This is a genomic window from Cupriavidus sp. 05T41, assembly GCF_056396525.1.
In genome coordinates, this window is record NZ_JBFTLQ010000036.1 from 1 (window position 1) to 57,671 (window position 57,671).

Here is a 57,671-nt window from a genome sequence, read left to right on the forward strand (position 1 = left end):
TCGCGCTGCGTGAGCAGCTCCGGCACCACCCGGCTATCCGAGCAGGCGATGAACAGGGTGCTGGGGCTCTGGCTGGTGGCCAGGCGCTTGAAGAGGTCCGAGCGCTGGGGGAAGGCGTCGCGCTGGAACTTCAGTACGCCGTCGATGATKTCTTGCATGTTCTTGCTCCRTCGGTTGATCTGGTGTGGATCGGGATTCGATGGAGSAAGAATGGACGCTGACAGCTATAAGGTCTAAGACTGGTTTGTTATTCGATCCATAGGCAGGGGCAATAGTTGGGTTGTCTTGCTGATCGGGGCGGGCCTGCCGGTTTTTTGTGCAGGGCAGTTAAAGGCTCACCATCGTTTCGACCGGTGACGGCCCTGCCGGGCGGTGACCTCGTCCATGACCGCGTCGGTTACCGGGTCGCCTGCGTACGGAGATGAGCGACTTCCGGGGAGCGGTTGGACGCTAGAGGCCGGATGCGGCCCCGTCTTGCTTCAGCGTTTCACTCAGAGCGCCTTTTCGGCTTCATGGATGTTGACCATGTCGGTCTCGTCCTTGATTGCCTTGATCGCCGAAGGACGCGCGTTGATGCGTGCGATATAAGCCATGAGGTTCTTCAGATGGCCAATCTGCGCGCCGGAGCGCTCGTGCCACATCGTGGCCCAGACATACGCGTCGGCCACCGTGAATTGCTCGCCGGTCAGATAAGCGCGGCCATCGGMGAGACGCTCATCCAGCGTGGTGTATGCGACGACGAGCTTGTTGCGAGTCCACTCCGCACCCTCTTCCGTCTGCAGCTTGCGCATCAGCGGGATGTGCTTCTGCGCAATTTCCGTTGCGATGAACGTGAGCAGTTGATCCAGCTTCACGCGCTCGAGCGTGCCATGCGCAGGGATCAGGCCTGCTTCCGGATGTTGGTCCGCAAGGTACGACGTGATGATGGTCGTTTCGGTCAGCAGGTCTTCCTGGTCGTTGTCGAGGGCGAGGACCGGCACATACCCGAGAGGGTTGACCTCTGCGAAGTTGTCGCCGTTCGACGTGCTCTTGCCKAACACATCGTAGTGAATCAGTTCCGGGTTCAGACCCAGCTCATTGGCAATCAGTTGGACTGCGAGGGAGCAAGTGGCTTGGGCGATGTAGAGTTTCATGATTCGGTCCAGTGGGTTTCGTTAGCGTTGCGCTTCGAACCACCGGGTCCGTCGCGCCAACAGACCCAACTGTAGTGATCGCCCGGATCAGGATAAACAGGTCAAAATGATGCGCTGTGTCTCCACGTTGGAGACAATACAAAGCAGGAGCGGCCACTGCATCCTCCGGGCAGCAGCTCGACGACGCTAGTCTGTCCGCTGCAAAGCCGCCACGATTTGGTTCAGTACGGCGCGTGTCTTGGCCGGCATTTTCAGGCCCAGCGGAATCATGGCGTGTACAGGAGGCCCGGGCACGTCAGAGCCAGGAAGGATGTGGGTCAATCGGCCCGCGTCGACATGCGGCTGCGCGACGCGGTCATGGATTTGCGCGATGCCGAAACCTTGCACGGCGGCTTCCACCAGAGCGTGACCATCGGCCAGYGCCAGCACGGGATTGAGCGACAGCTCTTTGATATGCGGACCGTCGGCCACCTTCCAAGGCCGCAGCCGGCCAGTGGGCCCTCGKAACACGATGGCGTCGTGGCCAGGCAGGTCTGCCGGCGAGCGAATTTCGGCGCGTTGCTTCAGATAGGCGGGCGCGGCGTAGAGCCCCAGGCGCAAATCGCACAGCTTCCGGACAGTCATTTCGCCATCGTTCGGCAGGGCTCCGATACGCACGACGATATCCCAGCCTTCGGAGACTGCGTCGGACATGCGGTCGGTGAGCGCGAGCTCATAGCTCAGGCGAGGGTATTTCACGCGGAGTTCGGCAAGCGCAGGAAACAGAAGGCGCCCGAAGCCGGCAGGCAGATCGAGCCGCACCTTGCCCATGGGCTCGGCGCGCCGGGCCGCCAATGCCTGGCCAGCCTCACGCAGTCCTTCAAGCGCAGTCTCCGACGCGATCAGATACGTTTCACCRTCTTCGGTGAGCCGAACCGCGCGCGTAGTGCGCTGAAACAGGCGAGTGCCGAGTGCCGCTTCGAGTCGCTGAACCGACTTGCCGACGTTTGACTTGCTTGTTCCCAATCCCTCGGCCGCGCGCGTGAAGCTGCTGCTTCGGGCGACGGCGACGAAAGCCTCGATATCTGAAACGGAAGCATCTAAGCGATCAGACATTGTGTCCTAGCCGGAGACAAAGAGTCCCAGATTAGCATGTTTATCAAGTGACTTCCGACACCAACAATGCTKCCATACCCGCGGCATCAGCAGACCGATTCGCGATCCCCCTAGGCCGACTGCGGCCAAGCGAGAGAGCATGTACACGAGAGAATCAATTCATTCAGGAGCCTGGCTGGGGACCTTAGCCCTCCCCAAAGCCCTAGTCTGGACCCGCGCCCAGATTGACGCCTCGCTCGCGGCAACGATGCGCGCCAGGCCTCCCGGCGAGGACATCTGGGTCTTCGCCTATGGGTCCCTGATGTGGAACCCATTGCTCACTTTCGACAGGCGCGACGTGGCGACTCTCCACGGTTGGCGCCGCAGCTTCTGTCTGCGGATGGTGGCTGGTCGCGCGTCGTCGGACGTGCCCGGAAGAATGCTGGCACTCGAGCAAGGAGGCACCACGCAAGGGGTTGCGCTCCGGCTGACCTCGGTTCATCTCGAGGAAGACCTTCAAGTCCTGTGGGTGCGCGAAATGATCGCGGGCTCTTACGTGCCCACCTGGGCCTCGTTGGCGCTGGCCGATGGCTCCCGGGTGACCGGCATTGTGTTCGTMGCCAATACCACCGGCATCCAGTACGAGCGGGACGCAAGCGTGGAAAGCGTCGCGTCCATCGTCGCCGTCGCCAAGGGATCGTTTGGGTCCAACGCCGAGTACGTCCACAAGCTGGATCGCGCGCTGTTCGACTGCGGGTTGAGGGATGAATACATCGCCGACCTCGCCAAGGCGCTCCGCCAGAAATCAAACGGAACGTCGCCTTAAGCGTCTGCGCGGCACTGTAGTTCCCACATTAGAAACACGTGTGCGTCGCACTGGCCGCCGCACAGCTTCAGGCAATGCAGGTGTTCACCCGTGTCGCCATACACAAGACGCGMCTGGGCTCCCCTTCATCCAGATTGTATCCATAGAGGACACAAAGTGACCAAGAAACGCATCTTTATCGATGCGTGCGCGAGAGTAATACTGGTTTCCAAGCTAGAGCCACACCCGCGCGACGTAGCGAATGGATGGAGCTCCTGGACCGAAGCACCCGATTTGCTTTGAAACGACTTTAAGACKGAAAAGGAATCTGAATCATGACTACCAATCGCAAGAAACTCACGATGGCAGTTGGGATGCTGTTTGTCGTGGGTGTGGCGGGCCTGGCGCTCACCCATGGCAGCGACGGCTCGGTGGCGAGCGCTACGGCCGCCTCCCCTGCACCCGCCGCGCCAGCCATCGATGTKGACGCCGCCACCGTGGTGAGCCAATCCATCGTGGAATGGCAAGACTACTCGGGCCGGCTGGAAGCCATCGACAAGGTCGAGATTCGTCCGCTGGTGCCTGGCAAGATCGTGGCGGTCCAGTTCAAGGACGGCCAGCTCGTCAAGAAGGGCGACTCGCTCTTCACCATCGACCCGCGCCCCTATCAAGCTGAAGTCGACCGTGCTGCCGCGCAACTGGCTGCTGCCGAGGCACGCGCCAGCTACACCTCCAGCGATGCAGCCCGTGCCGACCGCCTGATCGAAAGCAACGCCATCGCCCGCCGGGACTTCGACGAGAAGCACAATGCCGCGCGCGAAGCATCGGCAAGCCTCAAGGCCGCGCGTGCCGCGCTCGAGGCAGCCAGGGTGACGCTCTCGTACACCGACGTCGTGGCGCCGGTAGCAGGCCGCGTGTCGCGCGCCGAACTGACGGTTGGCAACATCGTATCGGTCGGCGCCGGTGCGCCGCTGCTCACCACGCTGGTGTCGGTGTCGCCGATCTACGCCTCGTTMGACGCAGACGAACAGACCTACCTGCGCAMGCTGCGTCGCGGTGCCAATTCGCCGATGCCGGTTGAACTGGGCCTCGCCGACGAAGCGGGCTACTCGCGCAAGGGCGTGATCGTCTCGGTCGACAACCATCTCGACACCACGTCCGGCACCATCCGCGTTCGCGCTCGTATCGACAACGCTGACGGCGCGCTGGTGCCGGGCCTCTACGCCCGCGTCAAGGTCGGCGGTGGCCAGACGCAACCCGTGGTCATGGTTGACGACGCCGCCATCGGTACGGACCAGGCCAAGAAGTATGTCCTCGTGGTCGACGCAGGCAACCGCGTGCAATACCGCGAAATCACCCTGGGCGCGCTCCATGAAGGCTTGCGCATCGTGGCAACCGGTCTGAAGCCGGGTGAGCGCATCGTCGTCAACGGCATCCAGCGCGTGCGCCCGAACGACACCGTCAAGGCGCGCAGCGTCGACATGGTGAGCGCAGGTAACACCAAGTCGGCAGCCTGATACGGGGCAACGGAGTCACATCATGAACATTTCTAAGTTCTTCATCGACCGGCCCATCTTCGCGGGCGTGCTGTMGGTGATTATCCTGCTTGGCGGCGTGATCTCGCTCTTCAAGCTGCCCACGGCCGAATACCMGGAAGTGGCGCCGCCTTCGGTGGTGGTGCGTGMGCAGTATCCAGGCGCCAATCCGAAGGTCATCGCGGAAACCGTCGCCTCGCCGCTCGAAGAGAAAATCAACGGCGTCGAGGACATGCTGTACATGCAGTCGCAGGCCAACAGCGACGGCAACATGACCACCACGGTCACGTTCAAGCTCGGCACCGATCCGGACAAGGCTGCACAGCTCGTGCAGAACCGCGTCAACCAGGCGATGCCGCGTCTTCCTGAAGACGTCCAACGCCTGGGCGTAACCACGGTMAAGTCGTCACCGACGTTGACCATGGGCGTGAACGTTGTCTCGCCGAATGGCAAATACGACCTGACCTACCTGCGCAATTACGCGCTCATCAACGTCAAGGACCGGCTCGCCCGTGTGCCCGGCGTCGGTGAGGTCGCGCTGTGGGGCGCCGGTGACTACTCGATGCGCGTCTGGCTCGATCCGCAGAAGGTGGCTCGCCAGAACATGACGGCCACCGAAGTGGTCAAGGCGATTCGCGAACAGAACGTGCAGGTGGCGGCCGGCATCATCGGTGCATCGCCGATGGCCGCCAACGTGCCGATGCAGCTGAGCGTGAACGCACAAGGTCGACTTAAAACGGAAGAGCAGTTCCGCGGCATCATCCTCAAGACCACGCCTGAGGGTGGCGTGGTGCGCCTGTCGGACGTAGCACGCATCGAACTGTCGTCATCGGAGTACGCACTGCGTGCGATGCTCGATAACAAGGATGCGGTACAAATCGTCATCTTCCAGCAGCCGGGTGCGAACTCGCTGCAGATCTCGGATGACGTGCGCGCCATCGTGGCCGAACTGCAGAAGGACATGCCCGACGGCGTGAAGGCCGAAATCGTCTACGATCCGACGCGCTTCGTGCAGGAAAGTATCGACGCGGTGGTTCACACCCTGTTCGAAGCCATCGCGCTGGTGGTGCTGGTGGTCATCATCTTCCTGCAGACCTGGCGTGCTTCGTTGATTCCCCTGCTGGCCGTGCCCGTCTCCATCGTCGGCACGTTCACGCTGATGCATGCGTTCGGCTACACCATCAACGCATTGTCGCTATTCGGTATGGTGCTTGCCATTGGTATCGTGGTCGATGACGCCATCGTGGTCGTGGAAAACGTCGAGCGCAATATCTCGGCAGGTTTGTCGCCTCGTGCGGCTACGTACAAGGCCATGCAGGAGGTGAGCGGGCCGATTATCGCCATCGCCCTGACGCTGGTAGCCGTGTTCGTGCCGCTGGCTTCGATGTCGGGCCTGACCGGCCAGTTCTACCAGCAGTTCGCCATGACGATCGCCATCTCGACGGTCATCTCGGCATTCAACTCGCTGACGTTGTCGCCGGCCCTGGCTGCGCTGCTGCTCAAGGACCACCACGCATCGAAGGACCGTCTGACCCGTGTGATGGACCGCATCCTCGGCCCGTTCTTCAACGGCTTCAACAAGGTGTTCCAGCGCGGCTCGGAATCTTACGGCAAGGGCGTGGGCGGCGTGATCCAGCGCAAGCTCATCATGTTCGTCCTTTACGGCCTGCTGCTGGCGCTGGCCCTGTTGATGGGCAAGATCGTGCCGGGCGGCTTCGTGCCGGCGCAGGACAAGGACTACCTGGTCAGCATCGCGCAACTGCCGGCCGGTGCTTCGCTGGACCGCACCGAAGACGTGGTGCGCCAGATGGGTGAAATCGTGCTGAAGCAACCGGGCGTGGTGCATGCCCCGATGTTCCCGGGATTGTCGGTGAATGGCCTCACCAACTCGTCGAGCAGCGGCCTGGTGTTCCCGGTGCTCAAGCCGTCGAAGGAGCGCGGCCCTGGTGAATCGGCTGCGGAGATTGCTGCCGCGCTGAACGCCAAGTTTGCCCAGATCAAGGGCGCGCAGATCGCCACGTTCCCGCCGCCACCGGTGTCGGGCCTGGGTACGCTGGGTGGTTTCAAGCTCCAGCTCGAAGACCGTGGCGCACTTGGCTACGAAGCGCTCAACGAGGCGACGCAGGCATTCATCAAGGCTGCCTCCAAGGCACCGGAACTGGGCCCGATGTTCACGAGCTACCAGATCAACGTGCCGCAACTCGACGTCGACCTGGACCGCGTGAAGGCCAAGCAGCTCGGCGTGCCGGTGACCGACGTGTTCGATACCATGCAGATTTACCTCGGTTCGCTGTACGTGAACGACTTCAACAAATTCGGTCGCGTGTACCAGGTGCGTGCCCAGGCTGACCAGCAGTTCCGCGCCACCGCCGCCGACATCCTGCAACTCAAGACGCGCAACGCCGCCGGTGAAATGGTGCCGCTGTCGTCGCTGGTGAAGGTCACGCCGACCTATGGTCCGGAAATGGTGGTGCGCTACAACGGCTTCACCGCAGCAGACATCAACGGTGGCCCGGCGCCCGGTTACTCGTCGGGCCAGGCTAAGGCCGCTATCGAGCGCATTGCTGCCGAAACGCTGCCGCGCGGCATCAAGATGGAGTGGACCGACCTGACGTATCAGCAAATCCTGGCCGGTAACGCCGCCATGTGGGTGTTCCCCATCAGCGTACTACTGGTGTTCCTGGTGCTGGCCGCGATGTACGAAAGCCTGACGCTGCCGCTGGCCATCATCCTGATCGTGCCGATGAGTATCCTGTCGGCGCTGCTCGGTGTGTGGCTGACCAACGGCGACAACAACATCTTCACGCAGATTGGCCTGATGGTGCTGGTGGGGCTATCCGCGAAGAATGCCATCCTGATCGTGGAGTTCGCTCGCGAGCTGGAAATGCAGGGCCGCACCATCATGCAGGCCGCCATCGAGGCGAGCCGGCTGCGCCTGCGCCCGATCCTGATGACCTCGTTCGCTTTCATCATGGGCGTGATTCCCCTGGTGATGTCGACCGGCGCCGGCTCGGAAATGCGTCGTGCGATGGGCATCGCGGTGTTCTTCGGGATGCTGGGCGTGACGTTGTTCGGCCTGCTGCTGACGCCGGTGTTCTACGTGGCGCTGCGCAAGATGGCTGGTAGCAAGCCGATCGTTGACAAGCACCACACGCATGCCGAACCGCTGCACGCTGGGCACCCGCTGCACGTCGTCAAGTCCGCTTCGGCGCAATGAACAKGGAAACCAAGGAGATCATCATGAACGCATCCATGACCCAATGGCTGAGCAAGGGCTCGATGTTGCTGGCGTCCCTGCTCGTTCTGGCCGGCTGCTCGCTGGCACCGACCTACAACAAGCCTGCTGTGCCTGACGGCGCCGGCACCAGCTTCAAGGAGGCGCCGGCTGACTGGACGCAGACCACGCTGAAGCCGGCGGAAGCCGGCACCTGGCAGACCGCCAGGCCGTCCGAGGAACTCTCGCGCGGCGAATGGTGGACCATCTTCGGCGACGACAAGCTCAATGCGCTGGAACAGCAGGCGCTCGAGGCKAATCAGAACCTGGCTGCCGCCGCCGCGCGGCTGAAGGAGGCGAGGGCCCTGAACCAGGCTGCACGTGCAGGCCTGTTCCCCACGCTCGACGCGGGCTTCGGCCCGACACGCCAGCAGGTGTCTGGTGCCTCGCTGCGCCAGCCTGACGGCACCACGGTCCCGCAGCAGACGTTGTGGCGCGCGCAGGCCAGCGCCTCGTACGAAGTCGACCTGTTCGGCCGCGTGGCATCGTCGGTGGACGCAGCCAAGGCGGACATGCAGCAGAGCGAAGCGCTGTTCCGCTCGGTGCAGCTCGCGTTGCAGGCCGACGTGGCGCAGAACTACTTCACGCTGCGCGGTCTCGATGCCGAGGCTGAGGTGTTCGCCAACACGGTGAGCCTGCGTGAACAGGCGCTCAAACTGGTGCAACGCCGGTTCGACGAAGGCGACATCGGCGAACTCGACGTCGCGCGCGCCAAGGCGGARCTCGCCACGGCACGCTCCGATGCGATGTCGGTGCAGCGTCTGCGTGCGGCGTCCGAACATAGCCTGGCCGTCTTGCTCGGCAAGACGCCTGCCGAGTTCTCGATGCCCGCGGCGCCCATCGAAGCCGTCAACCTGCGAATCCCGGCAGGCCTGCCGTCGTCGCTGATCGAGCGTCGTCCGGACATCGCCGCCGCCGAGCGCGCAATGGCTTCCGCGAACTCGCGKATCGGCATTGCAAAGGCGGCATTCTTCCCGTCGCTCACCATCACGGGCGTGGGCGGATTCGAGTCGGCCACGCTGGGCGACCTGTTCAAGTGGAGCAGCCGCGCGTTCCTGCTCGGGCCGCTGGCTGGCACGTCGCTGAACATCCCGCTGTTTGATGGTGGTCGCCGTACCGCCAACCTGGCCAATGCGCGCGCCGCCTACGAGGAAGACGTGGCGAAGTACCGTCAACAGGTGCTGACCGCATTCCGCGAGGTGGAAGATGGTTTGTCGGACCTGCGCATCCTGGAAGGGCAGAAGCAGACCCAGGCCGAAGCGGTGCAGTCGGCTACGCGAGCCGCGGATATTTCGCGCATGCAGTACACCGAGGGTGCCATCAACTTTCTCGATGTCATTGACGCTGAKCGCACCGCGCTGCAGACGAAGCGGGCAGCGGTGCAATTGCAGAGCGTGCAGGCCGCGGCCACGGTGAACCTGATCCGCGCGCTTGGTGGCGGTTGGGGTGATGCTTCGGTTGGGGATATCGCCAAGGCAGACGAGCCGAAGGAAGCCAGCGTCGTGAAGCGCTGATTCAGAAGTCCGCGATTGTTTCGATTCTGGATACGGTGAATCGCCATTCGAAGCCTTTATCCAGGAGGGGTCAAGCGCTACATTTCCGCCTTCCTGCGCCGCCGGCATGCGGCAAATCGCTGCGGCGAGCGGCGCGCGCAATCTCCCTCCCGCCAAACACGCATCGTTGGATTCCGCGCCCAACCGCCGTTGGCGGATCGCACCCAGATTCGAGCATCTCGATGCCATTGACGGCATCCAATCCATTATCAAAGTCACCAATGAAATCGCCAGATTCCTCAACTGACAGTCACGCTTCCGAGCGCGGCAAACCTCTCATCCTGCTAGCGGTCTGCATGGCCGCAATCGTGCTGCCACTAAGCTTCACCGGCGGTGCAGTCTCCACGCCCGCCATCGGCCGCGAGCTCGGCGGCAGTGCGGTCTCGCTGACCTGGATCACCAACGCCTTCATGCTCAGCTTCGGCAGCCTGCTGATGGCGGCCGGGGCGCTGGCCGACGTCTATGGCCGCAAGCGTTTGTTCGCCATCGGCATCGGCTTCTTCGTGCTCACGTCGCTGGCACTCGCTGCCGCGCCGTCGGTCGCGTGGCTCGATATCCTGCGTGCCGTCCAGGGGATTGCGGCCGCTGCGGCACTGTCCGGCGGTACCGCAGCACTGGCGCAGGAGTTCGACGGCCACGCGCGCACCCGTGCATTCAGCATGCTGGGCACGAGCTTCGGCATCGGCCTCGCCTTCGGCCCGCTCCTGGGCGGCGTGCTCATCGATGCKTTCGGTTGGCGCTCCGTGTTCCTGTCGACGGCCCTGGTTGGCGCAGCTGCCATGCTGTTCGGCGTGCCGCGCATGCGTGAGACCCGCGACCCCAACGCGCAGGGTCTCGATTGGCCCGGTACCATCTCGTTCACCGCCACACTGGTCCTGTTCACGTTCGCCGTCATCCAGGCACCCGAAAGTGGTTGGTCCAGCGCGCTTGTCGCGGGTTCGCTMGCTGCCGCGGCACTGACGCTGGCCATTTTCATCTATGTCGAATCTTGCTCGGCGCGCCCGATGCTCGACCTGAGACTGTTCCGCATTCCGCGCTTTGTTGGTGTGCAGATGCTCCCCATCGGCACGTGCTACAGCTACATCGTGCTCGTKGTGATGCTGCCGCTGCGGTTCATCGGCATCGAAKGCATGAGCGAAATTGATGCAGGCATCCTCATGATTGCACTGTCGGCACCGATGTTGGTTGTCCCCGTGCTGGTCGCCACGCTGACTCGCTGGGTCTCCGCCGGCGTGCTCTCGGGCATTGGGTTCCTCATCGCCGCAGTTGGCCTCCACTGGTTCAGCCAGATCGACGTCGGCGCTGCCGGTTTTGCCGTGGTGGGGCCGATGCTTTTGATTGGTATCGGCGCTGGCATGCCTTGGGGCCTGATGGATGGTCTCGCAGTGAGCGTGGTACCCAAGGAACGCGCGGGGATGGCAACGGGCATCTTCAATACKACGCGCGTGGCGGGTGAGGGGATCGCTCTCGCCACGGTCAGCGCTGTCCTGGCTGCCATTGCACAGGTCAGCCTGAGCGCGGTGCTGGCAGAAGCCGGATCAACTGCCGGGAAGGTCGGCGAAGCGGCACAACGGCTCGCTACCGGAGACCTGGCGCACGCCGCCGAGGCGCTGCCGCAAGTCAGCCACCAACTGCTGGTCGCCGGTTACGGAGACGCCTTCCGCATGCTGCTGCACGTGCTGACGGTCATCACCGTCCTGTCGGCTGTCGCGGTATTTGGCTTCCTCTCGCGCACGCCAGAGGAAGCCAGCGCGCTGGCTACTGAAGAGCTGGGCTCCAACGCCTGACCTTCAACAACAGACCTGGCTTGCGCCGGAATTCAGGCACACCAGTCCCGCATGCAGGGGCTGCCGCGCGTGGTGGCCGCCGGGTGGTCCACCGAGCGGCCCGCGAAAGTCCGCGGCGTTATGAGTGACGAGCGCATAGTCGTGATCGACTGCGTACCGGATCAAGTCATGGTCCTTCATCCCACTTAAGCCGCGATCGCGAACACAGGTTGTGTCCCAGTGACCTCTTTGAGCCGCGTCCTGAACGAGATTTGGCCATAGACACTCATCGATCAGAAACCGGTACTTTGCCGTCACGACCAAATGCAGAGAGACTTCAATAAAAATCGCCTATTGACAATTTTGCGTGCGCCGAGGTCCGTCGAGTGCGAGGGTTGAGGGTGCCGGGGATGGCTTGGTGGGGCTGCTTCCGGTAACGCCGGTGCAAGCGATAGTCGTCCTCTTTCCGCGCCATGTAGCGGGGCTTGCCCTGCTCACGCCCACCTCCCCCCGAAACTCTGCAGTTTCAGCCCGATCCACCAACACATTGGGAAATTTCCCCGAAACCACGCCTATTTCCCTCCGGTAGCGTCTAGGCCTCGCATCGCCATGCGCTCCACTGCAAGCCGAGCCGGCTTGCCAGCACCAGCGCAAGGCGCTCGCTCATGCTACCCGGAGCCGTCTTGAAGCATTTCGCCTTGCTGCAATCCCTGCTGTCTCYCGCCCACCGCTTCTACGCCCTGGAGGGCGAAGGCACGGTGGAAGCCTGGCTGGGCCGCGAGGCGACCACCGGGTTGTCGCATTGGCGCATCGTGTGCGTGAGCGCGGATGCGCGCTTTTCCCTCAAGTCCCTGAAGTCGTTCAAGTCGTTCAAGGGCCAGCGCGCGACCCTGCTCACCACGCTGGCCTGGGGCGCGCTGCTGCTCGCGGGCACGAGCCTCGCAGCGGGCGTGGTGCCCGACGGCGGCACCGCCACCACGGCTACGATCGGGGCCAATGGCCGTATCACCGTTGGCATTGCCAATGCGGTCGGCGGCGTTTCCTCCAACACGTACCGGGACTTCAATGTCCCGCGCGCCGGCGTTGATCTGGATAACAACGCGGTGCGCGCCCGCACCATCCTGAACCAGGTCACCAGCACCAATCCCTCGCTGCTCGAAGGGCCGTTGAGTGTGCTGGGGCCTCGCGCCAATGTCATTCTGGCCAATCCCAACGGGATCACCGTGAACGGCATGACGGTGCAGAACATCGGCAAGCTGGCGTTGACCACCGGGCAGGTCGACCTGACGACGCCCAATCATGCCACCGGGCAAAAGAACATCACCATCAAGACGAGCCAGGGCTTGCTCGAGATCGGCCCGGAAGGACTGTCCGGTGAACTGCTTCAGCTCGAACTGATTGCCAGGCAGATTCGCATTGGCGGCAGGATCGAAAACCGCTACAGCGACCCTAGGGCAAACCTGCGGTTGGTTGCGGGAACCAGCGAGGCGGAGGTCGATACGAGCCTTTCGGCCACCGACAATCAGACTGACTGGATCCGGTACACGGCGCCGGGTGGCATTCCCGGCCACGGCATTGCGGTTGACATCACCGGTGCCGGTAGCCTGGCTTCGGGCCGCATCGAGATGCTCGTGACCGATCAGGGTGCCGGCGTACGGCACGCCGGCAACGCCTATGCCACCGCTGGCGATTTCGTGGTCTCCGGGACTGGCGATCTGCAACTCGCCTCCGGCAGGATCCAGGCCCTGCAAGACGTGCTGATCGCCAGCGGCGGCTTCACCGGCACAGGCGATGTAGATGCCGGCCGGCATCTCCAGGTCACCGCCGATCGCATTGACCTGAGCGGCGCCACGCTGGCAGCCGGGACCCGCGCAACGGGAGATCTGGTGATCGGMACGGCAAGCCAGGCACACAGTCAGGCGGTCAGGCTGACCGACTCGGTGCTGAGCGCCACCGGCGGCATCGGGCTGCTCGACAACGGCGCGGGCATCGCGCTTACCGGCACGCAGGCTACGGCGCAGGGCAACTTCGTCATTGCCACGCCGCAATTCCAGACCGCGCAGGGCAACCAGCGCACGGCGCTGACCTCGCGCAACGGCTCGCTGACCATCCAGGCAGACACGGCAACGCTGTCCGGTACCGACCTCGACGGCGTGGCCGGCACCGGCATCCAGGCGCGCGATCTCAAGCTGCGCGATGCCGCCATACGCGCCGCCGGCGCCGCCGTGGCGATCGATGCCACCGGCAGCTACATCCAGCAAGACAGCAGCGTGCTTGCCGCCACCGACGTGCGGCTCCATGCAGGCTCCGTCTTGCTTGACTCGGCCGCCACGCAATCGACGCTGGTCGCCGCCAACGGTGGCGTGCTGCTGCAGTCCGATGGCGCGCTGACCAACCAGGGCGCGCTGATCCAGGGCCAGGCGCGCATCGCCGGGGAGATGCTGTCTGCCGGCGCCGTTACCGTGCTGGCCGGTGGCAGCGTGTTCAATACCTCGACGCCGCAGTATCTGGGGATCGTCTTCGGTGCCGGCGACGACGTGACCGTCCGGGCCGGGGGCGATGTCCTCAATCGCTACGGCCGCATGCTCTCGAACGGCTATCTCGCCGTGTCGGCCGGCGGCGATATCCACAACGAGATCACCAAGCAGGGCGGTGCCAATGGCGAACAGCCGAGCTACCAGACCAGCAACGGCCGCCGCTGGCTGGTGCTGACCAAGACCAGCACGAGCTTCGACCTGGATTATGGCCAGGTGGACCGGCCCGGGCAGATTGCCTACCTGCTCTCGGACAAGGGCACCACGCTCAGCGGGCGCAACGTCATCAACACCGGCGGGGAAATCTACGCCAACAACGGCGCCATCACGGTGCGCGCGGCCGACACGTTCCGCACCGAAGGGGTCACCGGCGGCGCCGCGCATTACGCCCGCAGCTGCCTGATTGTCTGCCGCACCTMGGCGTCATCGACCACCACCGTGACGGGCGGCCTGCTGTCCGCCGGCGGCAATATCGACGTCCAGGCGGGCAAGCTGGCCGCGAACGTGGGCGGGCGCGTGCTGGCGCTGGGCGACCTGACGGTCAACGCGCCGCTCACMTATGCCGGCGGTGTCACCGGCTACACCGCGGTCGCGCGCGACCGCGGGTTCAAGGCCTTCTTTGGCGACACCTGGGCCAGGCTTTATGCGACCGACATCSGCGGGAGCTGGATGGCGGCTGGCCGGACCCGCATTAGCGGCGACACCATGACGGATGGGGGCAGTTTCGATGGCGACGTTGCCATTGCGGGCACCACCACGGTGACGCGCCCGCGCCAGCGCACGCCCGTCACCGTCGAGAACCATCTTGGTCTCGCTTCCTGGTTGTGGCAATGATGCGGTGCGCTCCGCGATCCCGGCTGTCCGTAATGGCCGTGTCMATCCTGTCAGCCGGTCCGGCGCTGGCCCAGGTGCCGCCATCGCTGCCATCGCTGTCTCAGCTCACGCCGGAAGATCCGGCGCAGCGCCTGTTGCGCGAGCAGCGTCAGCGTGATCTGGAGCGCGAGGCAACCCAGCCGCCCGCGCAAATCCAGAGCCAGCAGGTATTGCCGCCCGATGCGCCTATCGACGCCGTGCCGGAGACGTCCGCCACCTTCGAGATCCAGCGTATMGAGGTGACCGGCAATACCGTGCTGTCCGATGCCGAGATCGGCGCCATCACGGCGCCGTTCATCGGCAAGCCATTGGGGGCCAACCGCATCAACCTGTTGCTGCGGCGCTTCACCGAAGCCTTCGTCGCCCGGGGCTACATCACCACGCGCGCCTATCTGGGCGAGCAGAATCTCGCGACCGGCGTGCTCAAGGTCACCGTCGTGCCGGGCACGGTCGAGTCGATCCGCCTCAACGGGCGCGCCATCCGCCCGGGCGATGGTGGCTGGTTCGATACCGTGGGCGGCGGGCTGCTGACGGACGCCGGCACTGGCTGGCAATTCCCCGCGCCGGGCGACCCCCTGCGCCTGCAGGACCTGGAGCAAGGGGTCGACCAGATCAACCGCCTGCGCCGCAACCGGGCCGAGCTCCAGATACTGCCCGGCCAGACGCCGGGCAGTTCGGTGGTGGCGCTGGCCAACCAGCCCGGCGACCGTTTCCGCTTCAGTGCCGGYGTCGACAACTATGGCAGCCGCACCACGGGCATCTCGCGCACCCGGCTGGGCATCGATGCCGACAACGCGCTGGGTTTCCAGGAAGCGGTCTCCGCGAGCTATGTCGGCACGCGCGATACCAATGCGGCCGTGCTCTCGGCGGCGGTTCCGTTCGGCTACAACACCGTCAGCTACACCGGCTCGGTGTCCGAGTACCAGACCGCCATTGGCGATACCGCGCTGCTGTACGGCCGCACCTTCGGCCACACGCTGKGCTGGAACCGGGTTCTTACCCGCGACAGGAGCGGGCGGCAAGCCTTCGACCTGACGCTCACGCATCGCAAGAGCGAGCGCGAGATCAACAACCTGGAACTGGATCCCCAGCGGCTCACCGTGCTGCGCGCGGCCTGKAGCGGCTTGCGGCGCTTTGCCGCCAGCGACCAGCCGGGCTATGCCACCGCCGAGCTTGGCGTCTCGCGCGGATTGCGACTTGTCAATGCAACCCGGGACCCCGCCGATATCCGCCCGGACGAGGCGCATGTGCAGTTCACCAAGCTCGATGCCAATGCGAGCCTGCAACTGCCCTTGCCRCGGGCCTTCGACACGGCACGGCTCGCGTGGCGCGCGCAGCTCGTCGGGCAGTGGGCCAACGTGGCCCTGTTCGGCTCCGAGCAGATCTACGCGGGCGGCATCAGCACCGTGCGCGGCTTCCGCGAAGGCGCCATCGCCGGCGACCGCGGCGCCTACCTGCGCAATGAGCTGGTGTGGGCCAACGCGCCAGCGCCGGCCGGCTTCCGCATGGAGCCCTACCTGTTTCTCGACGGCGGCCAGACCCAGGCTGTGGCGACCCACCGCTGGCAATCGGTGGCCGGTACCGGCGCGGGCATTCGTCTCTCCGCCCAGTGGGCCAGGCAAACGGTCACCAGTGAACTTCTGGTCGGCGTGCCGCTGGCGCAGCCCGGTTATCTGGGCGCAAAGGCACCGGTCCTGCTGGCCACCCTCAACTGGACCTACTGAGTGCGATGTGAATTCGCCTAACCGATACCCGATCTCCAAGGAAATGAATATGCAATCCCAGATTCTCCGCCTGGCCGCCATCACCGCATTGGCCTTTAGCCTGCAGTCTGCCTTTGCCGCTTCGGTGAATGGCGTGGCAATCCCCGACGAGCAGATCACCCGTGCCATTCAGCAGGCGCGGCTMCCCGATAACGACGCGACGCGCAACGCCATCAAGCAGCAGCTGATCGCGCATGAGCTGTTCCGCCAGGAAGCGGCCAGGGACAAGGGGCTTGAAGCCCGGCCCGATGTGCAGCAGGCCCTGCGCGAGGCGAAGAACACCATCCTCGCCCAGGCCTGGCTCAAGGACCATATCAAGCCGGCGGCGGTCACMGAGGAACAGGTGCGCGCCCGCTACAACGCCATCGTGGCAAGCCTGGGCGACAAGGAATACAAGGGGCGCCTGATCGAGGTGGCCGACGATGCCGCCGCCGCCACGACGCTCGCGCGCATCAAGGCCGGCGAGGACTTCGTCAAGGTGGCGCAGCAAGTMAGCCTCGCACCGTCCAGGGCCAGCGGTGGTGCGATGGACTGGCTCAGCTTCAAGGTGCCGGCGCAGGAAGGCCAGACCCAGAACCTGCCCTTGCCGCTCGCGCAGGCGCTGTCCACCCTGCCGGCTGGCGCGGTGAACGCCACCCCCATTGCCTGGAACAACCGCCGCTTCCTCGTCAAGGTCGACGAAGTGCGCGCGACCCAGGTGCCGGCCTATGACGCCGTCAAGCCCGGTATCCAGCAAGCGTTGCAGGCGCAGGAGCTCCAGCGGGCGACGACCGCGCTGGTCACGCAACTGCTAGGCAAAGCCAGKATCACGCAGTAAGGCGGCGCGCAAAGCCCGTCGGCGGCTAGCTGCCGCCCTCCGACGCAACAAGTCCAAAGCATCGTCAGGAAGCATCATGTACCGCGAGAAACGAGTGTCTCTGCCTCAGGACAACGCACAACCCGATCCATCGCCCGGCATCTCCATGGCGGAGCGTGGTMGTCGCAGCGTGTGGGTGCGTGCGCTCGCGGGAGTGGTTGCCATCACGACGTGGCTCGCGCCGCTGCAGGTGTCCTTGCAGCAGGCCAGGCAGGCGGCAGGGGCGCTGGCGGCGGGCGCCGCCGATCCGGCCAGTCTTGCGGCACAGTCTGGTGCCGTGCGGCAAAGCCTGTTGCGCTGGGCGGTCGCGCACCTGCCGGTGACGGTCAGCTTCGGTTCCGCGGCAGCCCATGCAGCGCCGATCACCGACCCGAACGCGCCGGTACGTTTCACCCCGTCGATCACCACCACCATCGGCCCGGGTGCGCCGGAGGGCGGCGTGCCCGTGGTGGGCATCACCACGCCCAACGCAGCCGGCATCTCGCTCAACCAGTACCGATCCTTCGTGGTCGACCCGATCGGCCTGATCCTCAATAACAGCACCACCGGCGGTGGCACCTTCCTCGGTGGCCAGGTCGGCGCCAACGCCAGTCTCGTCACCTCTGGCCCGGCGGCCCTGATCATCAACCAGGTCACCAGCCAGACGCCCGCCCGGATCAACGGCACCATCGAGGTGTTCGGCGCCCCGGCCGGGGTCGTGGTCGCTGCACCCGGCGGGGTCTATACCAACGGCGCGAGCTTCACCAACACCACCCAGGTGACGCTCACCACCGGCGTGCCGCAATTCCTGTCGGCCGCGGGGACATCCACCAGCTTCGATGCCGCCACTGCCGCTGGCTTCCTCGTGCAGGGCGGGCGGGTGCAGATCGCCAACCCGTCGCCGGGTAATCCGAACGGTGTCGGTATCGAGGGCACGGTCGGCGATATCAACCTGATCGCCGAATCGATCGGCGTCGATGCGGCGCTCTACGCAGGCAACCAGATCAACCTGGTGGCCGGGCGCCAGATGGTCACGCCCTCGGTGACGCCCTCAGACGGCGGCTTTGCCACCACGGCCACTGGCGCCAACAACGCGGCCAGCAACACCACCGCCGCCAACGGCCTGGCGATCGACGCCACCGCGTTCGGCGCCATGACCGCCGGACAGATCCGCATCGTCAGCACCGCCGCCGGCCTCGGCGTGCGCGCCGACGGCAATCTCGCCGCGTCGGCCAGCAATCTGACGCTCGATGCCGCTGGTAACCTGAAGGTCGGCAACACCTACGCCAAGCAGGCGGGGGCGCTCAATGCCGCCGGTTCCGTCATGGCGTCGGGCAATGGCCAGAGCGAGGCCGGATACACCGTCAGCGCCGCGCAGGACGCGACCCTGGGCGGCACGCTGAGCGCGGGCAAGGCCGTAACGGTTTCCGCAGGCGGTTCGATCAACGGCGCCGGTGGCGTCCAGGCGCAGAACGCAGTGAACCTGGCCGCTGGCGGCAGCGTGGACGTAGGTGGGGCGGTGAGCGGCGCGCAGATCGCCATCTCGGCCACTGGCAACGACGGCCGCGGCGACATTCACCTGGGCGGCGATGTCGCCTCGCCGGGCACGATCCGATTCAACGCCGCGCGCGACACCACCATTGATGGCAGCGCCGTGTCGGCTGCCGACCTGGACCTGTCGACCCGGCGCAATCTCGCCATCAACGGCATGGCGGGCAGCACCGGCGGCAACGTGTCGCTCGCCGGCGTCACCGGCAGCGTCACCACCACCGGTAATGTCGTGTCGCCCGGCACGCTTGCCGTGAGCGCGGGCACCGATGCCAATCTCGGTGGCCAGGTGCTCGCCACCGGCCCCGTGAACGTGACTGCCCGGAGCGGAAGCATTACCACCAGCGGCCAGATCGGCAGCAATGCGGACCTGACCCTTGCCGCCGCGCAGAACGTCACGGTGGGTGGCCAGGCCCAGAGCGCGGGCAAGACCACCATTACCGCCGCCGCCGGCAGCGCCGCGATCAACGGCGCGCTGACCAGCGATGGCGACGCGGCCATCTCGGCGGGGCAGAACGCAAACGTGGCCGGCAGCCTGGCCAGCGGCGGCAACACCACGGTCCAGGCAGCCGCTGGCTCGGCCGCCGTGAGCGGCGCCCTCTCCAGCGTGGGCAACGCCATTGTGAACGCCGGGCAGAACGTCACGCTGGGTGGCAGCGTCCTGACTGGCGGCAATCTGTCGGCCACGGCGGGGCAGAGAATGCATGCCGGCCAGCTCACATGGGTGGGCGGCAATGCCACCTTGCGCGGCACCGACATTCAGCTTGGCTCGACGGCGACCCAGGCCAACGCCGTCAACGGCACGCTCGATGCGGTCGCCACCCGCGGCCTCGCCCTGACCGGTGACACCACGGCCACCAACGTCACGCTGGGCGGCCAGTCGATTGCCAACAGCGGTGCGACGCTTGCCGCGCGGCAGCTCACCGTCAACGGCGGCACCGTGACCAATACCGGGACGCTCGCCGGCAACCAGGTCAGCGTAAATGCCGCCGATCTGGTCAACCGCGGCACCGTCGGCGGCCAGACCGCCAACGTGACGGCGGCGAATTCCCTGGACAATGCCCAGGGCCTGATCGCTGGCACCGAGGCCCTGACCGTGACCACGGGCGCGCTCGCCAGCAACCAGGGCGGGACCCTCTTCGCTGGTGACCTTGCKGGTTGGGCGCCCACGGTAGGCGACCTGACGCTGTCCGTCACAGGTGGCAACGGGAGCTTCAACAACGCGGCAGGCCAGATCCTGGCGGGCAACAACCTCACGGTCAATACGCCGAACCAGGTGTTCGACCCGTCGGCKGCCACCACCKGCACGCTGAACGCCAACGCCACCCTGACCCTCGTCGCGCAGGCCGTCAACAACACCGGCATGTGGAACGTGCCGGGCGGCAGCGTGGTGCTCGGCGCCAGCCAGGGCATCACGAATTCCGGCACGATCCAGAAGGCCGGCGACCTGGCCCTGGCTACCGGCGGCACGCTCACCAATTCCGGGCAGATCGTAGGCGGCGGCAATCTGTCGCTGTCCGCCGGCACGCTGACCAACTCCGGCACCGTGCACGCGAATGGCGATCTGGCACTGGCCGGTAACGTTGCCAACAGCGGCACCGCCGAGGCACTGGGCAATCTGACCGTCACCGGCGGCGACTACGACAACCGCGGCGGCACCACCCAGGCGGGCGGCGACATCAAGGTCGATCTCTCCGGCACGCTCAATAACATCGGCAGCGTGATCGGCGCCAACGGCAACCTGCACATCGCCGCCGGCTCGGTCATCAATGACCGCACCGCCCCGGTCGATGCAGGTAGTTCCACCACCAAGGTGGTCAACGACAGCCTGCTCAATTCGACCATCATCGGCAGCTATTCTCCCTGGCTACCAGGGGGGTCTTGCGACAGTTGCTCCGCCTATGTACCAGGTGCACGCACCAATATCACGCTGGCCGACGTCACGCGCAATCCCGACGGCACCGTGCTGTTGGTCCTGGGCGCGGAAGTCATACCCTCGAACGGGGACCAGCAACTTGCACAGGCGCTGTGGCACCTGATCCCGGGCACCCTGGGCAGGAATAGCGTGCCACCTTTCCTCCTGATTCCCGACCACATCCGCAATATCGGCGGCATCCCCACCGTCGACCATACGGTCGTACGGCAAGTCGACGGCACTGCTGGCCAGATCATCGGTCGCGGGAACCTCGACATCACTACAGCTTCGCTTTCCAACAAGGGCGGTGTGATCTCKGCGGGCAGGGATGTCACGCTCAATGTCGGCAGCCTGGACAACAGCCGATCTGCCACGCTGATCAACAGCGAAGGGTATTCGGTGAATCAGGGCGAGCTTTCGGCCTTCATGGCGCAGCTCACGGCACTGACAAGGGACAATGGCGGCGTCTACGGGGCGGGACCGTTGGTTTATGGCACGCCCCCGAGCATGAGCGCCTGCGACTCCTGCACCGCGCCGCCACCGTGGTCGCCTGTCGCGCTGGGCCAGACTGCTACCGGGGCGACAGCGATCGCGCCCAACCAATCCACCGTCAGCCACCAGCTCGGCAAGGCCGGCCAGATCACCGCCGGGGGCAACCTGAGCCTCACCGGCACCGGCKACCTGACCAACGCCGGCGACCTGGCKGCAGCGGGCAAGATCGCCATCAAGACGCCAGGCACCTTTACCAACCAGGGCCTCCACGACAGCAAGATCACCACCACGCCGGGCTGCGTGGCCGGCGCGCCGGATTGCCCGGACGACAGCAATCCCCGCGTCGATACCCTGGCCTGGCAGCAGACGCCCAGCACCGTGGCGGCCGGCCAGACGCTCACGGTGAGCGCCGCCAACATCCAGAATCTGAACGCCACGCTCGCCGCGCAGGGCGATGTCAGCCTGCACGCGACCAACAGCGTGACCAACCGGGCTGGCGCCATCCAGTCATTGGCGGGCGATGTCTCGATTACCGCGCCGACGCTGGTCAACGCCACCATGGATCCGGTGCGGCTGCACAAGAGCTACGGCGGCCAGAATCCGCCCTACGCCGGCGGCTGCAATCCCGCCGGGACTTATGGCAACAGCCAGTGCGCGGCCGACGAGGATAGCGCCGCGGGCCCGGCCGGCGTCATCTCGGCCGCGCGCGACGTCCAGCTGTCCGGCACGACCTTGACCAACAAGGGCGCGCTCATCACCGGCGGGCGCAACGTGACGGTCGGCATGGCCGGCGCGATCGACAACACCAGCCTCCCGCTGAACGCCGACTGGGTGGGCCGCTGGCAGGAAGACCGCAGCGGCGGCGACCGCTGGCACGACACCGCCGGGCGAGCCACGCTCGGCAGCCTGGAGTCCGGGATTCAGGCAGGCAATACGCTGTCGGTGACGGCCGGTGGCCAGGTGCTCAACACCGGCAACCTGATGGGCAACACGGTCGACCTGACCGGCGCGGCCCTGGTGAACGGCTACACCAGCCCGGCCCAGCCGACGCCGCCCGCGACCGGCGCGCAGCAGGTCATCTCGCTGGGCCCGGTGGTGACGCCGGGCGGCGCGGTACCGGTCGCCACGCCAGTCAATAACCCCACCACGCCCTGGCAGTTCAACCCGGTCATCGTGGCCACGCCGTCGGCGCCCACCACCGGCAGCAGCCCAAGCGTCGCCTGGCACTTCAACGCCAACCTGGGCGGCAATCCGGTCACCGTGCCCACCGGCACCACCGACCGGGCGCAATACCTGAACAACAGCCCGGCCACCGCCGTGCTGGCCGGCGTCACGCCCGACAGCCTGCTGGCGCAGCTGCCGGCCGAATTGCGCCCGGGCAATGTCAGCTTCTATTACGACCCCTACACCGAGGGACAAAAGCTGCAGCAAGCCGCGCTGCAACAGACGGGCCAGGCGAGCTTCATCAATGGCCTGGCCTGGGACAGCCAGAACCAGCTGTCGGTGACGGACCTGGAGAAGCTGAGCCTCTACAAGAATGCGGCGGATTACGCCAAGGCGCACAACATCGCGCTGGGCACGGCGCTGACGCAGACGCAGATCAACGAGCTCGACAGGCCGCTGCTCTGGTACGTGCAGCAGGCGGTGCCGGACCCGAACTGCAACACGGTAGCGAGCACGGCGTGCCCGACGGTGAACGCGCTGGTACCGCAGGTGTACCTGCCGGAAGGCTATGCGCAGGCGCTGACCAAGCCGACCGGCGGCATGATCGCCGGCCAGGAGGTAACCCTGGACATCGCCGGCCAGCTGCGCAACAGCGGTGTGATCACGGCGGGCGACACGCTCAATGTKAAGGCGGGCAGCATCGACGCTGCCCCCAATGTGGTGGACATCGGCACCTCGGCCTACAAGGCGCAGGGCGGCTGGAACGTGATCACCGGCACGGTGGTGCAGCCCGGCGGGTTCATGAGCGCGATGCACATGAACATCGAGGCCGACAGCATCCGTGCGATCAACGATGCGTTCCTGGTCCGCGGTGCCGACGGCACGGTCGACGAGGCCGCGACCGTGGCACTGGTGAATCAGTTGAAGGCCAACCTCGGTTTGAACTACACCGAGGGCACGGTCGCCGACGATATCCATACGCAGTTCATCAAGGAGAAGAAGGGGTTCGGGCCGCTTGGCCAGATCGTCATGATCGTGGCGGCKGTGGCGCTTGCCGTGGTGACCGCCGGCGCCGCAGCTGCTGCCTTGACTGCAGCGCAAGTCGCTGCAGCCGAGGCGGGTATGGCAACGCTGATTGCGACGGGATCCATCGCGGAAGCGACCGCTGCCGGCGGGATTCTGGCGAGTTCGGCATTTGCCGCCGGAGGCATGGCCAACCTTGCCATTGCCGGCGCGCTTGGCAGCATTGCTTCCAGTGCGGCCATTCAGCTTGGCGTGACTGGCACGATCAAGCTCGATMAACTGGCGACGGCAGGTATCGCGGGAGCGGTAACCGGGGGGCTGGCGGGGTACTTTGGATCCAGCTACGGCGTGGACCGTCTGCTGGCGTCTGGTGTGGCTGGTTGTGGTACGGCTGCGATGCAGGGCGGCGATTGCAAGTCCGGGGCAATGACGGGCTTTGCGACGGCTGCTGTTGCTTGGGCAGCCGATGCAATGCGGCAGGACCAGATTGAGTCGTCCCAGCGATTCAAGGGTGTCTACGATACAAGGGATGAAGATGGAAGACTGGTTTCGAATGCTACTGGACCCAGCTCTGGCATTAACGGCGACGGCATGAAGATTGCCGGGACGCGCGTTAGCGCTGACGACTTGCGAAAATACGGAACAGTTGTCGAGCGACCGGATGGGGCTTGGGATTTCACCGGAACAGGAATCAACCCGGATACGAATGACAAATGGACTCTGCCTGAAGCTCTCAATAAAGAGGGGGGCCTAACCGGCGGATTCCAAGGGCTGCCAGGTACCCTTGCTAAGTCACCTTATCCTCCTGGCACGTTCACGGACAAGGTGCTGGAGTCATTTGCCGGCCCTCATGACTATCTAGGCAGTTTKACTGCGTATGACAGCTTGGGAAATCTAAAGGAAGGGATGACGAGCTTTCAACGCATGATGTTTGAGATCCAGACCGATATCGATATTCCATTGGCAGCTCCATTCGCTGGCGTGACATTGCTCAATCAATACGGTATAGATTGGTCCGTATTCCGTAACCAGAGCCAACAATCGAAGGATGCCAAATGAGTGGAATGAAGTTAGTCTTCCCCTTTCTGGTCATAGCCTGCTCGGGTTGCTTCCACTCGCCGCCGAACTACCCCGGTGCTGGCGGTKAGAACATCGACCCGTCTCGCTATGTTGATGCAGCATGCACTGATTTGACCGGTCGGTATGACGGGAGGGGCGAACTTCTGGATGGAGATGCCACTGCGCAAGGTTGGGCAAAGACCAGGCGTTTAGACAATGTATTCCCATTTGCGAAAGCGGACGAAGTGTCTGCAATTGACGACGCATCTAGGTCTGAGACAGGACGCTTCCAATACCCAAAGGACGGGCAAGTATCGCTGGTAAGGCAACGGATCTTCCAAAGTAGGTTCACATATCCCAACGGGCGAAGTGCGATACAGCGGTTTTCCTTTGAGGACAACAAGCGCTTCGTTTGTACTGGGGCTGATGGAAAAATAACCTGGGGCGGCGCGAGCAAGGGGGGGCGTTCCGAATTTGGACCGAATACATCTGATTCGGTGGCCATGCTCTACCTCGATGAGCGTGGCGATCTCATMTATGAGAAATCTACGCAGATTCACATGAATATGCTGCTTGGCGCGATTCCTACTGGGACAGCCAGACACTTTGCGAAATATAGATTCAAGCGGATCCAATGATCAAAGCCCCCTTCCGTCTCCGCTCACGCCGTCGGTGGCTCGCCGCGGGCTATTGCCTGGCGCCTTCCGCCTGTGCCCAAATGATTTCAATAGCACCATCGACCATCGAGGTCTCGCAACCAAGCGAGGCTGCCCGACGCGTCCAGATCCTTATGGCCACAACCGTCACCGGCTATTCCCGCACGCTGGCCGACAAGTCGGTCCGGCCGCGTGCCGCAGGGCGACGTTTACCGGCCCGTCGGCACCATTTTCACAATCGAGGGCCGCAAGGTCCACGAGGCCTACCTGGTCATCCGCGACAGGACCCTGGGGGGCTTCTATTTGCCCGGGGAGCAGAACTATTCCCCGCTATCCACTGCAGTAGCTTTGAACTTGGGAGAATCGGAATGAAACGGGTTGCGCGCATGCTGATCTCCGGACTGGCGGTGTCGTCGCTGCTGGCGGGGTCGCTTCGGGCGTGAAACACGCCGACATGGCGGCGTCGATTCCGACGCTGAAGCCCGGCGAGGGCCGGGTCTACTTCCTGCGCTCGGCGTCGATGTTCGGCGCCGCGATCCAGCAGGATCTGCGTTTTAACAATCRGGTGGTGGGAACAGCACCGCCGCTGAAATGCGCGCGCCATTGGTAGCGATGGTGAGGGCGCTACATCCTTGGGAATGATGAGCGTTGAAACCTATGGTCATCGACAGCTTTCTCGGGACGTTCGGCAAAAGTTGGAGCTCGCGCTCGATCTGATCAGAGGCGGGAGGCTGATTAGTCTCTCTGCAGTCAGTTAGATTTTCTTGGATTTGTTGCCGCAAACAGTGCGACGTCCAGGGCAACCTCCGATTGATACATGGCAGCACGATCAAATGAAATGACAAAATGATGAATTAAATATATTTAATACTATTTCCCGCACTACTCACGGCCTGCCTACAAGKGGCAACTCAGCCACCGCGTATCACTGGGGGAAAGAGATAATGAGGCAGTTTCTTTACAATGGCCCGCTTCTACCTGACGGCTTTCGACTACCGGCTGACTATCAGCGTTTGGTCAGCGAGAGTGCCTTACCCGACATAGAGCCGTGGTTCTTCCTCTGCCGAGACATGGGGGCTACGCTTTCTTACTATGGAGCAATGCTTCAGAAGTTTCCCGGTTCGCCCCTTGTTCCATTTGCCATGGTGAATGACCAATCTGGCCACTACAACGATGGGTGGGTTGTGCTGGCTTGTTTTGATGGCAACGATAGATCAGCGAATCCAAGGGTCTGTATCTATGATTACTCAACGCCAACCAGATCCCCATGGGACCGCACCTATGCCAACTTCGCTGCGTGGATTGCGACGGCAGAGAAAGAGTCAGCCCGCTACAAGAGGGAGCGGACTGACAATGAATAGCTGCTATTCGCGGATGAAGCAAAACGGAACATGATMTGTCAACCACACTCCGTTCTCGGCCTGAAAKAATTTGAAACCCTGCTGGTGCATACGCAGGGCTTCAATCTCTAGCACGATCGGTTTGCCATAGCGTTGTCCGACGGCGGTAGCTGTCTGTGCGTCCTGCGACAAGTGCACATGGTGACGTGACCCTGCCATAAGTCCCTGTTCGCGAATGGATCCCAGGAAGCGCGTCGCCGTGCCGTGGTAGAGCAATTCGGGCGGCACCTTCTCGCAGTGCTCGCGGCTTACGCTTGCAGTGGAATGTCCCTGAACTGCGCGGATACGCTGACCATCGCTAGAGATGGCAAACCGTTTCTTGTCGCTGGTCGCCACAATCGTTTGGAGCATGTCTCGATCAATAATGCGACCTTCTCTAGTTGCCGCCGCAAGCAGGTCGTCGATATTAGCCCAGCCCTCAGTGTCTAACTGTATGCCAATGTGAGGTTCATGGCGTAGGACGTAGCTCAAGTACTTGCTTGTTTCGTCAAGTTGCTTGCTGCTCATGCTCATTCTGTGTGTCGTTTTGTACATGGCCTTGAGCATAGCCCTCAGCAAGGGAGGTGGGCAACTAACTGCTGTGTGATGTACCTGCAGCACTGATCGCAGGTATCCATTGTCGCTCCGACTGGAAAGGGACCTTGACATGGAACTGCACAAGGAGAGGGTGGGCTATGAGACGATCAAGGCTTGCGTGCTGGAAACGTATTTCGATGGATGCCGGGACTTGGCCGTAGGTTTGACGGGTGTCGCTCCGCAACTTGCCTGCAACTTGGGCGAGCCGCTGGGGTTGCGAATTGAAGTTGGCTTACGCTGAGAGATTTCTCTTCGTTGTCTGGGCAGACGGGGCCAGCATGGACCATCGATATACCGAAGGGGGTCGTGGGCACAACATACGATCCCGAGATCAAGTTTCTCGATGGAGGTAATCCATGAGACAGATTGAGCGCATTGATGAAATCATTCGAGATTCGTTTGGCCTTTGGATCACAGGCCTGTTTAGTGCGATCAGTGCATGGAACCGAACCCTCTCGTTTGAGGAACACAAGACGGCATTCTTCTGGTTGATCGAGCAACTGCTCCGAGCGGGGAAGATCAAGTTTGCTGCTCCTAGAGCGGACTGCTATACATCGCCCGAAAACCCGCATCCACGATTTACGATTCATGATGACGAAGCCCAGTGGCACGAGCCTCCGGAAGCAATTGTTGCGCACCTTCGTGCCCAATGGCCGAAGCATGCGCATAACGAGAACGATCTCGATCTAGTGACATATTTTTACAGCATACCTGGCGTTATCTGGGTCGGAGACGATGGAACGCTTGTAGCGTCGTAAAGATAAACAATGATCGTTTGCTATGCGCGGGAACGCGGCTATCAAGGTGACGACGTAGATCCAAGTTTTACCTTGGAGAAGGAGTATCTTGCTCTTGGTGTACTGTTTTTTCCTGATGGGCGGCCGGCACTGGTAACCCTTCAGCGAGACTCTGACGCGATACCGGTCGTGATTGAGCTCCGATATCTCGATGTTATCGATCCAGTAATTCCTGCTGATTGGTGTTTATTTGAACTTGGTGATGGTCGCTACGGCGTTAGGCCGAAGGAATTTGGTGGTGATTTCTGGGATCGTTACCACGACGGAGAACCTCATGCGGGAAAACTCTTCGAGCAGGTAGTTKACAAGCTCAAGGCCTTCCACAACATCTGACCCTGCGAACGCCAGCCGACGGTGTCCTTCTCTCGCTCAACAGAAATTCGCGTTGCAAATACACCATGCGGCAACTCCACGCCCAGACAAAAGATATMGGTTCGAACTATGCACCGCTTCATCGTTTCATTGCCAAGTGGTTCGTCGCGGCGCTGCTGCTCCCGATTTCCGCGATCAGTCTCGCGCGCTCGCTCCAAGTCCCCGATATCAGGGATTACGAGAAAGCCCACGTCGCATACCACGCTGTAACATCAAAATCCGCTATCCAGCTCACCAAAAAGCTCCGGCGTCTGCGCCGCCCCCCCCTATCGCTCAAGATACCGCGCCGCCCCGCAAATCCACCCCAGATGCAATTCCGTCTTCGCCAGCCGTCCCGCGCMATGAATGTAGTTGGGCCTGGCATCCACATCGAACAGGGCGGCAAAGGCGCGGTAGTCTTCAAACCAGGCATTGGTCGGACTGAACGAATGCACGAGCATCACGGCGTGATCGGCGTTGAAGCGCTMCGCTTCCAGGATGGCGGAGGCGGTCCTGTGGAGTAACTGGTACCGGATCGACGAGGGGACGGCCCGCAGGCCGAGCGTATGCGCGAGGAAGTCGAGGCGCAGGTGCTTTCCGGGCGATGCGGCTTCGAGCCACTCCGCCACGGTGCGGTCGAACGGTTCCGAGACTTTGCCTTCGACGGCAATGGAGATGAGMTGGTCGTMGCGCTTGCCGAGCACCCAGATGTCGTTCTGGGATTGGGTGATGCCGCCCGGCAGCGCGACCTGGTGCTCGGGGATGCCCATCAGCATGGCCGTGCCCCGCAGGACGGGATTGGCTTCGATGGCATTGGCGATTTCGGCGGGGAAGCCGTCGGCGTCCTGCCAGCAGTGCGCGAGCGTGCGGGCCGGGTAACCGGTCTTCCAGTGCTTCAGCGGCTCGGCAAGGAAAGGGGCCCAGTCATCGGCCACCGCGGCCGGGATGTAGATTCTGCTCATGGCGCGTCCTCCTGCGGCATGGCGCATCGCGCTGACGCGCTGTGGCCATCGGAGGCAACGTAGCAGGGGACGGCATGGGTCATCTGTTCGGTTGCCCATAGAGAGACAGAGAGACCGTCGCGGCGGCGAAGGCAGCCGTCGGGCCTTMGATTTGTGATCGTTGATGACTGTGGCTCGCCGCTGCGGCGTGGAGACCGGCGCTGCATCTGCTGCGTTTGACACGTCAGGCCCGCATCTATATAACCGATCGGGCGGGCTCCTCCTTCGCGTGCCACCGCATTCCGGATTGCCGTAATCCGCCTTTCCCCGTCGTGCGCGGGATTCACCCGCGCGACGACACGCACTCCAGGCAAACATGGTCGAATCCATCCTGCTATGCGCAGTCCGCGTTTCGTCCTTCGAGGGCCAGCAAGGCCTGGCCAACGCCAGCGGCTTCTTCTTCGAGCGCGGCAAGCATCTGTTTGTGGTCACGAGCCGCCACGTTTTCTTCGACGAGCCCACCGGCCACCATCCTKACCGCATCGAGATCGAGCTGCATCGGGAGGCCGGCAACATGGCCAATTCGATCGGGTTTTCGATCCCGCTGTATCGCAACGGCCTGGCGGTCTGGCGCATCGGCGAGGACGGGGGCGGGCCGGTGGACGTGGCGGTGGTGGAGCTGGAGCGTACTGCGCTGCCGGCGGGGCTGGTGTATCGCGCCTTTACGCCGGATCACCTGGCCCAGCMGTCGGACCATGTGGAGGTGGGCGATTCGCTGCTGATCGTCGGCTTTCCGCTGGGGTTTCACGATGCCTTGCATCACCTGCCGGTAGCGCGGCAGGCGGTGGTGGCTTCGGCGTTCGGGATGCGTTTCCAGGGGCAGGGCTTCTTCCTGACCGACGCGCGCACGCATCGCGGCACCAGCGGTGCGCCGGTGGTGATGCGCATGCGTGGCACGCGCGGCAAGCGGCATGATCTGCCGTGGCTGCTGCTGGGGGTGCATTCGGCGCGCTTCGATGTGGGTACGCGCGACCTGGACGAGGACGAGGCGCTGGGCCTGAATTCGGCCTGGTATGCGGACATGCTGATGACGCTGACGACGGAGTCGGGCGGTGCCGCGGGCAAAATAAGATCGTCGAAGCCCCCTGCTTCGGAGTAGAGTGGGATACCTGGGCCAGGAGGTGGGCAATCCTGGTGTGTTACTGTCGCCAGCCTGCCCGGCGTCCCGATCGCGGCTGGATGCCGGCGCTGCCWTGCCTGCCGCGCAGGCTCCGCCGCCTGGCGGGGCACGGTGCAGGGGTGCCAATGTTAGATCTCGTCGCTTTCATCAAGCCGGTGCTCGACGAAATCACGGGCCAGGACGTACGTACCTGGCCGGTGAGGCAGCATGCGGTCAACGCCAACTGGCAGATTCCCGATACCAGCAGCTGCGCCTGGTCGGCCAGGAAGGTGGAGATCGAAATCGCGCACGAGGCCGCGGAGCAATTGCGTTCCGCGGACCAGCGTGCCTTATATCAACTGCAGCGCGGCCTGGACCGCTTTCTGCGCGCACGGCTGGGCTCCCGGAGCCCGGCAGGCTGCTCGGACGGGGTGATCGTGATCGTGGTCGATCGCCTGGTCCCGTTCTAGCCGGCGTGCGCCAGGGACGGAGTGGCCACAGGCAACGCTGCCGCATGGAGCAAACTACGTGAACAATACGCCTAGCGCGAGCTACAAGGGCTTTGATCTCTACCCCCTGGTCTACAAGGTCCAGCCCACCCAGTCGTGGCCCCGCGCCAAGCCGGATCGCAGCTTTACCGCGTCCGTGGTGATCTGCCGCGAAGGCTATCGGCCCGGTGGCGAGCGCACCAAGGTGTTCCGTCTGGAAAGCGAAGAGTGGGAGAACATCGGCACCGCGCGCCGTGGCGCGGTCAAGTTCGGCGAGGACATCATCAACGGCCTGATCGCCGGTGAGTCGGTGACCACGCTGTAGTCCTGCTGCCTTGTCGATCTGCAGGGTTGCCCGGCGGCACACATTGGCACCGTCGGCACCGTCGGTGCCGATATGTGCCGCGCATTTGCTMGCAACGAGCGATGCGGGCCGGGCCGGTGCGTATGCGCCGGGCTGGCAAGCCAGGGCGGCCATGCCATGGATCTGAATCTTGTCGTTCCCGCGCCTCGTTCCGGCGGCGCCATGCCGCAATGAACGGGACCGGGCGGGAATGCCGGGTGTGACGGTGGCGCGGCGATGGCCGCGACCTGGCCCGCCTGGCCTCAGACGCTGAAGGCGGGGCTGCCGTAGCGTTCCAGCAGTTGCTCCAGCACTTCGAGCTTGTCGGTGCGGGGCGTGCGGTCTTCGATGGCGCGCGAAGGGCCACCGTAGGTCGCGGTGACGTGGCGGCGCACCGTCAGCAGGTCATCGGCCGGCGCTTCGCGCGTGACGGCGGGGCCGGGCACGTGCTGGTAGCTGCCGGCGACCCATCCGTTCGGCGTCAGGTGCATTTCTTCCCATTCTTCACTGACCGACATTCCGTTTCCTTTTTCACGTTGATGAGTTGATGCTGCGAGGGGTGCGCCCCGGCCGCGGGCATGGGCGCCGCGGCTTGCGCGCGTGTGGTCCTGCGCGCCGGCGTCAGAACTTGTGGCGGTAGTTGATGCGGCCCTTGGTGAGGTCGTAGGGCGACATCTCCAGCGTGACACGGTCGCCGGCCAGGATACGGATGCGGTTCTTCTTGAGCCGCCCGGACGAGTATGCCCACACCTGGAAGCCGTTCTCCAGGATCACGCGGAAGCGATTGTCGGGCAGGACTTCAGACACTTTGCCGCCAAATTCCACCAGTTCTTCTTTTGCCAAGGATGATGCCTCTCTAGGTTGGGTGGCGTGCGGGCGCGGTGCAGCGCACCGGCCATGCACGCCGTGGTGTCATTACTGCAGGCGCATGCCCGCGGCGACGCGCTCGGCGGCAAATCGCGCGGCCTGCTTGGCCTGCGCTTCGGTGCCGTGGGTGGCGTGGCGCATCGAGACATTGGCGACGATGTGTTCGGCACCGCTGCGGTATTCGCTGATCATGTACGTGGCGAACCACACGCCGGGTTGCTGCTCGATGGGGTACACCGACACGGTGTACGGGGATGCTTTGTGTTGCAAGGTATGTCCTGGATCTGGGCGGACGATCCGAGGCGCGCCTGCGCACGCACTGTGCGCGACGGGTTCTCTTCGGTAGTCGCTCGCCGTATGGATTGCCCAGCGCCGTCGTTGCCGCGCACATGCGCGAAAAAAGGGGGCTGGCGGAGAGTGGACCGTGCCTGCGCTGTCTGCACACGCGGATAGCCCTGCGTGGCGCTGCGGAGCGGCTTGTGCCGCGGGTCGGATGGGTGAGGGGCGTGTATTCGCCCCGAATTTGCCGGGTGCTTTGCCCGGCTATTTGGCCACTGCGGCGGGGAGCCCGCCTGCTATCGCGGTGAGGCGCACGGCTAGCGCCAAGGCTGCCGGCAAGCTTGCATCGACGCACGTTCGCACATCGGCAAGACGGCAGATCATAACACCGATCGCGTTATGCTGCCGAATGGGGGTGTGGCGTGGCGCATGCGTCTGCCCGGCGCGATGTCATGCGGCGGGTTGCTGCGGGTCGCCGTTTGGTTGCTGACTATGGCCGCTGACTATGGCCGGCTACTTGTGCGCAACGGAAGTGGACATGCCATCGATGACGGTTCGCGCATGGGTCACTGCCAGCGCGATGGCGTCATGCGGCGTGCGGGCGGTCTGTTGCTCCAGCGGCGGCACCAGCCGCAGCGATCCGCTGTCGCGGCTGACCTGGGTGATGGTGACGGTAGCCAGGAAGCCCGCGAGCGCGGACGCATTGTCGGGATTGCCGTCAGAGGCACGGCGCACGATGGCGGATACCTTGAACCCCTTGTAGATCGCATTGTTCTGAGACATGATGATCTCCTTTCTCCGTTGAGCATACGCCGCTTGCACGGATAAGTACGATTTAGTTTGGGGCGCGCGGCGTGGCGCCGTGGTGCCTCGCGGGCTTGCCCCGCTTCCCGCACCGCTTCCCGCACCGTTGCCCGCCCGCTCTCGCTGCCCTACTCCAGCCTGAACTGCCCCACCACGCCCGCGAGCCCGCCGGCCTGCGCCTGCAGCGCGGCGGCCGCGGCGGTGGACTCCTCCACCAGCGCGGCGTTCTGCTGCACCATCTGGTCCAGCTGGCTCATCGCGCGGTTGACTTCCTGGATGCCGCGCGTCTGCTCGGCCGCGGCGCTGGTGATCGCGGAGACGATGCCGGTCACCTTGCTCACATTGCCCACGATCTCGCTCATGGTGTCGCCGGCGCGGCGCACCTGGCCCKAGCCGGAGCTCACGCTGCCCACGGTCGACTCGATCAGGGTCTTGATCTCCTTGGCGGCCTGGGAGCTGCGCTGCGCGAGCGCGCGCACTTCGCCGGCCACGACCGCGAAGCCGCGGCCTTGCTCGCCCGCGCGCGCCGCTTCCACCGCCGCATTGAGCGCGAGGATATTGGTCTGGAAGGCAATGCCTTCGATCACGCCGATGATGTCGGAGACCTTCACCGCCGCGTGCTCGATCTCGCCCATGGTGCGGATCGCGTCGCTGAGCGCGGTGCCGCCGCTGGCCGCCACGCGCGAAGCGGCAATGGCGGATTCGTCGGCCTGGTGCGCGGAGCTGGCGGACTGCCCCACGGTGGCGGTGATCTCCTCCATCGAGGCCGCGGTCTGCTGGAGGCTGGCGGCAGCGCCCTCGGTGCGGCGGGACAGGTCGACGTTGCCGGCGGCGATCTCGTCGGCGGCGGCGCGCACGGATTCGCTGGCGTCGCGGATCTGGCGCATCACGCCGACCAGCTTGTCGGCGAAGGCGTTGAACGCGCGTGCGATCTGCGCGACTTCATCGCTGCCGTCGGCAGGCAGGCGCTGCGTGAGGTCGCCGTCGCCGGAGCCGATGGCGCTCATGGCGTCGCGGATCTGCGAAAGCCGGCGAAACGAAACTGCGGTCACGCCGGCCACGATGGCGGCGGCCACGCAGGCAATCACCAGCAGTGCCAGCAGCGATGCCATCAGCACGGAACGCATGCCGGCGGTCGCCTCGGCCTTGTCGAGTGCGATCACGGCGATCCAGTCGGTGCCGGCAATCTCGCGCGCGCGCAGCAGCTTGGGCTTGCCGGCCACCTCCACTTGCATCGGCGTGGTAGCGCCCAGCAGCGGGGCGAGCTTGTCGGCGTCCAGCGCGGGCACCAGCTCGGCGATGGGTTTGAGCGTGAGCTTGTCATCGCGGTGCGCGACGATCTGCCCGCCCTTCGTCACCAGGATGCCGAAGCTGTCCGGCGTGGGGTGGATGGACCTGACGTTGGCGATCACGCTGTCCATCGCCACGTCGCCGCCCACCACGCCTTTCACGCTGCCATCGCGCACGATGGGCGCGGCAAACGTCACCACCAGCTTGCCGCTGCTGGCGGCCACGTAGGGCGGCGTCACGATCGGCTTGCCCGCGGCCACGGCCTGCTTGTACCAGGGCCGCGCGGTCGGGTCGTAGTCGGGCTTGAGGCCGCTCGCATCCGAGAAGCGATGGCTCTTGTCGGGGAAGCCCACGTACACCTTGATGAAGCCGCCCGCGTCGGACACCTGCCTGAGCGCGGGAATGGGATCGGGCTGCAGCGCGGCGTCCTGCAGCGAGCTGATCATCTGCGTATGGCTGGCGACCCAGTCCGCAATGGCGTCGGTGTGGCCGGTCTGCACGGCGGCGAGATTGTTGTCGATGGCATCGGCGTTATACGCGCTGGCCACGACATGGTTGAGAACGGCGTTGACGGCTAGCGCCGCCACGACGATGGCCACGGATAGGGCCACGATGCGTGCGCGGAGGGAGGAAAGCATGTGATGGATTCTTCTCTGGTTGGCCCGGGTGGGGCAAGGGGGCTGCCGTGGCTATTACGGTAGGGATGTGGCGGACTTGAGCGCATTGCAGGGACGCACCACGCCGGTGCCAAAACGCGTTCGGAATGCCGGATAAACGGCGGTTTTCGCGGTCGGATTCCCGAACGCGCGGGGTTTGTCCGGCTGCCTCTGCGCGCGCCACCCCGAAAGACATGGCGCGTCTCTTCGCGGGTCCGCTTCGCGTTGCTGCCCGCGCGCTTCGCACCTCGCGCAACCGGCCGGGCGCCCTTGACACCCCCGGGGCCCGCATGTTTCAATCCGTCCCACATTCTGATTTGGGTCGACGCCCATGCCAACCTGCCTTCCCGGGCAAGGTGGATCGCGAGAGCGGATGTGGCTCCTGGAGGAGCAAGCAAGCGGGCAATGCGTCGACCCTCCTTTCACGGAGGGTTTTTTGCTTTCTGGCGCCGGCAATTCAAGTATCGATCCGAAGATCATCCAGGCTTACCGGGAGACGCACTATCACGTCCGCGGCGCGACGCCACTCACGCTGAACGTGGGCGAACCCAATCCTGCGCTGGCCGCGCTGCATGCGGCGGCGGGCGTGGACTGCAGCGCGTTCATCACCGCGTGGAACCCCTTTAGCCAGCAGGAAGACGATCCCGCCGCCAATGCGGTTCGCCAGCAGGCGCTGGTGCGCGAACTGACGCAACTGGGCCTGCGCTGCATCGACGGCATAGGCCAGCATCCGACCAACGGCTGGGATGGCGAGGAGAGCTTCCTGGTGCCCGGCCTGTCACTGGATGCGGCCAGGGCGCTCGGGGCGCGGTACGGGCAGAATGCCGTCGTCTGGAGCGGTGCCGATGCCGTGCCGCAACTGATCCTGTTGCGATAGCGCCCGCGCCGCCTGTGCGGGCTTGCGCCGCGGCGCTGGCGAGTGAATTCGATCTGCGCCCGCAAGGCATCATCGAGACGCCGGATCCGCTGCGCCCGATCTACTATCCAACTGCGGCGTACGGCCATTTCGGGCGCGAAGACCTGAGCCTGCCGTGGGAAGCCGTGACTGAACAAAACAAGTCTGAACAAAGCAAGTCTGAACAAAGGAATCTGCATGAACTCGCCTGATTGGATGCATCCCGTGATGCCCGGCACTGCGGCCAACGTTTCCGCACCAAGCCGCTTTCGCGGCTGCCTGCTCGGCGGTGCCGTCGGCGATGCGCTCGGCGCGCCGGTGGAATTCATGTCGCGCGAGGAGATCGTGGAGGAATTCGGGCCGCAGGGCATCACCGGCTACGCCCGCGCCTACGGTGGCTTCGGCACCATCACCGACGACACGCAGATGACGCTGTTTACCGCCGAAGGTTTGCTGCGCGCCTGGGTGCGCGGCAGCGGGCGTGGCGTCGGCAGCTATACCGGGGTGACGGCGCGCGCCTACCTGCGCTGGCTGCAGACGCAGGGCATGCAGCCCGCCGCGACGATCAGCATGGGCGGCGCGCCGGGCTGGCAGTTCCAGCACAAGGCCCTGCACAGCCGCCGCGCGCCGGGCAACACCTGCCTTGCCGCGCTGGCTGCGATGAACAGCCTCGGCGAGCCCGCGCGCAACCACAGCAAGGGCTGCGGCGGCGTGATGCGCGTGGCGCCCGCGGGCCTCTTTGTCTGGCGGCGTTCCCAGCTGCGCTCCCCCGAGCAGGCATTCGAGCTCGGCACCAAGCTGGCCGCCCTGACCCACGGCCACCCGACCGGGTCGCTCACCGGTGGCGTGCTCGCCGCGATGATCGGCGAACTGGCGGGCGGCGCGACGCTGGCCGCCGCGCTGGACGCGGCCAAGGCCTGCCTCGCCACGCATCCCGATCACGAGGAAACGCTGCAAGCCATCGAACAGGCCGAGGCGCTCGCCGCCGCCGGCGCCGCACATGACGACGCCATCGCCGCGCTTGGCGAAGGCTGGGTCGCGGAAGAAGCGCTGGCCATCTCGATCTATTGCGCGCTGGTCGCGCGGGATTTCCGCCATGGCGTGGTGCTCGCGGTGAACCATGACGGCGACTCGGATTCCACCGGCGCGATCACCGGCAACCTGCTGGGTGCGTTGCTGGGCGAGGAGGCGATTCCCCCGCATTGGCTCGAGCCCCTGGAGCTGCGCGAAGTGATCGCCGAGATCGCCGAAGACCTGTGCGCGTTTCCCACCTGGGATATCGGCATCGATTCGAAGGATGAGAAGCTGGTGCAGCGGATTTCGACGAAGTATCCTGCCTCCTGACCGCACCATTCCGGACCACGCATGCAGCAAGAGAAGGAACTCCGCTCCGCAAAGCGCAAGGCGCTCGCGCTGCTGTTGCTCGCCTTCGCCGTCTTCGTCGCCACGGTATTGCTGCCGCATGGCTTTCTGACCGACTGGGTGCGCGCGGCGGCGGAAGCCGCCATGGTGGGTGGCCTGGCGGACTGGTTCGCGGTGGCTGCGCTGTTCCATCGCATCCCGCTGCCGGGGCTGGCCGGGCATACCAATATCATCATCCGCAAGAAGGACGATATMGCCGACGGCCTTGCCACCTTCGTCAGGGACAAGTTCCTCGACGTGCCATMCATCGTCGCGCTGATCGGCAAGCACGACCCCGCGCAGGTGGTGGCGCAGTGGCTGGCGTCGCCGGCCAATACGCGGGAGATCGGCGATGTGGTGGCCAGGGCGGCCGGCACGCTCCTCGATGTGATGGACGAGAAGAACATCCAGGACCTGATCCGCAACGCCGCGCACACCATGATCGGCAAGGTGGACCTGTCCCGCTCGGCCGCCACCATCCTCGAGAGCCTGACCGAGAACGGACGCCACCAGGCGCTGCTGGAYGAATCGCTCGCGCAGCTGATCGCCCTGCTGAACGAGCCGGCCACGCGGGCCTTTATCTCGGAGCGCATCGTGGAGTGGCTCAAGAGCGACCACCCCAGGAAGGAGCGGCTCCTGCCCAGCGAATGGATCGGCAGCAACGGCGCCGACCTGATCGCCGCCGCGCTCGGGCGCGTGCTGGGGCAGGTGGAGGCCGACGACAGCCACCAGCTGCGCAAGGCGTTCGATACGGCCGTGCAGAAGCTGATCGCGCGCCTGAAGGACGATCCCGCCTTCCATGCCAGGGCGGAGCAGATCCGGCAGCAGCTCAGGGGCGACAGCGCGCTCAATGCGTATATCGGCAGCCTGTGGACGGACTGGTGCCGCTGGCTCAAGCAAGACCTCGCGCGCGAGGACTCAGTGGTGCGCCAGCGGGTGATGGAGGCGGGGCACTGGATCGGCGCGGAGCTGACGCGCAACACCGCGTTGCGCGCCTCGCTCAACGATCACCTGCGCGACGCGGCGCGCGGCATGGCGCCGGATTTCGCGGACTTCATCACGCGCCATATCAGCAGCACGGTACGCGGCTGGGATGCGCGCGAGATGTCGCGGCAGATCGAGCTGAACGTCGGCCGCGACCTGCAGTACATCCGCATGAACGGCACGGTGGTGGGCGGGCTGATCGGGGCCGCGCTATACCTGCTGGCGCAGTTGCCGGGGTGGATCGGACGGTAGCGGACGCGCCGCCAGGCGGCGGCGCGAGTCCGGCAACAAGGACAATAAGGGCAAAGAGCGCTTAGCGGTTACGCTGGCAGATGATGTGCTTCCACGATCCGGCCGGCATTCAGCTTCAGCGCCAGGACGGTCGGCTTCTGTTGCTCCAGCAGCATTGCCTCGCCGGCGGCCAGGCCGCGGCCCTGCTCGCGCATGGCGGCGCCGGCGGCGGCCAGTTCACCCTGGATCCACTTGCGCAGGCTTGCAMGCTTCTCGGTCAGCGCGGACTCGAACTCCAGCCGTGACTTCACGGATTCGATCTTGCCTTCCATCAGTTGCTTCGCCTCATCCAGCAGGCCGCCGGACCGGGCGAGKGAGTCGACCGAATCCTGCAGGCTGCTGAGGCGCGCCTGCTTCATGTGATGCTCGCCCGGGAAAGCCGACAGCAACTGCCAGCCCGCCACGCGTGCGCGCACGCACAACAGCCATTGCTCGTACAGTCCGTCCAGCAGCGTCTGCCGCTCGCGGATCTTCGTCACCAGGCCGTTGGTGCGGAACGTATCGGGATCCTTGATCTCCGCGATGCCCTGCGTTTCGCGCGTCAGTTCGGCCTTGAGGTGCCGCTCGGTGGCCAGCAGCTGGCCCTCGTAGTCCTCGAGTTTCTGGCGTACCGCGGGCGAGAGCTCGCCCTGGAACAGCGCGTGGGCGACCTGGCGCAGGTAGTCGAGCGCGCCAAGAATGCCGGCCTTGCGCTCGTCGCGCAGGAAGGCTTCGATGCGTTCCACGCCCTGCTTGATCTCGTCGAGCTTCTTGCCAATGTCGGCCAGATGCTTCTGGGCGACGATCAGCGAGGCGATGTTCAGGATGGCCGCCGCATTCACCATCTTCGACAGGCGTGACGGGTCCAGTAGCCTGGCTTGTTGCTTGATACCCTTGGCGCCCATCGTAAACGCGCGATAGCCCTCGCCATCGGCTGCCTTGACCAGCGGGCCGTCGATGATCACCTTCATATAGCCGCCGCGGGCKACTTCGCGCGCGCTCAGCAAGTTGGGCACCGCCTGKAGGACCGGACTCAGCTGGCTGAGGGTGGTGCTGTCGGCCTCCACCTTGCGCGCGCCTTTGGGCAGCTTGCCGTCCAGCGCGGTGATGCTGAGGACGGGTTCTTCGGCCGACGGACCCACCAGGATGGCGACGGTATCCTCGGCTTGCTCCGGTTGTGCCGCCGTGGGGGCTTGCGTGGCGGGCGTGGCCGGCGGTTGCATGATCGCGGCCGCGGGAGCGGGTGCGGCGGCTGGTGTGCGGCGGCGCAGTACCAGCACGGCGGCAATGACGACGAGGACGGCGATGCCGGCCCAGATGAAAGCGTTCACGATGACTCCTGGAATTGATGGGCGGCCGGCGCGGCCCAGCCAGGCCGCCGCCTACCGTGTGTCATGGCGGTGCGCCAGGACAGATACACGGCACACCAATGCCGGATTGATATCGGCCAGCGCGGCGCTTCCTTCACCCCTCTCAAGGGGGGCGCACTGCGAAGGCCGGCGGCCGCGCTTCAGCGGCTGTGCAGCGGCGACACGGTGTCGGCCGCACCGGCGCGCTGCGCGTCCTGCTTGAGCTTTCCGATATACAAGCCCAGGCCGATGGCAGAGACCGCGCCGGCGGCAAACGCGATGGCGAAGGCCGCGAGGCTCTCCAGCGGGGAATTGTTGTTGATCATGATCGATTGCTTCCTGTGAATGACCTTCAATGGTTGAGGGACCGGCGCGCGTTCATGCCGCCGCGGCAAGACCGGGGCCGACCGGAATCACCTGCCCCGACGTCACCAGCACGATCAGCCCGCGGCTGGCCCCGGTCATGTCGAGGTAGCTGCGCACCTGTGCGCGGTAGTGATCGAGGGTGGCGGGATCGGGGCGCACGTCGCTCTTCCAGTCGACAATGACCTGCGGCGTGCCGTCGTCGGCGAAGGTGGCGGCATCGGCGATGCCGACGGTGGCGCTTTCCTGGTCCGCCGTCACGGCCGAGCCATAGACCGGATACTCCGGTACCAGTCCGGGGCGCAGCGCCGCGATGTCGGGCAGGGCCAGCGTGCGCAGCACGCACCGGGCCATCTCGGCCGGCGCGAGGCCGGCCGCGGGATCGTCGCCGGGCTCGCGGCCGAGCATGCGCACGAGCGCCTCCCCGCGCGCGGTGAGGGCCGCCACGGTTTCTTCGGTTTCGCCGCTCAGGACTTCCTCGAGCAGCTTGTGGATGACGAGGCCGCGCTCGCGCCCGCCTTGCACGGCGGGATAGGCGGGGGTGCCGGCGGACTCCGCGTCGTCGGTGGCCAGCATGATGGCGGGCACTTCTTCCTGCAGCAGCGGGCTGCCGGCACCTTCATCGCGGCTGGGCGCCAGCCATGCCAGCCGCTTGTGCTGCAGGACGATGGACAGGGCTTCGTCGCCGAACGACTGCCGGGTCTGCCGGTTCTCCACGGTGGCGCCGGCGGCGGCCACGCCGTCGGGCAGGTCGTGCGGCACGAGCGGATCCAGCGCGGACAGCGACAGGTCGAGCAGGTTGACCCATGCGCTGTTGCTGGCGGGCGCATCGAGCCGGGGCAGCACCAGCAGTTCGCGTGCACGCGTGGCGGCCACGTACCAGAGGCGGATGCGTTCGCGCGCGAGCTCGGCCTTCTCGGCGTCGCGCGCGGCGTCGTAGCCTGCGGGCGTGAGGCCATACACGGGGCAATGGAAATGGCCGCTGGCGCGTTCGACCACGGCGGTGTCGGCGGCGACCACCTCGGTCATGGTGTTGACCGGCACCACGATGGGCCACTCGAGCCCCTTGGCCGCGTGCATGGTGTAGAGCGCCACGGCTTCTTCCTGCGCATCGGGGCGGCCTTCGCTGGCACGCGCGGCGTCGCTCCACGCCGCGCTCATGGTTTCGGCGAAGGCGCGCAGGCCGCGCACGCCATAGGCGCGCGCCAGGTTGAGGTAGAGGTCGACGTTGGCCAGCGCGCGCTCGGCCTGGCCGTGGTGGCGCTCGAGCAGGATGGCGCGCACGTGCAGTGCATCGACCGCCTGCGCGATCAGGTCGTAGGGCGTGGTGGCGTTGGCCTTGCGGCGCAGCGCCTGCAGCTTGCCGATGAGGTCGCGCGCGAGGTCGTGCGCAATGTGTTGCGTTTCCACGCGCAGGTCCAGCCGGGGCAGGCTGTCTGGGGCATCTTCCGCGCGCGGCAGCTGCCACACGATGTCGAGCAGTTCTTCTTCGGTGAGGCCGGCCAGCGGCCCGCGCAGCAGCGCGCCGAGGGCCAGCGTGTCGCGCGTGTCGGCAAGCACGCGGGTCAGCGCGATCAGGTCCTGGATTTCCTGGCGCTGGTAGAAGCCCTTGCCGGCCTGCGTGGCGACGGGCACGCCGCGCCGCTCGAGCGCGGCCTCGTAGCGCCACAGGTCGCTGCCGGAGGGCGCCAGCAGCGCGATGTCGCCGGGCCGGCACTTGCGCCGCGCGCCGGTCTTGCGGTCGGCGATGTCATGGTTGCCGATCATGCGCGCGCACATCTCGGCGACCGCGCCGGCCTCGGCCTCGCGCAGGTGCTCGGCGGCCACCTTGCCGTCCGCGCCGGTCACCGCCACGTCCAGTGCCAGCACGCCTGGCTGGCCGTCGTCGTTGGCATCGTACGGCGTGAGCGCGGTGAAGCCAGGCTGGTCGGGGCTGGACAGGATGGCCTCGAAGCGTGCGTTGACGTACGCCAGGATTGGTGCGCGCGAGCGGAAGTTGGTGGAGATCGCCAGCACGCTGTCGCGGTCCTGCGCGGCGAAGGCRTCGCGCGCCTGCACATAGGCCGCCACGTCGGCGCCGCGGAAGCGGTAGATGGCCTGCTTGGGGTCGCCCACCAGGAACAGCGCGCCCGGGCGGATGACGAAGCGGGTCCAGTCGGCATTGTCCCGGCCGCCGGCGGGCGGCTCGCCGCACAGGCGCCAGACGATTTCCGACTGCAGCGGGTCCGTGTCCTGGAACTCGTCCACCAGCACGTGGCGGTAGCGCGTGGCGAGCGCCTGCCGCACGGTATCGTGATCGCGCAGCAGATCGCGCGCGGCGAAGATCAGGTCATCGAAATCGAGCAGCGCGGCTGCGCGCTTGTAGTCGCGAAAGCGCGCGAGCACCGGCTGCACGRCATCGGCCAGCGCGGCCAGCACGTGGCTGGCGATCTGCTGCTGCAGCGCCACCCAGGCATCCTGGCAGGCAGCGTGCAGCTGCGCCGCCTGCGCGCACAGCAGATCGCCATGCGCCGCGGGCATGCCCGCCTCGCGCGACGCCGTGCGCCACGCGCCGGCGCGGCGGTACGAGCGGAAGCCGCCGTCTTTCTTGCACAGCTTCGTGTCCGGCTCGAGGCGGATCGCCAGCACGCGGGCAAGGTCGGCGGGGCGCTGCGGGCTGTACGGGAAGGCGAGCGCCTGCGCGGCCTCCGTCAGCAGTGCCGACATCACCGTGGTGTCGGCATCCTTGGCTTCGGTGTCGGCGACGAAGGCGGCAAGCGCGTGTGCCGCCTGGCCGAAGGCGGCGATCAGCGGCGCCAGCGGGAGTCCCGCCGGTGCCGTGGCGTTGCGGTGCGCGCGCAGCGTGGCCGCGATGCCGCGCACCAGCGCCACGGTCGCCTGCGCATCGTAGAGCACCAGTTCGGCGAGCAGGCCGGCGCCATTGCCGCCATCGGCGTCCAGCTGCTCGCGCAGCCAGGCGTCGACGATGTCGTCGAAGGCGAGGCTGCCCTGGTCGCGGTCCATGATGCCAGCGCCGGGATCGATATTGGCTTCGACCGGATAGGGCTTGATCAGGCGCTGGCAGAAGCCGTGGATGGTCGAGCAGGTGAGTTCGTCGATGGCGGCGCCGGCYGCCCGCAGGTTGTCGTGGTGCCGCTCGCTCAGGTTGCCGGGCAGGGCCGCGCGCAGTTCCTGCGGGACATGGCCGTCGCTGAGCCTGGCGACGAATTCGCGCACGCGGATCACCAGTTCGCTGGCGGCCAGTTCGGTAAAGGTCACCGCGGCGATGTGGCGCGGGGCCACGCCTTCGGCCAGCATCATGGCGATGCGGCCGGCCATCACGGCGGTCTTGCCCGATCCCGCGCCGGCTTCCACCAGCAGGGAGCGGTGATGGTCGGCAATGGCGGTGCGGCGGGCGTGGTTGTCTTCGAGGGGCATGGCGCTCTTGTTCATTATTCGGCTTCCCAGACGGCGGCGGCTTCGCCGAGTTGCGCCAGCGCGGCATCGCGCTTGCGCCGGCAATACGTGGCCGCGGCATTGGCGGGCAGGGCGAAGGCGAGATCGTCGTAGTTGCCGGCGGTGTCCTTGCCCATCACGGCGGCGCCGGCCAGCAGGCTGGCATGCGCCGAGGCCAGGTAGCCGGTGATGTCGGCCAGCGCGGCGTCGGCATTGTCGAGGATCCTTTCGGCGGGCTCGCGCGGGTACAGCAGCGAAGCGGTGATGTCCACGCCGGCGCCCAGCAGCGCCTTGACGGCGAAGGMGTACAGGCAGCGCTGCAGCTCGCGGCCGCCGTCGAGGCGGGCGCCTTGCTTCAGGGTGCGCCCGGTCTTGTAGTCGCGCACGATGGCGCGGCTGCCGTCGCCCGAGATATCCAGGCGGTCGATATAGCCGGAGATGTGGAAGCCGGTGCCGGGGATCTCGACGCGCGCCGCGGGGTCCCACGGCAATGTGGCGGCGGCGCCGGCGCGCGGCTCCGAGCCGCCGAACGGGACTTCCCCGAAGGCGCGCGTGCCGGGCCCGGCAGGGTCTCCCCACGTCAGCGCGCGGCCGGCCAGCAGGCGCACCTCATCGAGCGTGCGTTGCCAGATCACGTGCGGCGGCACGGCCTGCGTGGCTTCCCACGACGCGGCGGCGACGCGCACGCCGTCGCGCACCGCGGCGGCAGCTTGCGCGGGGTCGGCGCGCGCCAGCCCGCCGCCGGCTTCGAGCGTCTGCAGCGCGTGGTCGAGCACCAGGTGGACCAGGTTGCCGAAGCCCAGCGCGTCCAGCACGATGGGCTCGGCGCCGCCCTCCGGCGCGCGCCAGCGCATGCCGTATTGCCAGACGAAGCCCAGCGGGTTGCGCAGCAGCCGCTGCAGCGAGCTGGCCGATTGCCTGCGGCCGAGCACGGCCTGCAGCACCGGATGGCCGGCGCGCACCATGCCGTCGTGCGGCGTGAGCTCGGGGCTGTGCCAGTTGCGCCAGCAGCAAACGGCCGACCTGGCCTGCGCCGCCGTGCGGAATTCGGCGGGACGCGCCAGCAGGCGGTCGGTCTCGCTGAAGGCATGGGCCGGCACGGCATTGCGGCGCAGGTAGGTTTCGTCGGGCAGGCCATGCAGCAGCGCGCTGCGTCCCATCACGCGGCCCTCGCCGTCGCGGCGCGCGCGCGAGAGCACCACTTCGCCGGCGGTGGTGGCGAGGATGGCGTGGAAGCTGTACCGGTCCGCCGCGGCGACCGGGAGCGGGTCCAGTTCGGCGGTGGGCACGATGTGGTCGGAGAGCAGCCGGTCCTCGGACAAGCCTCGCGGCCAGCGCGAGGAGTTCAGCCCCAGCAGGCGCACGAAGCGGCGCGGCGCGGCGGCCAGCTCGCCGGCCGGCATCCATGCCACCGACACGCAGGCTTCCAGGCCGTCATCCTGCTTCAGGTTCTCCAGCGTGGCGTCGATCGAGGCGGCGGGTCCGGCCAGCAGCGCCTTGCGCCAGATCGTGCGCGCGCGGCCGTCGAGCACGGCCTCGCCGATCTGCGCGGCGGCACCGATGCCCTGGCCGAGCAGCGCGACGATGGCGCGCACGGCGGGGGCATGGTCGGCGCCGTCGGGCCAGTCCCTGGCGGACAGGCGTGCCAGCAGCCGCTCCCACGCCTGGACCGAGCTCAGCGGCGCATCGGCCGGGAGGATGCGGGTCCATCCGGCGGGCAGCGTCGCGAACATGCCCCTGGCGCCTTTACCGCCCGACTGCAGCGCGGCGAGGCGGCGCATGCGCGATTGCGACAGGCCGCGCACCAGGATGTCCGCCAGCGCGGCCGCKGCCTGCCCGTCGCGGCTGGCGGTCACCTTGGTACCGTGCACGAAATGCAGTTCGAGGTTGGCGTCGGCGCGCAGCGCGAGGAAGTGGTCGTCGTATTCCGCGGGGGCCACGGCGGCGATGGCGATCTCGCCGGGCCGGGCGCGGCCGGAGGCGAGCAGGGCCCGCGCCCAGCGCATGGCTTCGATGGCTTCGTGGTAGGCCGTGGATGCACTGACGACCGCGATGGCAGCTTGTTCGGGCGCGGTGCGCTCGATGCGCACAGCGGTGCCATCGAGCCACGCCKGCACGGCGTGCGGCCCGGCGAGCCAGCGCAGCGGMACGCGCGTGGCGAGCGMTGCCAGCAGGGCGCGCCAGCACGGCGGCACATCGGCCAGGCCAGCCAGGTCGACCGGGCCGAGCAGCGCCGGCGCGTGCGCGAGCCGTGCCAGGGCGGCCTGCGCCAGGTCGGTCGGCCGCTTCATGCCGGCGGGCAKCCGCGCCAGCACCGCGGCCTCCAGCCTGGCCATGGAAGCGAGGCGGGCATGCCGGGCGGCGCGTTCCTGCAGGTCGATGCCGGCACGCCAGGCCTTGCGCAGCGAGTCGGCGGCGGCGTCGACCATGCCGGGCAGGTCCTTGATGCCGTCCAGCTCGCCCAGCGGCGTGAGCGGCAGCGCGCCCTGGATGGCCGCGCGCAGGCTTTCGTCATTCACCGGCACGAGGAAGCCGCCGGCCAGGCGCGCCGCCATCTGCTCCATGCCCATGATCTGCAGGCCGTGGATGCGCTCGCGCGCAGCCTTCAGCCGCCACTCGCGCGTGGCCAGCCGGCCCTGCACGATCACTGTCCGGCGATCGCCTTCTTTCAACATCCTTTCCTCCTGCATTGCGCCTGGCGCGGTGTTCGACGAGCCCGGCGATGATTCATGAAGTCGCCCCGTCCGGCTACCCCCTGCGCGTGTGGGGCGGCCCGTCGCCAGGGGCGCCGCGGGCGATGGACCGCTGCGCGCTCCTGCCCGCGCAKGGTCAGCGGCCAACGGCCTGGTCCAGTGCCGTCAGCACGCCCAGCGCGGTGCCCTGCAGGCCGATGCCCGAGCCGGTGTCGCGCACGCCGGCCTGGCGGGCATTGATGCGGATGAGCCGCGCGGCGTGGCGTTCGCCGAAGCGTCTCGCCGTGGCGATGTCGGTGCCMGCGCCCAGTTCGATGACCACGATGTCGCCGCGCCCCTGGGTCCAGGCGTTGAGCCTGGCGCGCGACAGGGCCTCGCGCTCTTCGACCCACGAGTAGTCGCCGAACATCAGGATGTTGGGCCGTGCCATGCTGCCGCAATGCGGGCAGTGCGGCGGCGTGTTGAGCAGCAGGCAGCGCGCCTCGTCCACCTCGGGCTGGAAGTCGTCCGCGCTCCAGGTCTGCGCGGCGCACGGGAGCGTGCACTGCAGGACGTGGATCGAACCGTGGCATTCKTGCACCTTGGCGGCGTCGAAGCCCGCGCGCTGGAAATGCCCGTCGACATTCGAGGTGAAGACCCGGTAGCCGTCCGGCATGCTCTCGGCCCAGCGGCGCAGGATGCCGAAGCCGGCATGCGGCACGGTGCGCCGGTAGAGCGCCAGCCGGTGGCCGTAGAAGCCCCAGGCCATTGCCGGGCGCGTCTTGAAGGCGCGCGGCGCGGCGATGTCCTCGAAGCCCAGGCCGGCATCGCCGAGGGCAGGGTAGGCGCGCCAGAAGCCCTCCGGCCCGCGGAAATCCGGCAGGCCGGAATCCACGCCCATGCCCGCGCCGGCGGTGATCAGCAGCGCGCGTGCGTTGCGGATCCAGCCGGCGGCCAGTTCGATGTTTTCGTCTTCGGTATTCATGCGTGTTCCTGTGGACAGGGCGCAGCCGCTTATCGGGCGGCCTGCTGGCCCGCGTCCTTGCGCCAGTCGGTTGCGAGGTAGGCCGAAAGGATGTCTTTCATCGATTCCTGATGTTCTTCGACGTCCGTGTCGCGCCAGTGTGCCTGCGCATACACCAGCGCGGATTTGAGCGAATCCAGCTTTACCTGGTTCATTTCGTTGAAGCGAGCCCGCTTTTCCTCGAAAGACTTGTTGCCGAACTCCGAGTTGATGCTGCGCGAAACCAGCGTGAGATTGCCGAAGGCGTCCAGCCATGTCTTCGTGACAGTGATCTCCCTGCCGGGCGGCGGGGTCTGCGGGAACACATGCTCGACCGAATTGCGGGCCGTGATCCGGAAGTGCCTGAGCTTCTCCGCGGTGATKACCGTACCGGGCGGCAGCGCTGCCTCGCCTGCCTTTTGCGAGAAGCGATGCCAAAGCACGTATTCCAGCTTGTAGAACCAGTAGTGCGGAAAGCCCACGCCCAGGCTGCCGCGCAGGAGATCGCAGTGCGGCTTGCCCGCGGCGGGGGCATTGGCTCCGAGGAAATCGCGCGAGCGTTCGATCAGGGGCCGGGTGTCCTCCGTGCACAGCAGGAAATTGTCCAGGTGCTGCAGGAAGCCGGTGCAGGTTTCCGGCGTGACGCTCTGTTGCCGGTGCAGGAAGGCCAGCAGCGGCGTGACCCAGTATTGGGTGGTGATCTGCTGCGAGTGGTAGAGCATGCTCTGCAGCAGCGAAAACGCGCGCAGCGACTCGGGCTCCTCCCAGTCGCGCACCAGGCTGGTGTTGAGGCGGAGCTTGCGGATCAGGTGTACCTCGCCTTCATTGTCGGGCGTCACCCATTTGATGATGAATTTGTCGAACAGGTACCGCACCTCCCACAACAGGCAGATAAAGCGCCTGACGTCATCCGGACCCGGCTCCCGCCCGAAGAAGTGCTGATGGAAGATCGCCAGCAGATCCTTGTCGGCGATGCGGTCGATGTCTTCCACGGCCTCGTGCCGGCGCTCCGACTCCTGCTGCAGCCAGATGCGCAGTACATGCTGCAGCAGCACGGAGAAGCCGAAGATGGAACGCACGGCGCGGCCTTCGTCCATGGCTTGCGCAGGCGGGTCGCCGGCGGCGCCCGCCTTGTCGTCCGTGCCGGCAGGGCGGCCCTGCGCGGCGTCCGTGGCTTGCGGGCGCAGGATATCGGCCAGCGAGCGCAGCTGGACCCCGGGACCGCCAGGGGTACGCCTTGCGATCTGGTCCAGATGTGCGATCACGCGGTGAGCGTTCGCGAGGGCCTCGCCTTTGCCGCTGGGCATTTCACCTGCGAAGAGCGCCGTCACCGGGTGGTTCGTCAGCTGCGCGAGGTTGCGTTCCACGTAGCCGTTCATGCCGGCGCACGCATCCCATAGCCAGGCGTAAGACTGCGAGCCGGCCGCGCCGGCGGTCTCGAGCACGCGCAGCATGCGCGCCTTGAGGATCTMGTGGTGCTGGAGTTGAATGCCGCGGTTGTTGATTACCTCGAACAGCTTGTTGAGGTCGGTCCTGGCGGGGATCTCGGTCTGGACGATGCTGACGTTGCCAAGCAGGAAGCGGTTGAATTGCTCGCGCGTGACCCGTAGTGCCTCCGGTCGTCTCCGCCCACATTGCCGGAGTGCGGCGCAGTCGCCTGGCCACCCGTGGGCAGCGCATCCCGGAAGCGGCGGATTTCGCGCTGCGCATCGAGCAGGGATGCCAGGCCATCCGCGTCCGCGCGCGACAGGCCTTCGGGCGCAGCCTCGTGCTGATGCTGTCGAAGACACTGTTCCAGGTAGCGATTGACCGAATCGCGGATCGCAAACGACAGGCGAGGCCGGACCACGCCGGCCTGCTCCACCGAGAGGAAGGACTGCAGGCTGTCGCCCTCCCCCCATACCTGCGCGATCAGCCACAGCGTGGTGAAGCGTTGCTGGCCGTCGATCAGTTCCAGCACCGGGGGCGCGCCGTCAGTGTCGCCGCGGCGCATCACCAGCGTACCGCCGAGATAGTAGATCGGCGTGTCGCGCTCGCAGGCGCTGAGCAGGTCCTCCATCAGCGTACGCACCTGGTCGGTGCCCCAGACGTAGAGCCGCTGGTAGATCGGTACCTCGAAGCAGAGCCGTTGCTCGATGATCTTCCCGAGGGTCAGCAGCTTCGAATCCGGCATCATGTCTTTGTTCATCATCGTGCTTGCGCCTTGGTCCCCGTCTCGGTCCATGTCCCGGCCCATGCTCCGGCCCTGTCGTCCCATCCGATGTGGGCGTGCATCCATGTGCGCTTCTCCGTCAGATCGGCAGCGCACTGCTGCCCGCAGGTGTAGTGTTTCAGGACTGCCGCCTTGTAGCGGCCGCGCACCGTGTTGCGTTCGGCCGGCTCTTTCTCATATTTGCGATAGGCTTCGTCGATATGCGGATCGGCGCGCAGGTACGCGATCACCTCCTCGGGCTCGAACGCGCCCGCGATGACATCGAGCAGGTTCAGGTGGCCGTCGCGGAAGATATTCCTCGCGGTTTCCCGCACGACGCTCTTCTGGCCCAGGCGGATGCCGCCGAGCAGGTGTTCGAAATACGTGGCAAACGCCACCAGCTTTTCGAAGCCGAAACGATCCACGTACATGACGGTGCCGAGCAGGAACACTTCGCGCAGGTACACCGAGAGCGTACTGACGACCGTGTCATACAGCGCGCGGAACCCGCGAACCTCGGCGTCGGCATGCTTGTCCAGCATCAGCTCGCCAACCAGCGCGGCGTACTTGTCGGCATAGAGGAAAAAGCCCGTGCCGGCATGGATCGGCTGGCGCATCGAGAACGGCAGGTCGGCGGGGCGGCTTGCCGGCGCGTCGGGCAGGTKGTCCGGCTGGCAGCTGTGCGACGGGTAGGTGAGCAGCGCCGCGGCGCGCCGGTTGTGCCGGCCCGGATAGAGCGGGACACGGGCCGGGTCCGCGCCGGCCGGCTGCGCGCGCTGCTGGAATTCGCGCAGCAGCGCATCGTGGGATTCGACGCCGATATGGCGCCCGCGCCAGCGCCGCGCCCGCCACAGCACGAGGTTGAACAGCGCCGGCGTGAGCTTGCCRGGCAGGTGCGGGACCGGTGCGGCCACCTGCATGGTCTCCCAGCGTTTGGCGCAGGCATGCTCCAGCGCCTGGCGCTTGTCGTCGCTGGCTTGCGGGCCGTCGGCGCGGATCGCGCGCAGATGAAAGGCCTTGAGCAGGTCGGTCGCGCCGAGCGGCACGCCGCGGTTGTTCTGTGTGTCGAAGAAGGCGAAGGCCAGGTCCTGCGCAGGCACTTCGATCACGGTAAAGCAGAGGTGGTCGAACAGCGCCTTGGGCAGGTCGCTGGCCTCGCGAAAGCTCGCCAGGGCCTGGCGGATATGCGTTGCCGAATCGACCGAGCGGTAGTTCAGGTCGGTGTTGGGCGGGAGTTCGCCATGCAGGGAAAAGTACAGGGTGCACAATGCCGTGAAGCGCTGCTGGCCGTCGATGATGTAGCGCTTGTTCTCGCCGGCGTTCCGGTGCAGGAGCATTGTGCCCATGTAGTACGCGGTGTCCCTGGCGCCATGCCAGTACGCACGGAGATCGGCGATCAGCTGGCGGACCTTTTCCTCGCCCCAGACAAAGCCGCGCTGGTAATGGTCGATCGCCAGCGGCGCGTCGCCGGGCGCGCCGATCAGTTCGGCGAAGCGCAGTACGCTGGGTTCGGTGAGTCTGTCTTTTTCGCTCATGCCTGCTTGTCCTTGCACTGGGTGCGGCGGATATCGCCGACCTGCTCCCCGAAGCCCCGCAGCCACCATTCCAGCTGCGCGGTCTCCACCACGGTGGCGCTGATCTCGAACTGCGTGTCCAGCTCGGTGACCACCTGGTCCGCCGACAGCGGCGATTCGAGCAGGTGCAGCCCGGCGTCCTTGTCGATGCGGAAGGTCAGGCGGATGCGCTTGCCCTCGCCGAAGCCGAAGCGGCCGTCGGCGTCGTATTTCTCCAGGTTGAATTCGCGGGGCCTGTCKAAGGTGTGCGGCGAGGCCAGCGCGCGGACGATGCGGTGCAGCGCCAGGGTGCGCTCGTTGTCATAGCCTTCGTAGCGGCATACCAGGTACAGGCGCGCGCCTTGCTGGGCCAGGCCAAGGGGCATCACGCGCGCGGCCTTGGCCTTGCCCGCGGCGTTCTTGTAGTCCACGTCCAGCCAGCAGTTGCCGTACAGCGCGTTGCTGACCGCCTCGAACACGCCCGGCCTGATCTTCGGCGGCAGCAGCGGCTGGGTGGTGCTGATCACCCTGACCTTGKACAGCCACTCGCGCCCGCGCTTGCCCGCGGCGCCGGTGCCCAGGTTGGCGCGCGCCTGCTGGAAGAAGCCGTCCATGGACTTCATCAGGCTGGCGGGCAGCAGGTGGCGCAGGTGCTGCTCGGCCAGCGCCAGCATGAGCGATTCCTGCTCGTTGAGCACCGGCAGCGCCAGCCCGCTGGCGCGCTCCTTCCAGCGGTAGCCGTAGGGCTTGCTACGCTCGTCGCGCTCGATCTCGAAATGCTCGCTGAGCGTCTCGAGCTGGCGCTGGATGGTGCGCAGGTCGCGCGCGTGCCCTGTATTGCTGAGTTGCTCGTGCAGCTCCGGCGCGGATATCTTGCGCCCGCGCGGAATGCGGCGCAGCAGCTCCAGCGCCAGCAGCACGGTTTCGATCGTATCGGAACGTTTCGGCATGGGTTCGTATGCTTGATCAGATTGCCGGCACGTTGCGGCCGGTGAAGCATTGCCAGAGCCGTTTCGGGCATTGCCGGAAGGCCATCAGCTTCGACTTCGATAGTGAGCGCATCTCTTTTCTTGTTGTCGTGCCCGCGCGGGCAGGCGGATTATTCCATGCGTGGACCGGCTTCACAGGAAGCCGAGCGCACCCCTCGCGCCCCCTTTGATGGCGCATTCCGCCTCGAGGGCGCGGACCAGCCCGGCGGGCGAGCCCAGCGGCCGGAAACGGTGCTGCCGCGCGGCCGCGGCGAAGTCCCCCGGCGTGAGCTTGCCCAGGCGTGCGAGCCGGCCTTGCAGGTCCGGGCCCGGCGCATCCAGTGCGAGCACACTGCATTGTCGGCACAACAGGGCCCAGGCTTGAGCCGGCGCGAGGTAGTCGAACCTGACCTTCAGGTCGAAGCGCCGCAATGCCGCCTGGTCCAGCCCTTCGACCAGGTTCGTCGAGGCCACGAACACGCCGGGGAAGGATTCCATCTGCGTCAGCATCTCGTTGACCAGCGTCACTTCCCAGCTGGCCCTGGCGCCGCGCCGGTCCTGCAGGAAGCTGTCGACTTCGTCGATGAGCAATACCGCGCCGTCCTGGGCCGCCTGCCGGAACGCCCGCGCGATGTTCTGCTCGTTCTCCCCCACCCATTTGGACATCAGGTCGGACGCCCGCCTGACGTGCAGCGGCACGCCCATCTGCTCGGCCAGCCAGCGTCCGTAGGCGGTCTTGCCGGTGCCCGGCGGCCCATACAGGCACAGCCGCCCGCCACCGGCGCGCGCCAGCCCGGCGCCGATCTCCAGCAAGTCGGCGTCGGCGCTKACCAGTGCCGGGTCGTAGGTCTGCGGCAGCCGGTCGGCGGCGGACCGGCGCAGCGGGGCATGTCCCTGCGCCTCCAGCGTATTGCCGATCAGCAGTTCCATGGCAGTGGCCGCGCCCTGGGGCCCAAGGTCTTCATGGATGGCGCGCACCACCGAGGCCGCGCGGGTCACGACGGCGGGCGCCAGCGCCTCGGATTCGGCCAGGCGCGCAACGGCGAGGCCATCCAGCAGGCCGGCGCAGGCGGTCTCGATAATGCGGGCGCGTTGCTTCCTGGGCGGCACCGGCAGCTCGAACACCATGTCGAAGCGCCGGATAAAGGCGGCATCGAGTCCCCCCGAGTTGGACAGCCACACGGTGGGCACCGGGTTCGCCTCCAGCATCCGGTTGATCCAGGCCTTGCGCTCCTGCGCGGTGCTCTTGCGTCCGAACAGGGCCTCGCCATCGTTGAAGACGTCTTCCACCTCGTCGAACAGGATCATGGCCCGGCGCTGGCCGAAGAAGCTCTGGGCGKCGCGGAAGGCGCGCAGCCTGCGCTCGCCGGTKATGGGGTCGCCGTCCTCGTCCTCGCTCGCCACTTCGAACAGCTCGCCGCCGAGGTCCGCGGCAAGCGCGCGGGCGAGCTGGCTCTTGCCGGTGCCGGGCGCGCCGTGCACGAAGATGTTCACGCCCTTGCKGCCCGACGCCAGGGCATGGCGCAGGTAAGGCCGCAGCACCGCGAGCGATGCATCGAGGTGCGCGTAGTCGCCGAGCTGCAGCTGCGCGGGCTCGGACAGGGCAACGGTGTCGCGCAACAGGCCGATCGGGTCCGCGTCGGACGAGACAATATGGTCGGCGAAGCTGCCCGAAAGCAGGTCCAGCTTGCCGCTCAGCGTGGAGCTGCTGCCGCGGTCGACCGAAACCAGGCCGGACTGCGCCAGCACCCCCTGCGTGCTCAACGCCGCGCGGACTTCCGCATCCGGCAGGTCCAGCAGCGCGGCCAGCACGTGGACCACCTTGGCCGACGAGAGTTGTCCGAGCAGGTCCGCGGTGTCGTCGAGCAGGCGTTCGTTCTTTAGCATGACGGCAAAGGCCAGGATCCGGCAGTCCGTTTCGGACAGGCCGACCAGCTCGGCCAGCCGCGCGATATTGCCGTTCAGGCAGGCGGGAAGACTGGCGTCGCGGCACTGGTCTTCGGCCTCCTGGTGTTKCTTGCGCAGCGCCGCGCGCACGGCCTTGGGATCGAAGTCGCCCTGTTCCGGATCGATCCACTTGTCGAGCCCGAGGATCTCGGCCAGCGTGTCGTTGCTGAAGCCGCCGCGCTGGACGAATTCCCGGTGGCCGCCGAGCGGCACCAGCACGCGCAGCAGCCAGAGCCGCACCGAAGGCGCGAGTTCGATGGTCATGCGGGAGTAACGGGACGGGCGGCGGCGCAGAATCATGGGTTCTCCTGTMGAATGGGGTCATTGTCGGCAGGGGTGCGTCAGATTGTGTCGCATCGCTGCGGCGACGCAAGTTGTCGCAAGGGCGGATTGCGAACGCCCGCCGCACGCAAGCCGCGCTGCCAGCCGCAATGAGGCAGAGCGGGCAGGCGGCGTCGCGCGCCGCCAGCGGCGGTGGGTTATCCTCGTGCGCTTTAGAGACAGGGGAGAAGTCCAGTGGCACGCGTGATTCCAGACGGCTGGGAAACCATGGAGGCGAGCGGCCCGGTCCAGCGCGAGCTCGAGACGCTTGCGGTGCTCGCGGCCGGGCTTCCCGACGGCTACACGATCTACCATTCGGTGCACTGGACCAACGTGGCGAACGTGCATGCGATCTACGGCGAGATCGACTTCGTCGTGGTCAACCGCGCGGGGCAACTGCTCATCATCGAGCAAAAGAGCGGCTTCCTCGAGGAGACCGCCGAGGGGCTGGTCAAGAACTACGGCACCCGTTCGAAGGTGGTCTCGGTGCAGATGGGCCGCACGGCCGATGGCCTGCGCAGCAAGCTGATGCGCAGCCTGAACGGGCAGCCGGTGTTCATCGAGCATCTGCTGTATTGCCCGGACTACACGGTGCGCAATCCGGTGACGGCGGGCCTGTCGCCGCAGCGCATCGTGGACGCGGACCGGCGCGCGCAACTCTGCCAGATCATCCAAGCGATCCTGCCGGAGGGCGAGGCCGAGCCCGGGGCGGAGCGGGTCCATCGTTTCCTGTGCGACACCATCCAGCTCGAGACCGACGTGAGCGCCCTGATCGGCCAGGCACGCTCGCTGGTGACGCGGGTTTCGGGTGGCCTGGCGCACTGGGCGCGGCAGCTCGATATCGAGCCGTTCCGGCTGCGCGTGACCGGCACGGCAGGCTCGGGCAAGACGCAGCTGGCGCTGGCCGAATACCGCGATGCGATCGCGCGCGGGCAGCGTCCGCTCTATGTCTGCTTCAACCGTCCGCTGGCCGATCACTTCGCGCGCATCGCGCCGGCGGGCGGGCTCGCCTGCACGTTCCACATGCTGTGCGAACTGGTGTTCAGGCACCACGGCGGCGTGCCGGATTTCACGCAGCCGGATGCATTCGCCAGGCTCGTCGCCGATGTGGAGCGGCTCGTGGTGCCACCCGGCTTTGTCTTCGACACGGTGATCGTCGATGAAGGCCAGGACTTCGCGCCCCAGTGGCGCGACCTGGTCTTGCGCCACGCCGCGCCGGCGGCGCGCGCGATMTGGCTGGAAGACCCGATGCAGAACCTGTACGGGCACCCGCCGGCGGAGCTGCCCGGCTGGGTGCGGCTGCGTGCGCGCAGCAACTTCCGCAGCCCGCGCCCCGTGGTGAAGCTGCTGCAGCCGCTGTTGCCGCCCGAGGTGGAGATCGAAGCCACGGCGCCCATCTCCACGGCCGACGTGKAATTCCTGGTCTACCAGGATCATGAGCTGCTCGATCGTGTGAAAGACGGCATGCGCATGTGCTACTCCGCGGGCTTCCGGCAGCAGGACGTGGTGCTGCTGAGCTACCGGGGCCGCGAGACGTCCCGGCTGCTCTGCTACGACCAGCTCGGCCCGAACAAGCTGCGCTCGTTTACCGGCGGCTATGACGCGCAGGGCCAGCCGGTGTACTCGCAGGGCGATGTGCTGGCGGAATCCGTCTTCCGCTTCAAGGGGCAGTCCGCGCCGGCCATCGTGTTCGCCGAGATCGACTTCGAATCCGATGGGCGAGAAGGAGATCCGGCGGCTGTTCGTGGGTGCGACGCGGGCGACGATGAAGCTGGTGCTGGTGTTGTCGKAGCGCGCGGCGGGCTTGCTGTACGAGCGGCTGTAGCGCTGCGAATACCGCTGCGAACCGCTGCGAATACCGCTKGCCGGGCCGCGCGAGCTGACATGCCGGCGGCCCCTCAGCGGTGCGCCGCGCGGGCGATCAGTGCGGCCAGCTGGTTGCCGCTGCCGGTCAGCCGGGCATGCGCGTCGCGCGTGACGTCGCGCTGCGGGTCGTAGCGTCCGAGCAAATGCATGTGGCTGTCGCGCGCGGTCTGCGCGCCGCTGGCATCCGTATCGATGTAGCCCATGACATGGGAGTGGGCGTCTCTCAGGGTTTCCCGGCTCATGCTGTTCTCCGTTCTCTCGGTGGGTTGGAACAGAATGCATATTGATTGCGGATCTGCGCACCGGATGCGCAGATGCGTGGCGAAACTGCACTCCTCAGCAGCTTTGGAGAGCAAGCCATGCAAGTCGTCACGATTCCGGGTTCGGCACTTGGGAACATCATCGCCAGACCGCAAGCCAAGCCGCAGCGCGTGCTGCTGCGCCGCTGGGGATTCTCCGCGCAGGAAGCCGCGGGGCTCCTGCCCGACCTGCCCTCGCTGGAAGGCCGGCTCGAGTGGACGGTGGACGAGCAGGCCAGGCCGCGTCCCGACCTCGTCATCCACCTGGTGGATGCGACCCGCCTGAGCGGCGTGTTCGGCGGTGCCCGCTGGAATGCGATGGGTCCGGTCGATGCCATGCGCCGGGCGCGCAGGCGCGGAACCAGCGAGATCGCCGTGGTGCTGGGGTCGACCCTTCATCTGCCGGCCGACCGCGTCGGCTGCTGGGTGCTGGCCGGCGAGCGCAGCCTTGCGGCCGCGCTCGGCATCGTGGCGCGGACCTCGATCGAACCGCTGCTCGAGCCCGACGCCGGCAAGCGCTCCGGCTTCCACGAGCTGGCGTCCATGAACGCGCTGTGCGTGCTTGCCAGGGAACTGGACCAGAACCGCGAGGCGCTGTGCAAGCGCATCGTCTCGGTGGTGTGGGCGGCGGTCAACCGCTCCTACTCGGCGCCGGCGCGGCTGCTGGTGGCGGCGCAGGCGCACGTGATGGACCACGTGGACTCGTTCAACCCGCACCTGCTGCAGCGCATCCGCGCGTACCGGCGCAACACCGGCTCGCTCGACCTGGCGGMCGACATMACCATCGCCTATCCGTGGCCGGCGGACTGCGTGCCGGCGCTGTAAGCGCGGCCGCTAGTCCGCGCCAGGCACGTCCGCATAGGCGAGGCATGCCTGGCGGAGGTTCTCGGCGATCTCACGGCGCAGGTGCAGGGGCGACAGGATCTCGACCCGGGCCGAGCGCTCCATCAGCAGGTTGCGGAATTCGACGGAAGGAATGACCGTGGCGGTGAGGCGGAAGCCGCCTTCCTCCTCGAGGATCTCCTGGTCATCGGCCAGCTTTTGCTCGCGGAACAGGCTCTTGATCTCGTCATCCTCCCTGACGCGGAGCTCGACTTGCACCGGCGCTTCCGGGAAAAAGGAAAAGAACTGGTTGTGCCGGACATAGGCATCCAGGTCGAAGTCGGGGTCGGGCTCGCCGGGCATGTCGGTGCAGACGGCG

The 57,671-nt window shown here is 66.2% G+C and carries 44 protein-coding genes, 2 pseudogenes and 1 riboswitch (1 of these 47 running past the window's edge); of the genes and pseudogenes, 23 read left to right on the forward strand and 23 right to left on the reverse strand.

The window, feature by feature from the left end:
- From AC1DKV_RS21095 to AC1DKV_RS21105, 3 genes and pseudogenes are all read right to left on the reverse strand, one after another.
- Positions 1-158 (reverse strand): annotated as a pseudogene (locus AC1DKV_RS21095) (carbonic anhydrase); the annotation flags it as partial.
- Positions 159-491: 333 nt separating this feature from the next.
- Entirely contained in the window at positions 492-1,133 is a 642-nt protein-coding gene (locus tag AC1DKV_RS21100; RefSeq protein WP_477137886.1) for a glutathione S-transferase N-terminal domain-containing protein, read from the reverse strand.
- Positions 1,134-1,319: 186 nt separating this feature from the next.
- Positions 1,320-2,228: a LysR family transcriptional regulator gene (locus AC1DKV_RS21105; protein WP_477137887.1), complete on the reverse strand. Its 909-nt coding sequence runs from the start codon at positions 2,226-2,228 to the stop codon at positions 1,320-1,322.
- 139 nt (positions 2,229-2,367) lie between these two features.
- On the opposite strand from AC1DKV_RS21105, the gene AC1DKV_RS21110 reads away from it, so the two are divergent.
- The 6 genes from AC1DKV_RS21110 (at position 2,368) to AC1DKV_RS21135 (ending at position 11,161) form a co-directional block, all read left to right on the forward strand.
- Entirely contained in the window at positions 2,368-3,033 is a 666-nt protein-coding gene (locus tag AC1DKV_RS21110) for a gamma-glutamylcyclotransferase (RefSeq protein ID WP_477116324.1), read from the forward strand.
- A gap of 314 nt (positions 3,034-3,347) precedes the next feature.
- Positions 3,348-4,529, forward strand: a complete 1,182-nt coding sequence (locus AC1DKV_RS21115) for an efflux RND transporter periplasmic adaptor subunit (protein WP_477137888.1) — start codon at positions 3,348-3,350, stop codon at positions 4,527-4,529.
- Positions 4,530-4,551: 22 nt separating this feature from the next.
- On the forward strand, positions 4,552-7,764 hold the full coding sequence (locus AC1DKV_RS21120) for an efflux RND transporter permease subunit (protein ID WP_477137889.1): 3,213 nt from the start codon (positions 4,552-4,554) through the stop codon (positions 7,762-7,764).
- A 23-nt stretch (positions 7,765-7,787) separates the two neighbouring features.
- Positions 7,788-9,335 (forward strand): efflux transporter outer membrane subunit, encoded by a 1,548-nt coding sequence (locus tag AC1DKV_RS21125; RefSeq protein WP_477137890.1) that lies wholly within the window; start codon positions 7,788-7,790, stop codon positions 9,333-9,335.
- Positions 9,336-9,441: 106 nt separating this feature from the next.
- Positions 9,442-9,621 (forward strand): hypothetical protein, encoded by a 180-nt coding sequence (locus AC1DKV_RS21130; RefSeq protein ID WP_441649969.1) that lies wholly within the window; start codon positions 9,442-9,444, stop codon positions 9,619-9,621.
- Positions 9,596-11,161: an MFS transporter gene (locus AC1DKV_RS21135; protein WP_477137891.1), complete on the forward strand. Its 1,566-nt coding sequence runs from the start codon at positions 9,596-9,598 to the stop codon at positions 11,159-11,161. The genes AC1DKV_RS21130 and AC1DKV_RS21135 overlap by 26 nt, the downstream gene beginning before the upstream one ends.
- Before the next feature lie 3 nt (positions 11,162-11,164).
- Here the strand turns inward: AC1DKV_RS21135 and AC1DKV_RS21140 are convergent, their stop codons facing one another.
- Positions 11,165-11,458 (reverse strand): DUF5615 family PIN-like protein, encoded by a 294-nt coding sequence (locus AC1DKV_RS21140; RefSeq protein ID WP_441649971.1) that lies wholly within the window; start codon positions 11,456-11,458, stop codon positions 11,165-11,167.
- A 365-nt stretch (positions 11,459-11,823) separates the two neighbouring features.
- On the opposite strand from AC1DKV_RS21140, the gene AC1DKV_RS21145 reads away from it, so the two are divergent.
- From AC1DKV_RS21145 to AC1DKV_RS21165, 5 genes are all read left to right on the forward strand, one after another.
- Positions 11,824-14,508 (forward strand): two-partner secretion domain-containing protein, encoded by a 2,685-nt coding sequence (locus AC1DKV_RS21145; protein ID WP_477137892.1) that lies wholly within the window; start codon positions 11,824-11,826, stop codon positions 14,506-14,508.
- A 32-nt stretch (positions 14,509-14,540) separates the two neighbouring features.
- Positions 14,541-16,271, forward strand: coding sequence for a ShlB/FhaC/HecB family hemolysin secretion/activation protein (locus tag AC1DKV_RS21150; protein WP_477137893.1), 1,731 nt, complete (start codon positions 14,541-14,543; stop codon positions 16,269-16,271).
- A gap of 49 nt (positions 16,272-16,320) precedes the next feature.
- Positions 16,321-17,127 carry a peptidyl-prolyl cis-trans isomerase gene (locus AC1DKV_RS21155; RefSeq protein WP_477137894.1) on the forward strand — a complete coding sequence of 269 codons (807 nt, stop codon included), beginning with the start codon at positions 16,321-16,323 and terminating at the stop codon, positions 17,125-17,127.
- A 94-nt stretch (positions 17,128-17,221) separates the two neighbouring features.
- Complete coding sequence (locus tag AC1DKV_RS21160) at positions 17,222-24,346, forward strand: beta strand repeat-containing protein (protein ID WP_477137895.1); 7,125 nt, start codon at positions 17,222-17,224, stop codon at positions 24,344-24,346.
- Between the two features lie 1,095 nt (positions 24,347-25,441).
- On the forward strand, positions 25,442-25,612 hold the full coding sequence (locus AC1DKV_RS21165; RefSeq protein WP_477137896.1) for a hypothetical protein: 171 nt from the start codon (positions 25,442-25,444) through the stop codon (positions 25,610-25,612).
- Between the two features lie 754 nt (positions 25,613-26,366).
- Here AC1DKV_RS21165 and AC1DKV_RS21170 read toward each other — a convergent pair.
- Positions 26,367-26,909 carry an RNA 2'-phosphotransferase gene (locus AC1DKV_RS21170; RefSeq protein ID WP_477137897.1) on the reverse strand — a complete coding sequence of 181 codons (543 nt, stop codon included), beginning with the start codon at positions 26,907-26,909 and terminating at the stop codon, positions 26,367-26,369.
- A gap of 139 nt (positions 26,910-27,048) precedes the next feature.
- Between AC1DKV_RS21170 and AC1DKV_RS21175 the strand changes: the two genes are divergently transcribed.
- The 3 genes from AC1DKV_RS21175 (at position 27,049) to AC1DKV_RS21185 (ending at position 28,108) form a co-directional block, all read left to right on the forward strand.
- Positions 27,049-27,219, forward strand: a complete 171-nt coding sequence (locus AC1DKV_RS21175; protein WP_441649978.1) for a hypothetical protein — start codon at positions 27,049-27,051, stop codon at positions 27,217-27,219.
- Between the two features lie 115 nt (positions 27,220-27,334).
- The gene (locus AC1DKV_RS21180) at positions 27,335-27,736 is read left to right on the forward strand and encodes a hypothetical protein (protein ID WP_441649979.1); all 402 of its coding nucleotides are present in this window, start codon (positions 27,335-27,337) and stop codon (positions 27,734-27,736) included.
- 9 nt (positions 27,737-27,745) lie between these two features.
- Entirely contained in the window at positions 27,746-28,108 is a 363-nt protein-coding gene (locus AC1DKV_RS21185) for a hypothetical protein (RefSeq protein ID WP_477137898.1), read from the forward strand.
- Between the two features lie 305 nt (positions 28,109-28,413).
- On the opposite strand, the gene AC1DKV_RS21190 is transcribed toward AC1DKV_RS21185, so the two are convergent.
- Complete coding sequence (locus AC1DKV_RS21190; RefSeq protein WP_477137899.1) at positions 28,414-29,088, reverse strand: DUF6946 family protein; 675 nt, start codon at positions 29,086-29,088, stop codon at positions 28,414-28,416.
- Between the two features lie 355 nt (positions 29,089-29,443).
- Here AC1DKV_RS21190 and AC1DKV_RS21195 point away from each other — a divergent pair, with 355 nt between their 5' ends.
- The 3 genes from AC1DKV_RS21195 to AC1DKV_RS21205 all read left to right on the forward strand — a co-directional run bounded on the left by AC1DKV_RS21195 (position 29,444) and on the right by AC1DKV_RS21205 (position 31,039).
- Complete coding sequence (locus AC1DKV_RS21195) at positions 29,444-30,226, forward strand: trypsin-like peptidase domain-containing protein (protein WP_477137900.1); 783 nt, start codon at positions 29,444-29,446, stop codon at positions 30,224-30,226.
- A 146-nt stretch (positions 30,227-30,372) separates the two neighbouring features.
- On the forward strand, positions 30,373-30,696 hold the full coding sequence (locus tag AC1DKV_RS21200) for a hypothetical protein (RefSeq protein WP_441620148.1): 324 nt from the start codon (positions 30,373-30,375) through the stop codon (positions 30,694-30,696).
- Between the two features lie 58 nt (positions 30,697-30,754).
- Positions 30,755-31,039 carry a hypothetical protein gene (locus AC1DKV_RS21205; RefSeq protein ID WP_441620146.1) on the forward strand — a complete coding sequence of 95 codons (285 nt, stop codon included), beginning with the start codon at positions 30,755-30,757 and terminating at the stop codon, positions 31,037-31,039.
- A gap of 281 nt (positions 31,040-31,320) precedes the next feature.
- Here the strand turns inward: AC1DKV_RS21205 and AC1DKV_RS21210 are convergent, their stop codons facing one another.
- The 5 genes from AC1DKV_RS21210 to AC1DKV_RS21230 all read right to left on the reverse strand — a co-directional run bounded on the left by AC1DKV_RS21210 (position 31,321) and on the right by AC1DKV_RS21230 (position 34,935).
- Positions 31,321-31,575, reverse strand: coding sequence for a translation initiation factor 1 (locus AC1DKV_RS21210; protein ID WP_441620145.1), 255 nt, complete (start codon positions 31,573-31,575; stop codon positions 31,321-31,323).
- 103 nt (positions 31,576-31,678) lie between these two features.
- Positions 31,679-31,900: a translation initiation factor IF-1 gene (infA, locus tag AC1DKV_RS21215; protein WP_441620143.1), complete on the reverse strand. Its 222-nt coding sequence runs from the start codon at positions 31,898-31,900 to the stop codon at positions 31,679-31,681.
- Between the two features lie 72 nt (positions 31,901-31,972).
- Positions 31,973-32,194: an isochorismatase gene (locus AC1DKV_RS21220; protein WP_441649982.1), complete on the reverse strand. Its 222-nt coding sequence runs from the start codon at positions 32,192-32,194 to the stop codon at positions 31,973-31,975.
- A gap of 522 nt (positions 32,195-32,716) precedes the next feature.
- Entirely contained in the window at positions 32,717-32,986 is a 270-nt protein-coding gene (locus tag AC1DKV_RS21225; RefSeq protein WP_441620139.1) for a GTP cyclohydrolase, read from the reverse strand.
- A gap of 149 nt (positions 32,987-33,135) precedes the next feature.
- Complete coding sequence (locus AC1DKV_RS21230; protein WP_477137901.1) at positions 33,136-34,935, reverse strand: methyl-accepting chemotaxis protein; 1,800 nt, start codon at positions 34,933-34,935, stop codon at positions 33,136-33,138.
- A 320-nt stretch (positions 34,936-35,255) separates the two neighbouring features.
- Positions 35,256-35,361: riboswitch (SAM-I-IV-variant riboswitch) on the forward strand.
- Here AC1DKV_RS21230 and AC1DKV_RS21235 point away from each other — a divergent pair.
- From AC1DKV_RS21235 to AC1DKV_RS21250, 4 genes and pseudogenes are all read left to right on the forward strand, one after another.
- Positions 35,327-35,830, forward strand: coding sequence for a DUF3293 domain-containing protein (locus AC1DKV_RS21235; RefSeq protein ID WP_441643448.1), 504 nt, complete (start codon positions 35,327-35,329; stop codon positions 35,828-35,830). (Overlaps the previous riboswitch by 35 nt.)
- Positions 35,831-35,856: 26 nt before the next feature.
- Positions 35,857-36,060, forward strand: a pseudogene (locus AC1DKV_RS21240) (methionine adenosyltransferase domain-containing protein); the annotation flags it as partial.
- Positions 36,047-37,192, forward strand: a complete 1,146-nt coding sequence (locus AC1DKV_RS21245) for an ADP-ribosylglycohydrolase family protein (protein ID WP_477137902.1) — start codon at positions 36,047-36,049, stop codon at positions 37,190-37,192. The pseudogene AC1DKV_RS21240 and the gene AC1DKV_RS21245, both read left to right, overlap by 14 nt.
- 21 nt (positions 37,193-37,213) lie before the next feature.
- A complete protein-coding gene (locus tag AC1DKV_RS21250) occupies positions 37,214-38,485 on the forward strand; it encodes a DUF445 domain-containing protein (RefSeq protein WP_477137903.1) in 1,272 nt (423 codons plus the stop codon).
- A 68-nt stretch (positions 38,486-38,553) separates the two neighbouring features.
- Here the strand turns inward: AC1DKV_RS21250 and AC1DKV_RS21255 are convergent, their stop codons facing one another.
- The 10 genes from AC1DKV_RS21255 to AC1DKV_RS21300 all read right to left on the reverse strand — a co-directional run bounded on the left by AC1DKV_RS21255 (position 38,554) and on the right by AC1DKV_RS21300 (position 54,284).
- Positions 38,554-39,834, reverse strand: coding sequence for a hypothetical protein (locus tag AC1DKV_RS21255; protein ID WP_477137904.1), 1,281 nt, complete (start codon positions 39,832-39,834; stop codon positions 38,554-38,556).
- A 179-nt stretch (positions 39,835-40,013) separates the two neighbouring features.
- Positions 40,014-40,178, reverse strand: coding sequence for a hypothetical protein (locus AC1DKV_RS21260; RefSeq protein WP_441620128.1), 165 nt, complete (start codon positions 40,176-40,178; stop codon positions 40,014-40,016).
- 52 nt (positions 40,179-40,230) lie between these two features.
- A complete protein-coding gene (locus AC1DKV_RS21265; protein WP_477137905.1) occupies positions 40,231-43,632 on the reverse strand; it encodes a UvrD-helicase domain-containing protein in 3,402 nt (1,133 codons plus the stop codon).
- Between the two features lie 14 nt (positions 43,633-43,646).
- Entirely contained in the window at positions 43,647-46,325 is a 2,679-nt protein-coding gene (locus AC1DKV_RS21270) for a PD-(D/E)XK nuclease family protein (RefSeq protein WP_477137906.1), read from the reverse strand.
- 154 nt (positions 46,326-46,479) lie between these two features.
- Entirely contained in the window at positions 46,480-47,307 is an 828-nt protein-coding gene (locus tag AC1DKV_RS21275) for an SIR2 family NAD-dependent protein deacylase (protein ID WP_477137907.1), read from the reverse strand.
- Between the two features lie 29 nt (positions 47,308-47,336).
- Positions 47,337-48,779 (reverse strand): HNH endonuclease family protein, encoded by a 1,443-nt coding sequence (locus tag AC1DKV_RS21280; RefSeq protein ID WP_477137908.1) that lies wholly within the window; start codon positions 48,777-48,779, stop codon positions 47,337-47,339.
- 50 nt (positions 48,780-48,829) lie between these two features.
- Positions 48,830-49,516 (reverse strand): DUF262 domain-containing protein, encoded by a 687-nt coding sequence (locus AC1DKV_RS21285; protein ID WP_477137909.1) that lies wholly within the window; start codon positions 49,514-49,516, stop codon positions 48,830-48,832.
- Positions 49,513-51,051 (reverse strand): DUF262 domain-containing protein, encoded by a 1,539-nt coding sequence (locus AC1DKV_RS21290; RefSeq protein WP_477137910.1) that lies wholly within the window; start codon positions 51,049-51,051, stop codon positions 49,513-49,515. The genes AC1DKV_RS21285 and AC1DKV_RS21290 overlap by 4 nt, the downstream gene beginning before the upstream one ends.
- Positions 51,048-52,019: a helix-turn-helix transcriptional regulator gene (locus AC1DKV_RS21295; protein WP_477137911.1), complete on the reverse strand. Its 972-nt coding sequence runs from the start codon at positions 52,017-52,019 to the stop codon at positions 51,048-51,050. The genes AC1DKV_RS21290 and AC1DKV_RS21295 overlap by 4 nt, the downstream gene beginning before the upstream one ends.
- Positions 52,020-52,190: 171 nt before the next feature.
- Positions 52,191-54,284, reverse strand: coding sequence for an AAA family ATPase (locus AC1DKV_RS21300; RefSeq protein ID WP_477137912.1), 2,094 nt, complete (start codon positions 54,282-54,284; stop codon positions 52,191-52,193).
- A gap of 216 nt (positions 54,285-54,500) precedes the next feature.
- Here AC1DKV_RS21300 and AC1DKV_RS21305 point away from each other — a divergent pair, with 216 nt between their 5' ends.
- Positions 54,501-56,303 (forward strand): NERD domain-containing protein, encoded by a 1,803-nt coding sequence (locus tag AC1DKV_RS21305; protein WP_477137913.1) that lies wholly within the window; start codon positions 54,501-54,503, stop codon positions 56,301-56,303.
- On the opposite strand, the gene AC1DKV_RS21310 is transcribed toward AC1DKV_RS21305, so the two are convergent.
- The gene (locus AC1DKV_RS21310) at positions 56,204-56,413 is read right to left on the reverse strand and encodes a hypothetical protein (protein ID WP_441620108.1); all 210 of its coding nucleotides are present in this window, start codon (positions 56,411-56,413) and stop codon (positions 56,204-56,206) included. The genes AC1DKV_RS21305 and AC1DKV_RS21310 overlap by 100 nt on opposite strands.
- Before the next feature lie 117 nt (positions 56,414-56,530).
- Between AC1DKV_RS21310 and AC1DKV_RS21315 the strand changes: the two genes are divergently transcribed.
- Positions 56,531-57,295 (forward strand): hypothetical protein, encoded by a 765-nt coding sequence (locus tag AC1DKV_RS21315; protein ID WP_477137914.1) that lies wholly within the window; start codon positions 56,531-56,533, stop codon positions 57,293-57,295.
- Positions 57,296-57,304: 9 nt separating this feature from the next.
- Here the strand turns inward: AC1DKV_RS21315 and AC1DKV_RS21320 are convergent, their stop codons facing one another.
- Positions 57,305-57,671, reverse strand: the 3' end of a protein-coding gene (locus tag AC1DKV_RS21320) for a helix-turn-helix transcriptional regulator (RefSeq protein ID WP_477137915.1). It continues 698 nt past the right edge of the window; only the last 367 of its 1,065 coding nucleotides appear in the window; the start codon falls outside the window, past its right edge; it ends in the stop codon at positions 57,305-57,307.

What these genes read in the sequence shown, in the direction of transcription:
- AC1DKV_RS21130 (WP_441649969.1), top strand. Translation starts at nt 9,442, where the DNA reads ATGCGGCAAATCGCTGCGGCGAGCGGCGCGCGCAATCTCCCTCCCGCC.
- AC1DKV_RS21175 (WP_441649978.1), top strand. Translation starts at nt 27,049, where the DNA reads ATGGAACTGCACAAGGAGAGGGTGGGCTATGAGACGATCAAGGCTTGC.
- AC1DKV_RS21180 (WP_441649979.1), top strand. Translation starts at nt 27,335, where the DNA reads ATGAGACAGATTGAGCGCATTGATGAAATCATTCGAGATTCGTTTGGC.
- AC1DKV_RS21200 (WP_441620148.1), top strand. Translation starts at nt 30,373, where the DNA reads ATGTTAGATCTCGTCGCTTTCATCAAGCCGGTGCTCGACGAAATCACG.
- AC1DKV_RS21210 (WP_441620145.1), bottom strand. Translation starts at nt 31,575, where the DNA reads ATGTCGGTCAGTGAAGAATGGGAAGAAATGCACCTGACGCCGAACGGA.
- AC1DKV_RS21225 (WP_441620139.1), bottom strand. Translation starts at nt 32,986, where the DNA reads ATGTCTCAGAACAATGCGATCTACAAGGGGTTCAAGGTATCCGCCATC.
- AC1DKV_RS21235 (WP_441643448.1), top strand. Translation starts at nt 35,327, where the DNA reads ATGTGGCTCCTGGAGGAGCAAGCAAGCGGGCAATGCGTCGACCCTCCT.
- AC1DKV_RS21245 (WP_477137902.1), top strand. Translation starts at nt 36,047, where the DNA reads ATGAACTCGCCTGATTGGATGCATCCCGTGATGCCCGGCACTGCGGCC.
- AC1DKV_RS21260 (WP_441620128.1), bottom strand. Translation starts at nt 40,178, where the DNA reads ATGATCAACAACAATTCCCCGCTGGAGAGCCTCGCGGCCTTCGCCATC.
- AC1DKV_RS21285 (WP_477137909.1), bottom strand. Translation starts at nt 49,516, where the DNA reads ATGATGAACAAAGACATGATGCCGGATTCGAAGCTGCTGACCCTCGGG.
- AC1DKV_RS21310 (WP_441620108.1), bottom strand. Translation starts at nt 56,413, where the DNA reads ATGAGCCGGGAAACCCTGAGAGACGCCCACTCCCATGTCATGGGCTAC.